Below are 57,671 nucleotides of genomic sequence, written 5' to 3'. Positions count from 1 at the left end.
CACTCCTCGAAGTAGCCGATGCCGCCGAGGATCTCGAGCATGTTGTCGGAGACGACCTTGACGCCGTCGATGGAGGCGAGCTTGCACAGCGAGGCCTGGGTCATCGGGTCCTCGCCCGCGTCGTAGCGGCGGGCCGCGTCGTGGATGGCCGAGCGCAGCAGGTAGACCCATTTGCCGGACTCGGCGATCATCGTCTGGATGGCCTGGCGCTTGACCAGCGGTTTGCCGAAGGTGATGCGCTCCTTGGCACGGGCGATCGAGATCTCGAGCATCCGCTGGGCCATGCCCAGGTTCGAGTCGGCGATGTGAAGCCGGGACAGGCCGAGCGAGTACATGGCCACGTGCAGGCCCTCACCCACCTCGCCGAGGCGATACTTGTCGGGCACGCGGCAGTCGGTGAAGCGCAGCCCCGCGTGGCCGGCGCCGCGGCAGCCCATCATGTGGGGCATGTCGACGACCTCGTAACCGGGGGTGTTGAAGGGCACGAAGAAGGCGGTGAGCCTCTTGTCCTTGTCGGCCTCGGGATTGGTCAGGGTGATGAGATAGGTGCCGTCGGAGCAGTCCGTGTGGGAGATCAGGGTCTTCTCGCCGTTGATCACCCACTCGTCGCCGTCGCGCCTGGCGTTGGTCCTGATGTCGGCGCCGGAACCCGCCTCCTTCTCGGTCAGGGCGAAGTTGACGAACAGCGTCTTGTCCTGGAAGCGGGGCATGGCCCATTCCTTGAGCTCGGGCTGGGCGAAGTCGTCCATGATGCGCCAGTTGAGGCCGGCCGCGTGGTGCAGGTGCATGCGCATGCCGCCGGGCCCGCGCGAGAACTCCTCCTGCACCTTCATGATCTGCAGGGTCGACATGCCCCAGCCGCCGTACTCCTCCGGCATGTAGAAGCGGTACAGGTTGTGCTTCCTGGCGAGTTCGTAGAACTCGTCGGGGAACTTGTTGGTCACCTCGATCTCGAGTTGCATCTCGTCGAACGGGCCCTCGGCGAGTTCCCGGATCTCCATGAGGTACTGCTGGAACTCTTCCTCGTTCTGCGGCTTCTCGGTAAGCATTGCCTCTCCTTTGGTGACCGTCCTGGGTGACATCCGGTGTCAACGCCCGCCGGTGGCTCAGCAACTTTGCGAACTATCCGGATAGAACAAAAGGTTAGCGGCCCGGCCCCCGTCTGTCAGGGGACCATGGTCCCGTGCCCGCCCCGCTCCGACGAAGACACGGCAGGGCCCGGGGCCGCTCCCTCGGCCCCGGGCCCTGCCGACGTCCCATGCTCCGCTCGTCGCCTTCTCGCCCCACCGCTCGAAGCAGTGGGAGACGTCGTGGCGGTATGCCACGACGGCGGTGGCTGGTGCGGGCCGGGAGGTGACGACCTGGCCGCACAACTGACATGAAGGTGCTGCCCGGGGAACGCGACCAGGATTTCATGGTTCGTCAGCAGGGCGCGCATCGATCGCCTCACGGGCTCCTCGCGTTCGAGGGCCTGGTCGGACCGCATGACGAGCGTCCCGGGCCCCCGGTGGGCGGCACCATCCGCTGGTGGATGCCCCGTCACCTCGACCCCGGGGTGCCGCTCGTCCGCGAACAGCGCCTGAAGCCGCGCCTTACCGGTGAAGGACCCGGCGCCGGTGCGGAGAGCGCTGCGGGCCTGGTGGAGCGGCTCGTCCTTGCGACCTCTCCGCCCGGACGCGCCGTGCTGAACCCGGCGGCGGCACTCGTCGAAGGCGTCACCGGCGAGCCGGACGACGTGGGGCGGGACCACCGCCGCAACCGTGCCGGGCAGCTCCTCGCCGACGGCGGTCCTGCAGCCGGCGAGCCCGACCCGTCGCGACGACCCCAGCCCCGTCTCGCCAGGCCCTGATGGCCTGGGGGGCTTCATCGGCAGGGGTCACGAGAACGTATCCGACCCGGGAGCCGATCTCGTGACCGACTGCCAGGCCCGACCGGGGGGCCTGAGGACTCCTCTGCTCAAGGACGAGCAAAGACCCGCGTCACACGGATTACCGTGACGCGGGTTCGAGCGGGAGGTTGATGGTCGGGCTGACAGGATTTGAACCTGCGACCCCTTGACCCCCAGTCAAGTGCGCTACCAAGCTGCGCCACAGCCCGCCGGGCCGTCGTCCGGCCCGTCGCTGAACTTTAGCCCAGGTCGACACCGCTTTTCCAGTCGGCCCCCTCGGGCGGCGTCGCGGCGGACGGGTCGGGCCCCGGATCGGCGACGGGCGGGTGCAACCGCGGTCGCACCCCGCGAGCCCCCGGGCGGCGGGCCCCGGGCCCGGGCAGCGCCTCGGCGGCTCGCCCCTGACGAGGCCGGGCCCCTCCGATCCGGGGTCTTCGTCGTCCGCGCGCCCCACCTGTGCGTTCACTTGTAGAAGAATGGACGGGGCCACGACCCCCTAGGGGATCTGAAAGAATGCGGCGCATCGGGCCATACCCCCAGCGCCCAACGATCGATTGCAACGGAGGAATCGGCATGGAAGTGGACACCGTCCTGGAAGTCGAGAGGGAGTTCGCCCACCCGCGTGAAGTGCTGTTCAGGGCGTTCACCGAACCGGCCTCGTTCAGCCAGTGGTTCGCCCCGACGGGCTGGCACGTCCTGCCCGAGTCCGTGGAGCTGAACCCCCAGCTGGGCGGGCGCATCCGCCACACGAAGGTGCGCGACGACGACCCCGGGAAGATCTGGGTCGTCGACGGCGTCTACACCGAGGTCTTCTACCCGGACGTGCTCGTCACCAAGCAGCGCATCTCCGGCATCCCCGGCATCGATCCGAGCAGGCCCGTCGAGCTGCGCGTCGAGTTCACCCGCCTGGGCCAGGGCAAGACGCTGCTGCGGATCGTCCAGGGGCCCTACACGGAGCAGGCCGCTCTCGACTACTCGGACGGTTGGGAATCCATTCTCGACCATCTCCAGAGCCATCTCACCACCTCCAAGGACGACGCACGATGAGCGGAACCACCACGACCGTCAGAACCACCACGACCGTCATCAGGCGCAAGCCGATGATGTCGATGAAGCAGATCCTTCTCATGAACCTGGGCTTCTTCGGCATCCAGTACTCGTTCGGCATGCAGCAGACGACCATCAACCCGATCTACAACTTCCTCGGCGCCTCGGCCGACGAGCTGCCTCTGCTCAACATGGCGGGCCCGATCACCGGCCTGTTCATCCAGCCGCTCATCGGCGCGCTCTCCGACCGCACGTGGAGCGAGCGCTGGGGCCGACGCAAGCCCTTCTTCATCATCGGCGCCATCGGCTGCGCCGTGTGCCTGTTCTGCTTCCCGTTCGTCTCGGCGATCTGGATGGCCGCGCTGCTCCTGTGGCTGCTCGACGCCTCGAACAACACGGCCATGGAGCCCTACCGCGCCTTCATCGCCGACAGGCTGCCCCCGAGCCAGACGGCCAAGGGCTTCCTGGCGCAGAGCTTCTTCGCCGGCCTGGGCATCACGCTCGCCAACGTCTCCCTGTTCCTCTTCCAGCACGTCCTGTCCGGCATGACCGCCGCGGGCCTGCCGTACTGGGTGTTCGGCTCGTTCATGCTCGGCTCGGTCTGCTCGATCGGCACGGTCCTCGTCTCCGTGCTGACCACCCCCGAGATCCCGCCCTCCCCGGAGGAGCTGGCGCGTCTGCGCTCGAAGCAGAACGGCAACGCCCTGGCGGGCATCTGGACGGCCCTCGTCGAGATGCCGACCCAGCTGCGCAAGCTCGCCCTGGTCTACCTGTTCCAGTGGTACGCGATGAACGTCTACTGGCAGTACGTCTCGCTGTCGGTCGCCAAGAGCGCCTTCGGCACGACGGACACCCATTCGGCCGCCTACGAGTCGGCCGTCACCTGGACCGGGCTCATCAACGGCGGCTACAACGTCGTCACTTTCTGCGTGGCCTTCTCGCTGGTCGCCTTCGCCAAGAAGCACGGCGCCAAGTACGTCCACGCGTCCTGCCTGATGCTCGCGGTGATCGGCCTGCTGATCTTCCCTCACCTGGGCAACAAGTTCCTGCTGTTCCTGCCGATCATCGGCCTCGGCATCGCCTGGGCGTCCATCATGGGCGTGCCGTACATCATGGCCGTGCGCATGGTGCCGTCCAGCCGCTACGGCGTCTACATGGGCATCATCAACATGATGATCGTCATCCCGCAGCTGCTCGAGACCTTCACCTTCGGTGCGGTCTACAAGCACCTGCTCGCCTCGAACCCCGCCAACGCCGTCACCTTCGCCGCGGTCCTGCTCGGCTGCGCCGCGCTGGCCATGCTGTGGATCAAGGAGCCCCCGATCGTGCGCGACGTGGACGACGTCACCGCCCCCGCCAAGATCCAGCTCGGAGAGGACTGATCATGGAACTCGATCGTTACAGGAAGATCCTCGTCGGCACCGACGGTTCCTCGCTGGCCGGGCCGACCGTCACCCGCGCTGCCCGCCTGGCCGTGGCGGACGACGCGGATCTCATCGTGGTCTGCGCCTACACGAAGATGCTGGCCCGCGAGGCCGCCAGGGAGCCGAACCTCGAGGGCTCGGTCGCCACGCTCGGCCAGGTGCCCGGTTCGGAGGCCGCCACCCAGGCGATCCGGGACGCCATGAAGGTCGCCCACGAGGCGGGCGCCCGGGTCACGGCGGCCCTGCTCGTGGACGCCGACCCCGTCGCCGCGATCCTCGAGACGGCCCGCGACCACCGGGTCGACGCCATCGTCCTCGGCGCCATCCGCGACACCTCGGTCGTCGGACGGCTGCTCGGCAATGTGTCCTCCGCGGTTGTGCGCCGCGCCCACCGCGACGTGCTCGTCGTGCGCCCCGTCGAGGGCTCCGAGGAGCCGAACGTGGCCGAGGACGTCGAGATCGCCCCGACCTCGGAGGACTGAACGATGGTCCCTGACGCCTCCGCACGGCAGAGCCTCGACCTGCGCTGGGAGCGCTACTCCCCCCAGATCGCCGTCTCGCTGGCGCGCCTGTTCCCCGACCGCGCCACCGAGGTGACGGCCCGCCTGCGCCAGATCCTCGAGAGGGGCATCGCGCAGCGCTCGCCCGAACTGCGACGTCTCGACGAGGCCCGGCTGCTGCGCCCGGACTGGCTGCAGCAGCCCGACATGGTCGGCTACGTCTGCTACGCCGATCGTTTCGCCGGAAACCTGCGGGGCGTCAAGGACCACGTCGACTACCTGGACGGGCTCGGGGTGCGCTATCTGCACATCATGCCCTTTCTCGAACCCAGGCCGGGTGCGAACGACGGCGGCTACGCCGTGGCCGACTACCGCACCATCCGCCCCGACCTGGGCACCATGGACGACCTCGAGGAGCTCACCGCCGAGCTGCGGGCGCACCGCATCTCCCTGGTGATGGACCTGGTCATCAACCACGTGGCGGCCGAGCACGAGTGGGCGGTCCGGGCCAGGGCGGGGGAGGCCGCGTACCGCGACTACTTCCTCATGTACCCCGACCGCTCCATCCCGGACGCCTACGAGCGCACCCTCCCGGAGGTCTTCCCCGACTTCGCGCCGGGCAACTTCACATGGAACGAGCAGGCGAACGCCTGGGTGTGGACGACCTTCAACGACTACCAGTGGGACCTGAACTGGGCGAACCCCGACGTCCTGTGCGAGTTCGTCGACCTCATGTGCTGGCTGGCGAACAAGGGCGTCGAGGTCTTCCGCCTGGACGCCATCGCCTTCACCTGGAAGCGCATGGGCACCAACTGCCAGAACCAGCCCGAGGTGCACGACCTGACCCAGATCATGCGCGCCTGCATGCGCATCGCCGCCCCGTCGGTGGCCTTCAAGGCCGAGGCGATCGTCTCGCCCGAGGACCTCATGGCCTATCTCGGCACCGGCGAGCACTATGGTCTGGTCTCCGACATGACCTACCACAACGAGCTCATGGTGCAGCTGTGGAACTGTCTGGCCACCGCGGAGTCCCGGATGGCCGAGGTCGCGCTGTCGACCATGCCGACGAAGCCGCCGTCCACGACATGGGCCACCTATGTGCGCTGCCACGACGACATCGGCTGGGCGATCTCGGACGCCGACGCCGCGGCGGTGGGCGTGGACGGCTACGAGCACCGCCGCTTCCTCTCGGACTTCTACTCCGGTCAGTACAAGACCTCGTTCGCCCGGGGCCTGGTCTTCCAGGCCAATCCGCTCACCGGCGACCGGCGCATCTCCGGCTCGGCGGCCAGCCTGGCCGGCCTGGAGAAGGCCTTGGAGGAGGGCGACGAGCACGGCGTCGGCATGGCCATCGCCCGCATCGTGCTCATGTACACGCTCATCTGCGGATACGGGGGCGTGCCGCTCATCTACATGGGCGACGAGCTGGGACTGCTCAACGACATGGACTACGGCTCCGACCCGGCCCACGCCGACGACAACCGCTGGGCCCACCGCCCCTTCATGGACTGGGCGCTGGTCGAGCGGGTCGCCGCGGACGAGGACCTGCCGGCCGCCCGACTCAACAGGGCGCTCCGACACGTGCTCCAGGTGCGGGCGGCGACGCCGCAGGTGCACGCCTCGTTCGCCGCCCGGGTGCTCCCGAGTCCCGATCCGCGCGTCCTCATCCTCGTGCGGGACCACCCGCTGGGCCCGCTCGTCGAGGTCTACAACATGAGCGAGCAGACGGTCCAGCTCCACCACAGCGTGCTCACCCAGCATCTCGGCTACGACGCTCGCGAGCTGATCGGCGGTTACACCTACGACCTGCGCCCGGCCACCATCGACATCTGGCCTTACCAGGCGGCCTGGCTGACCGCGCTCTGAGACCATCGCCCCCGGGCCCGCCGACTTGTCAGCGGGCCCGGTTTGCGAGATGGTCGGACGGAGAACCGCGAGGAAGGACGACCGTGCCCGAACGCATGAACGTGGAGAGCTTCAACCTGGACCACCGCGCGGTGGCGGCGCCGTTCGTCCGGGTCGCCGATGTGAAGCGGCTGCCCGACGGCGACGTGCTCACGAAGTACGACGTGCGCTTCTGCCAGCCCAACCGTGAGCACCTCGAGATGACGGCCGTGCACTCGATCGAGCACTCCTTCGCCGAGTGCGTGCGCAACCACAGCGACGCCGTCATCGACTTCGGCCCGATGGGCTGCCAGACCGGCTTCTACCTCATCATGGTGGGCGAGCCCGACGTGCCCGCCACCTGCGAACTCGTCGAGCGGACCCTGCGCGACGTCCTCGCCCTGACCGAGGTGCCCGCGGCGAACGAGATCCAATGCGGCTGGGGCGCCCATCACAGCCTTGACGCGGCCCGGGCCGCGGTCTCCGAGATGCTCGCCCACCGCGACGAGTGGGAGCAGGTCATGGCCTGAGCGCCCACCGCGGTGCCCGGCAGGCCCGGGCACCGCGGGCGCATCAGGTGCTTCGCAACGGAGGGAGCCGTCCGATGGCCGGTACGGGCAACGGGCCGACACGCATCGAGGCGATCGACCGCGCCCTGGTGCTGCTCGACGACCTGTCGCGGCTCGGGACCGCAGGCTCCTCCCTCGCCGACATCTGCGCGCGCGTCGGCATGAACAAGTCGACCGCCTACCGCGCCCTGTCGACCATGCGCTGCCGCGACTACGTCCAGCAGGACCCCGAGTCGGGGAGCTACACCCTCGGCCCGGCGGCGCTGGCCCTCGCCACCCGCCACTTCGAGGGCGACTCCCTCGCCTCGGGCATGCACCCGGCGCTCGTCGCCCTGTCCCGCGAGGTCGACGAGCTCGTCCACCTCGGCGTGATGCGGGGCGACCGGGTCGTCTACCTCGACAAGGTCGAGCCCTCGCGCACGATCCGCGTGTGGTCCGACATCGGCCGCACGGTCCCGGTCGCCGACACCGCGCTGGGCCGGGCCATCCTCGCCTTCACGGCCGTCGAGCGCCAGCAGCTGGACGCCTACGTCCCGGCCGGCGGACCGGAGCGCGCCGACCGGTTGTGGGGGATGATCGGCTTCGCCCGCGGGCACGGCTACTCCTTCGAGGTCGAGGAGAACGAGCCGGGCATCGCCTGCCTCGGCGTGCCACTGCTGCGCGGAAACCAGCCGGCCGGGGCCATGAGCGTGACGACCTTCGCATCCACGTTCACCGCCAGGCGCCGCACCGAGCTGCTCCGGGCCGTCCGGGACGTCGTCCCGCCCCTGCTCCCGGTCGGCATCGCCCTGCCGGCACTGCACGTGTGAGGCCCGGGGCGGCGCGACCGAACCGCCCGACGGACCCGGCGGGCGGTGCGCCCCGCGTGATCCGCCCTGCGCCTCGGGCGGCCCCGCCCCGATGCTCCCTACCCACGGCCTCCGCGGCCCTCGAGCCGGAATCGACGCCCACGAGGCGTATGCTGCAACTGTTTCTTGGAGCAAATCCCGAGTTTCATTATATGAAACATCCAGCGTGTGGAGCCCGGGTGCCACGAACCGAAGGGAAACCGCAATGCCAGTGGACCTGCCCGCCATCACAGCCCACAGGATCATCCCCGTCGTCGTCCTCGACCGCGCCGATCGGGCCGACGGCCTCGCCCGGGCCCTCGTCGCCGGGGGACTTCCCGTCGCCGAGGTGACCTTCCGCACCGACGCGGCGGCCGAGTCGATCGCGGCCATGGCCGCCCGTGGCGATCTGCTCGTCGGCGCGGGGACCGTCCTTGCCGTCGAGCAGGTGCACCGCGCCCTCGCCGCCGGCGCGAGCTTCATCGTCAGCCCCGGCTACAGCCAGGCGGTCGTCGACGAGTGCCTCGGGCTCGGCGTGCCGGTCCTGCCGGGCGTCGCGACCGCCACCGACATGACCGCCGCCGTCACCTCCGGCCTCTCGACCGTCAAATTCTTCCCGGCCGCCGCCCTCGGCGGCCCGGCGACCATCAGGGCCCTGTCCGGCCCGTTCCCCGGGGTGCGGTTCGTGCCCACCGGCGGCATCGCCGCGGACACCGTGGGCCAGTACCTGGCCCTCGACCGCGTCCCCGCCGTCGGCGGCTCCTGGATGGTCCCGACGGGGCTCGTCGACGCCGGCGAGTTCGACCGCGTCACCGGGCTCGTCGCCGAGGCCGTCGACACCGTCCGGGCGCTGCGACCCGGCCCCGGGCGGAACGACCCGAGCGAAACGAAACGAGGAGAATGACGATGACTGCCGACATCACCCTGCGCCCCGCGGAACGGTGCGCCTTCGACGCCGCGGGCCTCGGCGAGGTCATGCTGCGACTGGACCCCGGCGAGGGCCGCATCCGCACCGCCCGGGCCTTCCGGGCCTGGGAGGGCGGCGGCGAGTACAACGTGATCCGCGGCCTGCACAAGGTCTTCGGCCTGCGCACCACCGTTCTGACGAGCCTCGTCGACAACGAGATCGGCCACCTGGTCGAGGACTTCGTCGAGGCCGGCGGCGTCGACACCTCGAACATCGTCTGGGTTCCCGGCGACGGCGTGGGGCGCACGGTCCGCAACGGCCTGAACTTCACCGAGCGCGGCTTCGGCGTCCGCGGCTCGGTCGGCGTCTCCGACCGCGGCAGCACCGCCGCCTCGCAGGTCAGGGCCGAGGACTTCGACCTCGACGGGCTGTTCACCGGGGCCGGCGTGCGCTGGCTGCACACCGGCGGCATCTACGCGGCGCTCTCCGAGCAGGCGGCCCGGACCTGCCTCGACGTCGTCAGGGCGGCCCACGAGGCCGGCACGACCGTCTCCTACGACCTGAACTACCGCCCGAGCCTGTGGCGGGCCATCGGCGGGCAGGAACGCGCCCGCGAGGTCAACCGGGAGCTCGCCCGCTACGTCGACGTCATGATCGGCAACGAGGAGGACTTCACCGCCGCCCTCGGCTTCGAGGTCGAGGGCGTGGACGAGGACCTCACCGACCTGCCGGTCGAGGGCTTCGGCGCCATGATCGAGACCGTCGCAGCGGCCTACCCGAACATCGGGGTCATCGCCACGACCCTGCGCGGGGTGCGCTCGGCCTCCCGCAACGACTGGGGCGCTCTCGCCTGGAGCAGGCACGACGGCCTCGTCCAGGCCGCCCGGCGCGAGGGCATGGAGATCCTCGACCGCGTCGGCGGCGGCGACTCCTTCGCATCCGGGCTCGTCTACGGCCTGCTGACCGACGAGCCGCTGGCCACCTGCGTCGAGTACGGCGCGGCTCACGGCGCCCTGGCCATGACGACCCCGGGCGACACCTCGATGGCCTCCCTCGCCGATGTGCTCAGGCTGGCCGGCGGCGGCAACGCCCGCGTCGACCGCTGAGCCCGCCACCGACCGCGTCCACCGCAGGACGCAGTGTCCGTCCCCCGGAGGATTGAGGCCTCCCCGTCCCGTGCCCGCCCGGGGGAGCGGCGGCCCCCGGGGTGGGCACGGGGCTCGGCGGGTCGGGTGCCGGCCCCGAGTCCCGGTGGTGAGAAAATCCACCGGTGAGTTCCCAGCAGAGCGCCCCGGCCCGCACGGCGCGCATCCGCGTCGAGCGGCGCCGGTGGTGGGGGCTCGTCGTCCTCTCCGTCGCGCTGCTCATGGCCTCGATGGACAACACGATCCTCAACATCGCCCTGCCGACCCTGGCACGCGAGCTGCACGCCACCAACGACGCCCTGCAGTGGACCGTGGACTCCTACCAGCTCACCTATGCGGGCTTCCTGCTCGTGGCCGGCAGCCTCGTCGACCGCTGGGGGCGCAAACGCACCTTCACGACGGGCGTCGCCCTGTTCGGCGCCTGCTCGGTCGTGGCCGCCCTCTCCCGCGGCACGGTCATGCTCGTCGCGGCGCGCGCCCTCACCGGCGTCGGCGCGGCCCTGCTCACGCCGTCGACGCTTGCCGAGGTCTCCGTCCTCTTCCGCCGCCCCGCCGAGCGGACGACGGCCTTCGCCATCTGGTCCGGCGCCAACGGCGCCGGGGCGGCGGTGGGCCCGCTGCTGTCGGGCGCCCTCCTGGCGCACTTCGGCTGGTCGTCGATCTTCCTCGTCAACGTGCCGCTCGCCGTGCTCTGCCTCCTAGGGGGCGTCTGGATGCTGCCGCACGCCGCGCCCGAGCGCGCCGACGAGCGCATCGACTGGCTCGGCATGGCCGCCTCGATCATCGGCCTGTCGGTGCTGTGCTGGGCCGTCATCTCCGCGCCCGGCCTCGGCCTGGCCTCGCCCCTCGTCATCGGCGCCGCGCTCGTCGGCCTCGTCGTGCTCGGCCTGTTCGTCTGGGTGCAGATGCGGGCCGAGGCCCCGCTGCTCGACCTGAGCCTGTTCGCACGGCGACCCTTCGCCGTCTCCGTCGCGGTCTCGGGCCTGGTCACCGGCGGGGGAGCGGGCGCCCTGTTCGTCCTGACCCAGTACATGCAGTACGTCCTCGCCTTCACGCCCTGGCAATCCGGGCTGGCGATCATGCCCGTCGCGGCCTGCATGCTCGTCGGCGCGGTGAGCGCCCCGAAGGTGCTCGGCGCGATCGGCATCAAGCGCACCGTCATCGCCGGGCTCGTCCTCGTCGCCCTCGGATTCGGAGCCCTGGCCGTGACCGGTTCGTCGATGGCCTACTCGCACCTCGTCGTCGGGGCCTGCGCCTTCGGCCTGGGGGCCGGCATGCTCATGCCGGCCGCGACGCAGGCCGTCATGGACTCCCTGCCGCCGGCCTCGGAGGGCGCGGGCTCGGCCACCAACAGCGCGCTCATGCAGGTGGGCAGCGCCCTCGGGGTCGCCGTCATCGGCAGCCTGCTGGCCTCGACCTACCGGGCCCGGCTCGCCGGCAGCGCGACGGTCGGGGCCCTCGACGGGGCGACCCGCGAGAAGGTGCTGAGCTCGGCCGGCGAGGCCTTCCCCATGGCCTCGGCCCGCGGCATGGACGAGCTGGTCGTCACCATGCGCGAGGCCTACTCCTCGGGGACGGCCCTCGGCCTGGGCGTCTGCTCGGGCGTCGTCGCCCTCGCCACCGTCGCGGTCGCCGCCCTCTACCCGGCGCACGCCCGGCCCGAGGCGCCGGTTGCGGAGCGGCCCGCCGACACGGCCCGGGTCTGACCGCCCGGCGCCACGCCCGGAATGAGCGGTCCTCCGGCTCCGGACGGGCCGGGCTATAGTTCTTCCGACGATCAATGTGCCCGGGGTCGGTGAAAACCCGAACCGGCGGTGACAGCCCGCGAACCAGCCCAGAGCTGGCCGAACCGGTGGGATTCCGGTGCCGACGGTGACAGTCCGGATGGGAGAGCACGTGCGGGCCCTCGCGGGTCGCGGCCGGACGGCCGCGCAGCCCGACGCGCGCCCGGGCCGCGCCCCGGTCATGACGCGATGACGGGAGAGACGCGGCCGATGAGGACGATCAAGGCGGTTCGGGCGGCGATGCCCCTGGGGCTGCGCATCGGTGCGCCCGTGGTCGTGCTCGTCGTCCTGCTCGCCGCCTGGCAGTTCGTCGCCTCCTCGGGCACCGTCCCGACCGCCCTGCTCCCCGGCCCGGGCCGGGTCCTCGCCCGCCTCGTCGCCGATCTGCGGACCGGTGCCCTCCTGCACCGCACGCTCGCGACGATCTGGGAGGCCGTGCTCGGCTGCGCCCTCGCGACCGTCGTCGCCCTGCCGATCGGCTATCTCATCGCCCATCTCCGCTCCGCCGATGCCGCGTTCTCGCCCTATCTGGCCGCCTCGCAGGCGATCCCGGCCGTGGCGCTCGCACCGCTGCTGGTCATCTGGGTCGGCTACGGGCTGACGCCGATCGTCCTGCTGTGCACCCTGCTCGTCCTCTTCCCGCTCGTCCTGTCGACGGTGCTGGGCCTCCGCACCATCGACGACGAGATCACCGAGGCCGCCGAGCTCGACGGCGCCTCCGGGCCGGCGATGATCGTCCACATCGAGGCGCCGATGGCCCGGGCCGCGATCCTCACCGGCATACGCAACGGCTTCACCCTGTCCATCACCGGGGCCGTGGTCGGCGAGTTCGTCATGGGGGGCAAGGGCCTGGGCATGATCGTGTCGGTCGAGTCGGCCACCGCCGACACCACCGGGCTGTTCGCCACGCTCATCGTGCTGTGCGCGCTCGCCGTCGCCATCCACGCCGCCCTCACGCTCGTGGAGCGCCTCACCGACCCCTACCGCGCCTCCGACGGCGCGGGCCCCGGCGCAGAGCCGGGGCCCGTCCTCGGGCGTCCGCTGCCCTCCGCGGCCGCGGTCGACGGCCCGCACGCCGCCCCGGACCGTCCGGGCCCCGGCGCCCGCATCCCTGACGAGGAGCTGATCGCATGATCCCTTCCCGCGCCCGCCGTCTGCGGCGGGCCCTGCTGCTGGCCCTGGGCGTGGCGCTCGTCGCCACGGCCTGCTCTGGGACCGGAGGGTCCGCGTCGTCCGCGTCCTCCTCGGGCGGCGCGCCGCTCGTCGTGGGCCTCACCTACACGGCCGACATCCAGTTCTCGCCGTTCTACGTGGCGGCCGAGAAGGGCTACTTCGCGGACGAGGGCCTCGACGTGACGCTGCGCCACCACGGCGGCTCCGAACCGCTGCTGGGCGCCCTGCAGGCCGGGGACGAGGACGTCGTCTACGCGGGCGGCGACGAGATGATGGTCAACCGCTCCCAGGGCGTCGACGTCGTCGACGTCGCCACGATCTACCAGAGCTACCCCGGCGAGCTCATCGTCCCGGCCGACTCGCCGATCACCTCCCTGGCCGACCTGCGCGGCCACTCGATCGGGGTGCCCGGCGAGTACGGCGAGACCTGGTACACGCTGCTCGCACTGCTCGACGAGGCCGGCCTGAGCCGCGACGACGTCGACATCCGGACCATCGGCTTCACCCAGCAGTCGGCCCTCATGACCGGCAAGGTGGACGCCGTCGTCGGCTTCTCCAACAACGACGCGGTCCAGTTCGAGCAGGCCGGCTTCGGCATCCGCGAGATCGCTCCCGGCGAGGGCACCCCGCTGGTCGGCCTCGGCCTGGGCGCCATGGCGGACACCGTCGCCGGGCGGGGCGACGAGCTCGCGGGCCTGCTGCGCGCGCTCCGCCGCGCCGCCGCGGACTGTGCCGCCGACCCGGACGGGGCCGTCGACCTGTCCGCCCGGTACGTCACCACGCTCACCGACGACGAGCAGCGCGCGAGGGCCAGGGCGACCCTCGAGGCCACCAACGCCCTGTACGGGGACGACTTCGGCGCCCAGCACGACGACCGGTGGAGCGCCATGAGCGTCTTCCTCGCCGACAAGGGCATCACCGCCGAGCCCGTCGACCCGGCCGCCGCGCACACCTCACCGGGCTGAGCCGCCGGGCCCCGTGTCCGCGCCCGGCGACGGTGCACCGGAGGGCGCGGCACCGGCGACTAGAGTTGGGCCGCGAACCCGGCGCCGCGGGACGGCGCGCGTACCGAGTCCCCAGGAGTGAGTCCATGACATCGGCCGAGCCCAGGACGCTCGTCGAGACGAAACGGATCCGGCTGTTCGACCGGACCAGGCCTCTCGACTTCGTGCACGGGGGACGGCTTGAGGAGGTCACCGTCGCCTACGAGACCTACGGCACCCTGAACAAGGCCCGCGACAACGCCGTCTACATCTGTCACGCCCTCACCGGCGACGCCCACGCCGCCCTCTGGCACGAGGGCGACGCCCGTCCCGGCTGGTGGGACGTCATGATCGGGCCGGGCAAGGCCATCGACACGAACCGCTGGTTCGTCATCTCCTCGAACCTCCTCGGCGGCTGCCGGGGCACGACCGGCCCGTCCGACCTCGACCCGGCCACCGGCGAGCCCTACGGCCTGGACTTTCCCCTCCTCGACATGCACGACTTCGTCACCGTGCACCGGACGCTCATGCGCGCCCTCGGAGTGGACCACCTCCATGCGGCCGTCGGCGGCTCCCTCGGCGGCATGCAGGTGCTCGACTGGTCGCTGACCCACCCCGGCGACATGGACCAGGCGGTCGTCGTGGCCAGCTCCAGCCGGCTGACGGCCCAGAACATCGCCTTCAGCGCCGTCGGCCGCGAGGCCATCATGCGCGACGAGAACTTCCACGACGGACGCTTCGTCGTCGAGGGCACGAGCCCTGACGTCGGCTTGGCCGTGGCACGCATGATGGCGCACATCACCTACACGAGCGAGGAGGGCTTCGAGGAGAAGTTCGCCCGCCGCCCCCAGCACGACGACCGCCGTCCCGGCTTCGGCGTCGACTTCGCCGTCGAGAGCTACCTCGACCACCAGGGCGCCGTCTTCGTGAATCGCTTCGACGCCCTCAGCTATCTGTACCTGACCCGCGTCATGGACTACTTCGACCCGTTCGCCGACCCCACCGCCATGGACGCGGTGGCCGGCACCGGCCTGAAGTACCTGGTCATGAGCTTCGACTCCGACTGGCGCTTCGGCACCGCCCACTCGCGCCGCATCGTCCGCCAGCTGCAGTCTCGGGGCCTGCCGGTCAGCTTCCGCGAGATCAGGGCGCCCTGGGGCCACGACTCCTTCCTGCTGCCGATCGGCCCCTACCTCGACACCGTCCGGGCCTTCCTCGAGCAGCCGACCAGACCCCGACCGAGCATCCACCGTCATCGTCTGGGGAGGCACCGCTGATGCCATCGGACCGTCTCACGCAGGGCCTGCTGCGTCACGACCTGCAGTCGGTGGCCGCGCTCGTCGACCGGGGCGAACGGGTCCTCGACCTCGGCTGCGGGGACGGCGACCTGCTCGCCTACCTCATCGGCGCCATGGACTGCACCGGCACGGGCGTCGAACGGGATCCTGGGGCCGTCATGGCGGCCATCGGCAGGGGGGTGCCGCTGGTCGAGCTCGACCTCGACACCCAGCTCGACGAGTTCGGCGACGACTCCTTCGACGTCGTCGTCCTCTCGCGCACCCTCCAGGCCGTGCTCCGGCCGAAGGAGGTCATCACGCAGATGCGCCGCATCGGCCGGCGCCTCATCGTGACCATGCCGAACTTCGGCTACTGGCGTCACCGGCTGCGTCTGCTGAGCGGCCGCATGCCCCAGAGCAGGGACCTTCCGTACACCTGGTACGACACCCCGAACCTGCACCACACGACGCTCGTCACCCTCGAGGAGTTCTTCGACGAGTGCGGGCTCGACGTCGAGCGGCGCATCCCCCTGGACGGCGCGGGCCGCCGGCCCCGGGCCGGCGGACGTCTCCTGCAGCACGGCGCGAACCTGCTCGCGGGCTCGGCGATCTACGTGCTGGCCCGCCGCGGCTGATCCGGCAGGCCGGCACGACGAGCGAGCCCCACCGCCGCCCGCGCATCGCCGGGGTCCACGGCACCGGCCTCGACAGGACCGTCGAGGAGTCGGAGCCGTCACCGGTCCCCGGGACGGCTCGAGTGCGCATGCTGCTCACGGGGTGGTCCGTGCCGAGCCCGACGGGCCCCTCACCGCCTCCCGTCGGACAGGGCCGAGGCCCCGTCACGCCGCGTCCGAGCCGTTCCGCACCGCCCCGTGGGCAGCATGCGGTCACCCGGCCCGGCGCCCGGCGACTCTGCGACAATGACGGCCATGGAGTCGACAGACCAGAAGATCCTCGCGCTGCTGTCCAGGGAGGGTCGGATGTCCTTCACCGACATCGGCCGCGAGACCGGTCTGTCCACCTCCGCGGCGCAGCAACGGGTGAGACGTCTGGAGCAGCGCGGCTTCATCACCGGGTACCGGGCACGGATCGACGGGAAGGCCCTCGGCCGGTCCCTGGTGGCCTTCATCAGGATCATGCCCCTCGGCCAGCTCACGGACGACTCCCGCATCGTCGAGCTGCTCGAGCAGATGCCCGAGATCACCTCCTGCTACTCGGTGGCTGGCGACGCCAGCTACCTGTGCCGGGCGGAGATCGGCACTCCGGAGGAGCTCGACGGCCTGCTCACCCGGATCCGCCTCGCGCAGTCCGTCGCCACCTCGACCACTGTGGTACTGCGCACCATGTTCGCCGACAAGCCGCTCGTCGACTGGCCCGACGAGCCGTGAGGACGTCCGGCCGCACCGTCCACCGGGGACGGCTCCCGCTCGCGGCGGGCGTCGGCGGCCCGGCGACGATCGACCCGCCCCGGTGCTCCTCGACCCTGCTGTCCCTCGCCGCCGGTGTCCTCCTCGCCCTGGCCTTCCAGCCCTACGGCCTGTGGTTCACCGCGCCGGGCGGGGTCGGGCTGCTGTGCTGGCTGTCCCGTCAGGGGCGGCTGCGCCACGCCGTCGGGTCCGGCTTCCTCGCGGGCCTGGTCCAGTACGCGATGACGGTCGGCTTCGAGTACGTCGTGGACTGGTGGCTGCCGCTGCTGCTCGTGCCCGTCCTGGCCCTGTGGGTGGGGCTGGTCGCCGCGGTGCAGCACCTCGTCCAGCGCCTACGGTTGTGGCCGCTGTGGGCGGCCGCCGCGTGGACGGCGGCCGAGGCCGGAGCCCAGCGCTTCCCGCTGGGCGGCTTCGCCTGGGACCGGCTGGGCTTCACCGCCGCCGACGCCCCGTTCGGGGGCTTTCTGTGGGTGCTCGGCGCCGCCGGCACCGGGTTCGTCGTCGCACTGACCGGCACCGTGCTGCTCGCCGCCTGCGATCTGCTGCGGGCCGGCCGGCCCCGGCGCGCCAGGGCGCTCGTCCCGACGGCCCTGGCCCTCCTGCTGCTCGTCGGCGGGGGAGCACTGCGCGCCGTCCCCGTACGGGGGCCCGACGAGGGCGAGGTGACGATCGCCGTCGTCCAGGGCGGCGTCGACGGCTCGGCCGGCCCCCGCACGACGGGCTATGCGCGCTCCGTGACGGACAACCACGTCTCCGAGACGATCATGGCGATGGCCCGCGCCCGCACGGGCCTCGACCCGATGCCCGATCTCGTGCTGTGGCCGGAGAACTCCACCGACATGGACCCCAACAACGACCAGCGGACCCGCGAGCTGATCGACCGGGCCAGGGCCATCGCCGGACGGCCGATCCTCGTGGGGGCCGTCACCGACGGGCCGGGCGCCGACGAGCGGCAGACGACAGCCCTGTGGTGGACGGCCGTCGGCGAGACGAGCCGCTACGCGAAGCGCAACGCCGTGCCCTTCGGCGAGTACACGCCGATGAAGAGACTCGTCCTCGCGCTGGTGCCGATGGCCCGGCAGGTGGGCCGTCAAACCGTGCCGGGCACCGGACCGGGCGTCGTCGAGGGCGACCTGGGCGACGGGCGACGGCTCGCCGTCGGCGACATCATCTGCTACGAGCTGGCCTTCGACTCCACCGTCTACGACACCGAGCGCGCCGGCGGCCGGGTGGTGACCGTCCAGTCGAACAACGCCACCTACTCGGGCACCATGCAGCCCTACCAGCAGTTCTCCATCACACGCGTCCGGGCCATGGAGATGCGCCGCGAGATCGTCGTGTCGACGACCAGCTCGTACTCGGGCCTCATCGGCGCCGACGGCTCCGTCCTGGCCCGCAGTGCGCCCGACACCGCCTATGCCCGCTCCTTCACCGTGCCGCTGCGCTCCGGACTCACACCGGCCATGACGGTCGGCCCGCTCTCCGAGGGGGTGTGCGCGGCCCTGGCCGCGCTCGGGGCGCTCGCCGGGGTCCTCGTGGGCGGCCCGACGCGGCGGGGGCGGGGTCGCTACACTGAGCCCGTTGCCGCGGCGCCGCCGCAGCAGCGTTCCCTGGCGGCCCGCGAGGGCCCTCACCAGCACGAGGAGTGCGTCATGGCTGACCGCAAGCGCGAGCCCTTGGACAAGGTGCTCGTCATCATCCCCACCTACAACGAGGTCGAGAACCTGGAGTCCGTCGTCGGGCGACTGCGCGAGGCTGTCCCGGCCGCTGACGCCCTCATCGCCGACGACAACTCCCCGGACGGCACCGGCGCCATCGCCGACCGGCTCGCCGCCGAGGACGACCACATCCACGTGCTGCACCGCGCCGGCAAGGAGGGCCTCGCCGCCGCCTACGTCGCCGGCTTCCGCTGGGGCCTCGAGAACGGCTACGACGTGCTCGTCGAGATGGACGCCGACGGCTCCCACCGGCCCACCTTCCTGCCCGCCATGCTCGCCGCCCTGGAGAACGCCGACATGGTGAAGGGCTCGCGCTGGATGCGCGGCGGCGAGGTCGTCGACTACGACCTCGCGCGCGAATGGCTCTCGCGGCTGGCCAACATCTGGATCCAGGCCGTGATGGATCTTCCCGTGCATGACAGCACCGGCGGCTTCAACGCCTTCCGCGCCAGCGCGCTGGAGGCCATGGACCTCGACACGATCGCCTCGAAGGGCTACACCTTCCAGGTCGACCTCACCCGTCGCGTCATCGAGAACGGCGGCACGGTCGCCGAGGTCCCGATCAGCTTCCCCGACCGTCAGCTCGGCGAGTCGAAGATGAGCGGCTCCATCATCACCGAGGCCCTGCGCCGCACGGCCGGGTGGGGCTACGAGAAGCGCTCCGCCCAGCTCAGGCAGCTCGCAGGGCGGGCCTCGACGAGGATCAAGCCGCTCCTCGGCAGCCTCAAGGACCAGGTCGACCGGGCCCGCTGACGCGCGGGGATCCGCGGGCCCGCCCCGGCCCGGCGGGGGAGCGGCGGCCGGACGATCCGACGACCGCTCGGACGATCAGTAGTGCGGGGTCTTCCGCACGACCTCGAGGCGCTCGGCCAGCAGCTCCTCGAGCTCGGAGATCGAACGGCGCTCCAGCAGCATGTCCCAGTGCGTGCGAGGCGGCTTGACCTGCTTGTCCTCGGGTTGGGTGCCGTCGGAGCGGGCCGCCACGGCGCCGCAGCGGGGGCACTCCCACTCGGCCGGCAGGTCGGCCTCGGTCGAGAACGTGATGTCGAAGTGATGACCCTTGGGGCAGTCGAAGCCCAGGACCTTGCGGGCCGCGAACTCGACGCCCTCCTCGTCCTCGAAGCTCTTGGCCCCGAGGCCCATGCCGCGCAGTGCTCGATCTGCCATCTCAGTTCCTTCTTGTCCAAGCCCTTGCGAGCGGTCCTGCAATGCCCGTGCACCGTGGCACACATGTCTTGCCGTATTCAACGATTCGCGTAGCACCATTGTCCCATGGCGGTTGCACCCCCGGTGCTCACCCGTCGCACCCCATTAAAGCCCGTGCCGGGGGTGCGCCGCGCCGTCGGGTCCGGTCCGGGTCCGTTCCTCACCACAGGTCCCGCGCCGTGCACAGGGCCTTCAGCTCGTCGATGCGGTTCGAGACGATGCCGTCGACGCCGGCGTCCATGAGTGAGCGCATCTGCTCGGGGTCGTCGATCGTCCACACGTGGACGCGCATGTCGCGGGCGCGGGCGGTGCGCAGCAGGTTGCGGGTGAGCACCCTGATGCGGACCGGGCCCAGCTTCTGGCGCACGGGCACCTGGAAGGCTTGCACGCCCGCATTGACGAAGCGGGGGAGCAGCGGGACGAAGGACGACCAGGCCACCGCGCCGAGGGACGCCGCGGTCGCCACGCGCGGCCCCGCCGCCCGGCGGAAGGCCGCCAGTCGCCCGGGGCTGAAACTCGCGACGCAGACCCGCTCCTGGGCGCCGTGCCGCCGGATGGTCCGCACGAGCGGCTCGATGGCGTTGGCCTCCTTGATGTCGATGTTGATGAGGGCCCCGGGCAGCGCCTCGAGGACCTCGTCGAGCGTGGGGATCGGCTCGCGGCCGCCGATCCGGGCGCCGCGCACCTGGCTCCAGTCAAGCTCGCCGACGGCCCCGGTGCGGTCGGTGACGCGGTCGAGCCGCATGTCGTGGAAGGCGAGCAGCTGCCCGTCCCTGGTGGCGTGCACATCGGTCTCGACGTACCGGTAGCCCAGGTCGTCGACCGCGTGCCGGAAGGCCGCCAGGGAGTTCTCGAGCTCCTCGCCGATGTTCTCGTCCCAGCCGCCCCGGTGGGCGAACGCCGAGAAGGGCGCATCGAAGTAGGCGTAGTCGCTGGCGTTGCGGTTCGGCGCGCGCACGGTGCCGGCGACCCTCAGCCGAGCCCGGGCACGTGGGACAGCGCCCCGGCGGCCCAGCCCGGCAGCCAGGCGGGGATGCCGGTGACGAGCAGGGCGACGTAGCCGCAGGCGACGACGAGGGAGCCGCAGGCGACGACGGCGCCGGCCCTGGCCCTCCGGGGCCAGCACCCGACGCGGCGCACGAGCATCGTGACGCCGACGGTGATGCGGTGCGCCCAGCGGAACTCGCTGGCCAGGACGGCCATGCCGATGAGGAGGAGGGGGATGCCGCCGGGCCCGGGCAGCCAGCCGGTGAGCGCCGAGAGGACGATGAGCAGCGCCCCGGCAACGGCGACGCAGATGCGGTAGGCCAGCGAGCTGGCCGGGTTGGCGTGGATGCGGGCCCGCCAAGCGAAGCGTTCGCGGCGGGGGATCTCCCAGCGGTGCATGGCGGGCCGGATGCCGTGGACGAAGGGCCCGTCCGGTTGCTCGCCGTTCTCGAGGACGAGCCCGTCGGGGTGCCGCAGGGGCCCGCCGATGCCGGGCAGCGCGGTGAGCGTGCGCCCGATCCGCTCGCCGACCGGCTCGTGCGGGCCGGCGGGCGGCTCATCGGCGTCGGGCCCGTGGAACCGCTGGGGCTCCGTCTCGAGGGCCTGTGCTGTGCTCACGAGACCATGGTGCCAGAAGAACGCGCCCGACGGCGCATCCGAACGCGTCCTGGGGGCCCGTGGGGGAGCCGATCGGCCGGGGGCGCACCGCCGGGCGCGGTGCACTCTGATCCCGGGCGGATCGCGGCGCCCGCTCACCGCGGACGCGCCGACGGACCAGACTCACTCGTAGAAGGGCTCCACGCGGGCTCCGAGGGCGTTGAGCCGGGTGGGCAGGTCCTCGTAACCGCGGTTGATGACGTAGACGTCACGCAGGACGCTGCTGCCCTTCGCCGCGAGCATCGCGAGGAACAGGCAGACCGCGGGGCGCAGGGCCGGCGGCGAGACCATGTCGCGGCCGCGCCAGCGCGTCGGCCCCTTGACGACGAGACGGTGCGGGTCAAGCAGTTGCACGCTGGCGCCAAGCTGGGAGAGCTGCAGCAGGTGGATGGCCCGGTTCTCGAAGACCCAGTCGTGGATCTGCGTCTGGCCGTGGGCGGTCGCCGCGATGACCGCGAAGAATGGCAGGTTGTCGATGTTGAGTCCGGGGAACGGCATCGGGTGGATCTTGTCCGGCGGGGCCTTGAGGTCGCTCGGGTGCACCGTGATGTCGGTCAGGCGGGTGAGGCCGTTGCCGGAGCGGTACTCGTCACCGAGCGAGTAGTCCAGGCCCATCTCCTCGCCGAGCACCGCGAGCTCGACCTCGAGGAACTCGATGGGCGCGCGTTCGACGGTGAGTTCGGAGCCCGTGACGATCGCCGCGGTGATGAGGCTCATCGCCTCGATCGGGTCCTCGCTGATCTGGTACGAGACGTCCATGCTGGGGGCCTCGTCGAGGCCGTGGATGATGAGCGTCGTCGTGCCGATGCCCTCGATCCGTACGCCGAGCAGCATGAGATAGGCGCACAGGTCCTGGACCATGTAGTTGGACGAGGCGTTGCGCACGATCGTCGTACCCGGTGTGACGGCTGCCGCCATGAGCGTGTTCTCGGTGACCGTGTCGCCGCGCTCGGTGAGGATGATGCGCCGCTCGGCGCCGTGGTCGCGGCGGGCCGTCACGTGGTACTGGCCGTTGGTGGCGTGCACCTGGACGCCGAAGTGGCGCAGGGACTGCAGGTGCGGCTCGACGGTGCGCACGCCGAGGTCGCACCCGCCGGCGTAGGTCAGCTGGAAGCTCTCGTAGAAGCGGCTGAGCGGGCCCATGAACATGATGATCGAGCGAGTCCGGCGAGCGGCCGCCTCGTCCATGGCGCTCAGGTCGAGCTCGTCGGGACGATGCAGCGTGAGGTCCCTGCCGTCGGCCGACCACGAGACCTCGACGCCGATGCTCGTGAGCACCTCGAGGAGCCGGTTGACCTCCTCGATGTGGGCGATGCCCCTGAGCACCGTGCGGCCGCGGTTGAGCAGGCTCGCGCACAGCAGGGCGACGGCGGCGTTCTTGCTGGAGCGCACCCGGATGGAGCCCTCCAGATGGGTCTCCCCGCTGATGCGGAAGTTCAGGGCGCTCGTGTTGCCCGGCACGATGAGGGGAGACTCGAGGGCGTTGGCGATCCGGTTGATCATCTCGAGGGACAGATTCTGGTGCCCGGATTCGATCCGGTGGATCGCGCTCTGGCTGGTGTTGAGCTCGGAGGCCAGCTGGTTCTGCGTCATGCCGCGCTGCTTGCGGGCATCGCGGATGAGGCGTCCGATGTTCGCGGGGGTAGGTTCCTGTGTCACGGCGACATCATAACTCATGCGTGAGATATTTCATCCTGAGGTGGGGGGACGCTCCGTCGTCGGGGCCAGCGGCGCACGATGTCGCCCACAGCGAATCGCTCCTGCGGGAGCCGGACGGGCCGGACCCGATCCTCTACAGTGACAGCCATGAGCGCTCATTTTGATGTTGTTGTCCTCGGCGCCGGTCCCGGCGGCTACGTCGCCGCCATCCGCGCAGCGCAGCTCGGGAGGAAGACCGCGATCGTCGAGAAGCAGTGGTGGGGCGGCGTCTGCCTCAATGTGGGCTGCATCCCCACGAAGGCGCTCCTGCGCAACGCCGAGCTGGCTCACATCGTCACGAAGGAGGCGGCGGCCTTCGGGATCAGCGGCGACATCGCCGTCGACTACGGCAAGGCCTTCGCCCGGAGCCGCCAGGTGAGCGACCGCATGGTCAAGGGCGTGCACTTCCTCATGAAGAAGAACAGGATCACCGAGTACGACGGGTACTGGGGCACCTTCGTCGACGCCGGCACCCTGCGGGTCGCCAAGGACGACGGCACCGCCGACACCGTCACCTTCGACAACTGCATCATCGACGTCGGCGCCACGGCGAAGATGCTGCCCGGCACGAGCAGGTCGGTCAACGTCCTCTCCTTCGAGGAGATGATCCTGTCCGAGCAGCTGCCCGGGTCCATCATCATCGGCGGTTCGGGCGCCATCGGCACCGAGTTCGCCTACGTCCTGGCCAGCTACGGCGTCGACGTGACCATCGTCGAGTTCCTCGACCGCATGGTCCCCAACGAGGACGAGGAGATCTCCAAGGAGCTCACCCGCGAGTACAAGAAGCTCGGCATCACGATCCTCACGAGCACGGCTGTGCAGTCCGTCGTCGACACCGGCTGCGGCGTCGACGTCACCGTGGCCCCGGCCGGCGGCGGCGACTCGCAGGTGCTCCACGCCGACAAGATGCTCCAGGCCATGGGTTTCGCCCCGCGTGTGGAGGGCTACGGCCTCGAGAACACCGGTGTGGCCCTCACCGAGCGGGGCGCCATCGCGATCGACGACTTCTGCCGCACGAACGTGCCCGGTCTCTACGCCATCGGCGACTGCACCGCCAAGATGATGCTCGCCCACACCGCCGAGGCGATGGGCGTCGCCGCCGCCGAGACCATCGCCGGCGTCGAGACGATGCCCGTCGACTACACGATGATCCCGCGCGCCACCTACTCGCAGCCGCAGATCGCCAGCTTCGGCCTCACCGAGAGGCAGGCCCGGGACGCCGGCTACGAGGTGAGGACGAGCAAGTTCCCGTTCAGCGCCAACGGCAAGGCCGTCGGCATGGGCGCCGGCACCGGTTTCGTCAAGCTCGTCGTCGACGGGCGCTACCACGAGATCCTGGGCGCCCACATGATCGGCGAGGGCGTCACCGAGCTTCTGCCCGAGCTGACCCTGGCGCAGAAGTGGGACCTGACCGCCGGCGAGATCGCGCGCAACGTCCACGCCCACCCGACCCTGTCCGAGGCCCTCAAGGAGGTCGCCGAAGGCATCGAGGGCCACATGACGAATCTGTGACGGGACGACCCGGGCGGGGCACGCGCCCCGCCCGGGCGATGACTGCGGGGCGCCGCCCCGCCGCGCCCCGCGGAACGGGTCCGACGGTCCGGCGGACCGCGGGGGAGAGGGCCTCTTTTCTCAGCCGCCCCGGCGCGCGCGGGCGGCGAGTCGACCGCCGAGCAGCTCGACGCACCAGACGAGCCCGACCCCGGCGCCGGTCGCGAGGGCGAACGGCAGCGGGACCCTCGTCAGCTCGATCGCGAAGAGGGCGCCGAAGAAGGGCGCCCGCTGGTTGAGCGCGAGCACGCAGGCGGCCCCCATGACGACGAGCAGCACCGTCGTCGACGGGTCGAGGCCCGCGGCGACGCCGATGGCGCCCCCGACGCAGGCCCCGATGGCGAGCGAGGGCGTCAGGAGGCCCCCGGTGGAGCCGGTGACGAGGCCCACGGCGACGCCGCAGGCCTTGGCGAGCAGCAGGACGACGAGGGCGGGCAGCGTCATGCCGCCGGCCAGGACGGCCCCGATGGCCACCTGGCCGTTGCCGACGATCCGCGGTTGCCAGAGGGCCAGCGCCGAGACGGCGAGCGCGCCGGCCGGGACGGTCGCCACGAGCAGGCGGGTCGGCGGCGCGGCGCGCTTCGCCAGACCGACGAGGGCGTTGAAACCGTGCCCGACGACGAGCACCGCGGCCAGGACGACGAGGGCCCACGGGCTCCGCGGGGCGACGGTCCGCAGCGCCGGCGGCAGCTCGTAGATCGGCCGGTTCCGGTTGAAGAGCCACGAGACGAGTGTGGCGATGACGCAGACGACGGCGGTCAGCGCCGCCTCGCGGCGGCCGCGGCGGGTGCGCAGATCGGGGTGCAGGATCAGCTCGAGCGTGTAGCAGCTCGCCGCCGCCGGGGCGTTGTAGATGGCCGCCAGCCCGGCGCCGGCGGCCGCCCCGACGAGCAGCCGACGGGTCTCGTCGTCGACCCGGGCCCGTTCCACGACCGCCTGGCCGCCGACGGCGGCGAGGATGCGGGGGGCGGCCTCCCGCCCGAGCGACATGCCCGCGCCGACGACGAGCAGCTGGGCCAGGGCGTCCGCGATGTTGACGCGCGCCGGCATGCGGGTGCGCCGCGCCGGGTCGGGATCGACGGCTCCGGCGATGCTCGACGGCATGCCCCTGGGACGGCGACGGATGCGCCACCAGCACAGGCCGCAGACGGTCCCGGACATGGCCGCCGCGAGCAGACGGCGCCATGGCGGCGCGGCCCCGACGCCGTCCGTGGCCGCCGTGTAGTCGAAGCCGAAGCAGACCGTCTCGATGCCGATGGACAGATAGCGGACCAGCGAGCCGATGAGCCCGGTGACCACCGCCACGAGCACGACGACGAACCCCGTGCGCGCCCGGCGGCCGCTCCGGGCGGACGGGTCCGGCCCGGACCGGCTCATGTGCCGCCCTCGTCGGCGACCCTGCCCGCCTCGATCTCGGCGGTCCGCGGGTCGAGGTAGTGGCCGGTGCGCTCCAGCGGCTCGCCCCGTCCGTCGAACTCGAGGACGAGCGGCTGGGCGGCCGGGATGTTGAGCCGCTCGACCTCGTCGGCGCCGAGACCGCATGCGAGCAGGACCAGGGCCCGCAGAGAGTTCCCGTGCGCGACGACCGCGATCGGGCCCTCGCCGGCGACGAGCGAGGGCAGCAGTCGTCCCCACAGGGGGCGGACCCGTTCGACGACGTCGGCCAGGGACTCGCTCCCGCCGGGCACCAGCGGGCCGAGCCCGGCGCCGTCGAGGCCGCGCCAGCTCGCGCGCTGCGCGGCGGTGGCCGCCGGCGGCCTGCCCTCGAGGGTGCGCCGCCACGTGAAGAAGGCCTCGTCGCCCCAGCGCTCGCGGCACTCGCGCTTGGACACCCCGGTCAGGCAGCCGTAGTCGCGCTCGGCGAGCCGCCAGTTCTCGCGCAACGGCGCCTCGGGGCACAGCGTCGCGCGGATGCCCTCGGCCGTGCGCACGGCGCGCAGCAGGGGGGAGGTGAGCACGAGTCGCGGGCGCAGCCCGGCGTCGGCCATGAGTCGCGCCGCAGCGGCGATCTGCGCGTGACCGCGCGCCGACAGGTCGACGTCGAGCAGCCCGGTGAAGATCTGCTCGGCGTTGTAGCGCGACTCGCCGTGCCGGACAAGGACGAGAACGCGTCGGTGCCGCGCGTCGCAGGAGCCCATGCCCGTCGCCCTCCCTCGTCCGACCGGTGCTCAGTCTATGCCGCAGGGCCCGCCGGAGCCCGGTCCGTCGGGGCCGGAGGCGGCTCCGGAGCCCGGTCGCACGGGGTCACGAGGAGGCCGGGGGCCCCTCAGCGCTCGGCCCTGCCCCGCACGACGCCTCGGCGGACGACGAAGTGCCAGCTCAGACCATTCATCGTGAGCACCTGCGGGCGCAGCTCGTCGGGCAGGATGCCGGTGCGATCGGTGTACCCGAGCAGGTACTCGTCGAACGGGGGGAGCGTGACGGTCCTCACCAGGGCCCGGTTCATCTCTGCGGAGGTGATGCCCGACTGCCAGTCGGGCACGTAGTGGTCCCCGTCGCGGTGGTAACCGGTGCCGAGCGCCAGGGCCCGGCGCGCCCGGCCCCGACCCAGGTGGGTCCACCAGGCGAGGTCGTCGAGCGTCGCCGGGCCGTGCGATCCGACATAACGCGTGGCCAGTTCGGCGAGGGCCTCGTCGCCGTCGAGCTCGCGCTGGGGCACGGGCAGCTGCCCGACGAGCCGGAAGACCTCCTCGCCGCCGCGCCGGGCGCCCTGGACGACGAGCCCCTCGCCGCCGAGCGCCCGCAGCAGGTGCGGGCCGCGGTTGCCGCCCGGGTCGATGCCGACGCGCGCGAAGACCTCGTAGCACTGGCGGCGCGTCAGCTCGCCCGCGGCGAGCGCCTCGTGAAGGGCCTCGCGAGGCCCGTCGAGGCCCGGCTCCAGGCCCAGCCGCGCCCGGCGCCTCCGCGCGGCCCGCTCGACGGGGCCCATGCCGAGGGCGCTGAGCCAGGCGGCGTCCTCGGCGGCGAGATAGTGCAGCGTGCCTCGCTGGGGCCAGCAGCGCACGAGCAGCCCGGCGTCGAGCTCGGCCTCGGCGGGCGCCGTCCGGAACCGGCTGCGGCGCCGGCCCTGACGGATCGCGATGGCCTCGAGGCCGCCGTCGTAGTTCTGGCCCTGGATCGCCAGCATCCAGCGGCACACGTCGACGGGTGCGAGAACACGCCCGGCCAGCGGATGGGCGTCCGACGGCGCGAGCAGCTGCGCGATGAGACGGCGCGCGGCGATCTCACGAGGTTTGAGGGACACGGTCCTCCCATCCGTCGCACGGTCAGGTGTCGGTCCTCCCGGAAGGGCTTGCACAGACCATTGAACACGCCTCCGGCGGACACGGCTCATGGGCCCCGCACCCGATCAGGCGTATGGTTTGGGCGCACGTGGGGCGGCGCCCGGGCAGGCAGTCAGCACCCGACGCCACCGTCACCCCCGACCAAGAGGAGCACTCATGTCACAGATCCCTCCGGCCTCCGGCTCCCCGTACGGCCCGGGCCCCTACGGTCCAGGCAGCAACGCGCCGTCCATGGGCGTGCCGGCCCATGCTCCGTACGCACCACCGGGCGGGCCCGTGAACGCACCGGCGCCCTACGGGCCGGGGCTTCCTCAGGCCACTGTCAAGAGCACCAGGGGCCCGGTCGTCCTCCTGACGATCGGCATCATCCTCGTCGTGGCAGCCGTCGCGGCCCTGGGCTTCGCGATCAGCTCGGTCGCGGGCGTCGCAGACTCGCTGAACGAGATCAATGGGCACGGGAACTCGCAGGTGACCCTGGAGGAGAACGGCCACTACGGGCTGTACGGCGACAGCTCGACCGAGTGCACCGTCCGGAACCCCGACGGTGGCGAGGTCTCGGTGAGGACGCCCAGTGCGAGCATCGAAATCAACAACCACCAGATGTTCGGGAGCTTCAACGCCACGAAGGCGGGTGAGTACACGGTCACGTGCAACTCCCTCCTCGACACCCCGGTCTACCTGGGCGAGGGGGCCACGGCCGGCGGGATCTTCAACAGTGCGGCAGGGATCATCCTGGCCGTCCTGGGACTGGTCATCGGCGTGCCCATGACCATCGGAGGCCTCATCTGGCTCGTCGTGCGCAGGTCCAACAACCGTCGCGCGGCGGCCGCCCAGGGCGCTGGGATCGTCGGCTCGGCGCTGCCCGGCCAGCCGGACCCGCAGGCGCCCTCGGCGTACAGCGCCTTCGGGGGCCAGATGGTCGACCCCTCCGCGCCGACCGCCACCGTCAACCCGCCCAATCGCGACCAGTTCGGCCAGGGTGGTCAGGGCGGTCAGTCGCAGTACTGAACTGAACCGACGGCCCTCCCGCCGCGCGCCGGGCCCGCGCAGGACGCGCCCCTGAGCTCTCTGCCGCTCAGGGGCGCGTCCGCACAGCCAGGGCGATGCGGTGGGCCCCGTTGTTGCGGTCCGCATCCCGGGGGCCTCCTCGAGGCGTGTTCCGGGTCGGTCGGGCCAGGGCGATCCCGCCGAGCACCTCGTCCACGGTCGGACTCCAGGCCTGATCCGGAATGCCCGATAATGAACATTATGTCAAAACAGGGAACGAGAGGGGCTCTCCCCTCCGGACCGTTCCCGGGACGGCATCCCCCGCGACCCGCACCGGCGACCCGGCGCTCAGGACCCGCGTCGTCCACGGATCCCGCCCACCAGCGGATCGTGCCACGAGCATCGTCGTCGTGCGCCCGCGGCGCGGCACGGAGAACTCTGCGACCGTCGAGCGCCTCGTGCATCGACCCGGTGCGCCGCCCCTCAGGAACGGCCCGTCGGCAGGATCCGGACTCGGCGCCCGGTCGCCGTTGACCGGGCGCCCGTCCGAAGAACCCTTGAGAGCTTGTGGCTGGCGATGGGCAGATCGGTCGCCACAAGCCCCGGAGACCCGGGTGACCGGCTTCTGTCTCGCCACTCGAGCTCCCGCGCAGACGCCGACCGGGGATTCAAGGGTGGGACACCTCGGCCGCCGTGTTTGCTCTGCGCAGAAGTTATGCTCCCACATAGAGCGAGCTGTGAATACCGTGTGTGTCACCATTCAGCTCTGAGCGGATTTCCTGGACGGATCCCGGCCCGTCGTGCTGGGGCCGCGCTGCGACCGGCCCCTCGGCTCCTCCCGCGCCCGTGCGCCGGGCCCGGTCCGCTCCACCGCGGACACGAGGCGCGGCCCCCGCGCCGTGGCGGGGCCACGCGAGTGGACCTTCACGCGAGTGGACCTTCAGGATCAAAAGGTCCAAGAGCTCTCCCCCGCGCTCGGGCGGGGGTCACCCGTTCTCCTGCGGACACTGCGATGACACGCAGACCCGCCGCTCGTACGCGGGTTCGTCCCGCGGATGACGGGGCCGCGCCGCCGTGCCCTCCCCCGCCCCTGCGCGCGTGCGCCGACCGGGTCGTCCCGCTCTCGGCCGCGCCCGGGCGGGCTAGCCTTCGACCATGACCGATCCTCGTCTGCTGTGGACCCCGGCACCGGCAGAGCACCGCGCCCGGCTCGCCCGGCTCGCCGCGCGGGCCCGTGAGGACGGGCTGGACGCCGTCGTGGTGGGCCCCGGGGCCGACATGCGCTTCCTGCTCGGCCGCTCGCAGGGCTCGCCGAGCGCTTCACCGGCCTCGTCGTGCCCGCCGACGGCGAGCCCTTCCTCGTCGTCCCGCAGCTCGAGCGGCCCGGCTGGACCGGCTCGACCGCCGAGCGGATCGTCCCCGACATGCCCACCTGGCAGGACGGCGAGTCCGCCCACTGCCTCGTCGCCGCCCGTCTCGGCGCCGGGGCCCGCATCGGCGTGGACGACCTGCTGCCCAGCGTGCACGCCCTGGGGCTGGGCGCGGCGCTCGGCGCAGCCGTCACGGCGGGCGGCCCGACGATCCGGGCCCTGCGCATGGTCAAGACGCCCGAGGAGCTGTCGGCCCTGCACGGGGTCGGCGAGGCCGTCGACCGCGTCCACGCCCGCATCGGCGAATGGCTGCGCCCCGGGCGCACCGAGGACGAGATCGGCGCCGACATCGCCGCGGCGCTCGTCGAGGAGGGGCACGAGCGCGCCGACTTCGTCATCGTCGCCTCCGGCCCCCACGGGGCGAGCCCCCACCACGAGCGGTCCGACCGCGTCGTGCGCGCCGGCGAGCCCGTCGTCGTCGACATCGGCGGGCCGGCGCCCAGCGGCTACTTCAGCGACTCGACCCGCACCTACGTGTGCGGCGAGCCGGTCGATCCCGAGTTCGACCGCGTCTGGCGGACCGTCCGGGACGCCCAGCGCGCCGGCATCGACGCCGCCCGGGCCGGTCTGCCCTGCTCGGGGGTCGACGCCGCCGCCCGCAGGGTCGTCGAGGCCGCCGGCTACGGCGCCTTCTTCATCACCCGCACCGGGCACGGCATCGGGCTGGAGGTGCACGAGCACCCGTACCTCGTGCGCGGCGACGATCTGCCTCTGGCCCCGGGCATGACCTTCTCGGTCGAGCCCGGCATCTACCTGCCGGGGCGCTTCGGCGTGCGCATCGAGGACATCGTCGCGATCGGCGACGACGGCTCCCCCGAGCCGTGCAACCGCAGTCCGAGGCACTGGCGACCGGCCGGCGACCCCGGCGGCCCGTGAGCGACGACCACCGCCGCTGCCGCCGACGCGGGCGTCCTCGGCCCCGGCCCCCTCCCGCACGCTCCGTGATCCCCGTCCGGCGTCGACGGGGACGCCGTCCCGGCTCAGCCGAGGCCGACGCGCTCGGACCAGTAGGCCAGGCCGTTGGTGAAACCGCCCCGCAGGGCGGCCTCGAAGTGGTCGACGCCCTCCAGCGGGTCGAGCCGGACCGTCATGCCGGCGTTCTCGGCGGCCTGCGAGACGGTCACGGCGTCCGGCCCGAAGGTGCCGTCCTCGGTGCCGTAGGAGAAGTAGGCCCACATGTCCTCGTAGTGGTTCCGGCCGAGGATGGTCAGGGGCTTCGTCTCGTCGTAGGCCGCCTGGTCGCCGCCGAAGACGTTCTCCAGGTTCCAGTCGGGATGCTCCTCGCCGGGGTAGAGCTCCCCGGAGAGGTCCAGGATCGTGCCGAACAGCTCGGGGTGCTTGGCGCCGAACAGGATCGAGCACAGCCCGCCGTTGGAGTAGCCCGCGACCGTCCAGTCGTTCCGGTCCTGCGGGACGTTGAGGTTGTCCCTGATCCAGTTGACGACGTCGGTCGTCACATAGGTCTCGACGTTGCCGTAACGGCTCGTGTCCAGGCACAGCGTGTCGTCGTCGGGGCTGCCGAGCTGGTCGGCGAGGACGACGATCGGGGCGACGCCCGCGTGGCCCGCCGCATAGGCGTCGAGGACATCGGCCAGCATCGTCGGGTCGGGGTTGCCGGGCTGGCCCATCATCATGATGACGACCGGCAGCCGAGGGGCGTCGGGGACGAGCGCGGCGGGCGGAAGGTAGATGCCGGCCGACCGGGCGCCGAAACCCGAGACGGTCGGGGCGATCCGCACGTAGCCGGTCGTCCCGGTGCTCGGCATGCCGTCCGGGGCTCTCCAGGTGGTCGGGTCGATGCGTCCCGCATCGCTGCGCGCGGGCAGGGAGATCGTCGTCGGCTGGTCGTAACCGACGAGGGCGCCGAGGGTCTCGTCGATGCCGTAGACCTTGTTGACGCCGAGCGTTGCCCCGGCCACGAGGACAGGAACGGCCAGGACGGCGCAGCAGCGGCGCCGCCAGGTGGACCGGTGCAGGTTCGCCGCGGCGACGCCGACGGCGGCGCAGCAGCCGACGATGATGGCCCGCCCGGCCCACGGGATCGGGCCGCCACTCAGATTGAGGCGCTTCTCGACCACGACGAGGATCAGTGCGCCGAGCACGGTTGCGTTGAGGGCGACGATGCAGACGGTGGCCGCCCAGCCGCGCCGGCGCCTGACGAGCAGCCCCGCGAGGACGAGGGCGCAGAGCGCCGCCGCGGGTACGAGCTCCGCGGCGTCGACGATGCGTCGGGCGGCGAGCCAGCGCAGTGCCGAGGCGAACCAGTCCCGGAGCGTGTTCATGAGCCGCTCCCCCCTGCCGCACCGGCCGCGCGCCGGGAGCGGATCACCCGGGAGAGCACGGTGCGCCAGTCCACCCGGTCGGTCCTGCTGAGATAGGCGGTGGTGAGGGCCCCGCCGATCGCGGGCAGCTGGCTCGGGTCGGCGTAGACGAGGTAGAGGGGCCGGAAGACGGGCCCGAACTTGGACTTGAAGTGGTGGAGGGAGGTGAAGCCGTAGTACGGCTCGATCGCTCCGGCGAGCTGGTCGAGCACACCGGTGATCGTCTCGGAGACCTCGTCGGTGACCGGCTCGTCATCGCGTTCGACGCGGGCCAGCGGCGAGCCCGACAGGCTCATCACCTCGTAGCCCTCCTCCTGGAAGGCGAGAGCGGCCGTGCCGATGAGCAGCTCCATGCCGGAGTGGAAGGCCTCCGGATGGTCGCTGCGGCGCATGACGTCGAGCAGCCAGCCGGTGACCCGACCGTCGGTGTACAGCGGCAGCCAGGACGCGACGGCGTGCACGTGACCGGCGTCGTCGACCGCGACCTCGCAGCGCACGGCGGGGTCGTCCATCTCCGACAGACCGCCGAGGGTGAAGCCCATGGGCGGCAGCGCCTGCTCGTCCTGCCAGCCCTCGACGACCCGGATGATGCCGCTGCGCAGCTGCGCCGAGCACTGGGACAGGCTCGTCCACTCGACGTGGATGCCCTCGCGACGGGCCCGGTTCATGGCGGTGCGCACGTCCTGGAAGCGCTTCCCCTTGAAGGCCACCTGCCCGAGCTCGAGACGCGACTCCTCGGCGACCTGCATGGCGTGCCAGCCCGCCGCGCGGGCGGCGCGGGCGAACTCCGGCCCGACCGAGTAGAAGCACGGGACGAGGCCCTGCTCGTCGCAATACTCGCCGAAGCGCACGGCGGCATCCATCTGGTCGTCGGCGAGGGGCTCCCCCACCGTGAGGGCGACGCCGTGCGAGGCCCGGTAGGCGACGGCCGAGTCCCGGCCGGGGCCGAACCAGTGGATCGCCCCGGGCCAGGCCGCCATGGGCGAGAGGAGACCGCCCTTGCCCCGGCGGGCGAGCTCGCGCACGCGTGCCCGGTCGCGCTCGGTGCGCTCGGGGCCGACCGTCATGTCGCGCACGAGCATGACGAGGAAGGCGAGTGTGGTCAACGGGGGGACGAGGTTGGCGACGAGACCGGCGGGCAGCGCGTCGGAGCTCAGGTACAGCGGCATGTCGGTGAAGACCTCCAGGCCGAGGACGCGCGCGAGGGCGTCATGGGCGAGGTCGCCGAGACCGGCGCGCGGCTCCCACAGCCCGGACATGGTCAGGCCGGCGAGGATGAAGACCGCCACCCCGCACGCGTAGAGACCGACGTAGCGCGCGAGGCGCGAGAGCACCTCGCGGCGGGACAGCCGCACCGTGAACAGCCCGGCGCAGACCATCAGCAGGGCGATGACCGCCACCGGCTCGAGCACGGGGACGAGGCCGACCGTCACGCGCAGCGCGAAGCCGCCGCCCCGGGGATCCGACTCGTCCCACATCTCGGAGAGCTCGGGCAGCCCGGTGAGGAAGGGCACGACCGTCGAGGCGGCCACGGCGATGTTGACGCCGAGCGCCCAGAACCAGGCCGAGCGCCGTCCGCGCAGCAGCCCGAGGCAGACGACGAGGAGGATGAGCGAGGGCAGGACCGTCATGATCAGGGTCGGGAAGCCGGCGGTCCTGTGCAGCCTCGCCAGCATGCAGGCGTGCTGGCTCGCCAGCGAGCAGATGACGCGCAGCTCCCGGGACTTGAAGGTGCCGGTGCGAAGATAGTCGTCGAGCTGGCTCAGCGGGCTCTCGCCGGCCGCCGACCAGGCCGAGACGATGGGGCCCAGGGCGGTGCAGGCGATGACGAGCGCCACGAGCACGCGCCGCTCGGACAGGACGGCGCGGATGCCGGTGCGTCGCCGCCCGCGCCACAGGAGGGCGCCGAACCCGATCCCGGCGAGCACCGAGCCGCAGGTGACGCAGGCCGTCGACGTCGCGTCGTAGAGCATGAGGGTGATGGCGATCACCGGTCCGGCCCAGCGCACCCGCGTGCACCACAGGCGGGACAGGCCGCCCGAGACCGCCATGAGCGCGCCCATGAGCGCCGGCAGGACGCCGGGCACCCAGCCCTCGCGCATGATCGTCGCCCAGTCCGGCCACCAGGGGTGGATGAGCCAGGTCAGCGCCGTCGTGAACAGGAAGCCCGACAGCTGGCAGCCCGGCAGGACGAGGCCGTAGCGCCACGAGCCGAGACGCCGTTCGACGGTCGGGCCGGCGACGAGCAGGACGGCCAGCACGACGACGAGCGCCGCCCAGCCGCCCGGGGCGATGAACTCCAGCCCGATCCGGCCGAGCCGGATCGTGTCGGGGTCGAGGCGCAGCTCGCTCTGTCGGCTCACCGAGCCGATCCGGTCGGGCTCGGGCAGGGGAAGCCGATCCCCCACGATCGTCATGAGGACCGAGACGACCGCCAGTGCGAGGCTCACCGGGGCGTGCCCGAGACGGACGCCCCAGGCCCTCAGGGCCGTGCCGAAACGCCGGGCGACCACCGTCGTCCGGCGCGGTGAACCGCTGCTACCCGTTCTCCACACGGGGCCGATGGTAGGCCCCCGGGCAAGGCGGGGCCGGGCCGACCGGATCCTGATCGGTCCGGCCCGCGGGTCGCCGACCCGCAGCGGGCCGGGTTCAGGACAGCTTGTCGATGATGAGCTCGCGCACCCGTCTGGCGTCGGCCTTGCCGCCCAGCTGCCGCATGACAGCGCCGATGAGGGCCCCGGCCGCCTGCACCCTTCCGCCGCGGATCCGCTCCGCGACGTCGGGATTCGCCTCGATGGCGGCGTCGACGGCGGTCGACAGGGCCCCGTCGTCGCTGACCACGGCCAGGCCGCGGGCCTCGACGATCCGCGCGGGGGCGCCCTCGCCGGCCAGGACTCCCTCGAGGACCGTGCGGGCCAGCTTGTCGTTGATCGTCCCGGCGTCGACGAGCTCCTGCACCTCGGCGACCCGGGCCGGGGCGATCGGCAGGTCCTCGAGACCGACGCCCCGCTCGTTGGCGGCCCGGGCGAGCTCGGTGAGCCACCACTTGCGGGCGGCCGCCGGATCGCAGCCGGCGGCCACGGTGGCCTCGATGAGGTCGAGGGCGCCCTCGTTGCCGTTGATGTCGCGCATCTCCAGGTCCGTCAGGCCCCACTGCGCCTGGAGACGGGCCCGCTTGACGGCGGGCATCTCGGGCAGGGTGGCGCGCAGCTGCTCGACCCACGCGCGGCTGGGCGCCACGGGGACGAGGTCGGGCTCGGGGAAGTAGCGGTAGTCCTCGGCCTGCTCCTTGGAGCGGCCGGCCGTGGTGAAGCCGCCGGCCTCGTTCCACATGCGGGTCTCCTGCCTGACGCGCCCGCCGCCGGCCAGGACGGCGCCCTGTCGGCGGATCTCGTGGCGCAGCGCGGCCTCGACCGAGCGCAGCGAGTTGACGTTCTTCGTCTCGGTGCGGGTGCCGAGCTCGGTCGAGCCCTTGGGCATGAGGGAGACGTTGGCGTCGCAGCGCAGCTGACCCTGCTCCATGCGCCCCTGCGAGACGCCGAGGGCTCGGACCATGTCGCGCAGATGGGCCATGTAGGCGCGCGCCACCTCGGGGCCCCTCGTCCCGGTGCCGAGCACCGGCCTCGTGACGATCTCGACGAGCGGCACGCCGGCGCGGTTGTAGTCCATGAGCGAGTGGTCGGAGCCCTGGATGCGACCGGTGGCCCCGCCCACGTGGAGCGACTTGCCGGCGTCCTCTTCCATGTGGGCGCGTTCGATCGGCACCTCGTAGCGGGCCCCGTCGACCTCGAGCTCGACGCGCCCGTCGTGGGCGATCGGCTCGTCGTACTGGCTGATCTGGTAGTTCTTCGGCATGTCCGGGTAGAAGTACTGCTTGCGGGCGAAGCGGCACCACTGGGCGATCTCGCAGCCCAGGGACAGGCCGATGCGGATGGCCGACTCGACGGCCTTGCGGTTGACGACCGGCAGGGAGCCGGGCAGGCCGAGGCAGACCGGGCAGATGTGGGTGTTGGGCTCGCCGCCGAACTCGGTGGAGCAGCCGCACCACATCTTCGAGGCGGTGCCGAGTTCGACGTGCACCTCCAGGCCGAGGACGACGTCGAAGCGCTCCATCGCCTCGTCGTAGTCCATGAGTCCGTCGCTGCTGCACTTGTACTGGACGCTCACCTCGTGGCCTCCTCGCTGTTCATGGCCGTGCCGGGCAGTTCGGGCGCCCGCCGGCAGAAGTCGGCGGTCCCCGCAAGCCGTTCGAGCGCCGCGCCGACGCGGTAGACGCGGTCGTCGCCGAGCACGGGGGCCATCACCTGGAAGCCGACCGGCAGTCCGTCCTCGGACGAGCGGCCCGCCGGGAAGGAGCCTGCGGCGACGCCGGCGAGGTTGGCCGGCAGGGTGCACAGATCGCCCCTGTACATGGCCAGCGGGTCGCCCACGCGCTCCCCCAGCCGGAAGGCCGTCGTCGGGGCGACGGGAGAGACGAGCACGTCGACCCTCTCGAAGGCGGCGGCGAAGTCTCGCGCGATGAGCGTGCGCATCTTCTGGGCCGAGCCGTAGTAGGCGTCGTAGTAGCCGGCCGACAGGGCGTAGGTGCCCAGGATGATGCGGCGCTTGAGCTCGGCGCCGAAGCCGGCGCCGCGCGACAGACGCATGACGGTTTCGGTGGAGTTCGAGCCGTCGTCGCCCACGCGCAGCCCGTAGCGCATGGCGTCGTAGCGGGCCAGGTTGCTGCTCAGCTCGCTCGGCATGATGAGGTAGTAGGCGGCCAGGGCCTGCCGGAAGTGGGGGCAGGAGACCTCGACGATCTCGGCGCCGGCCCCGCGCAGCAGCTCGACCGAGTCGGTGAAGCACTTCTCGACGCCGGCGGCGTAGCCCTCGCCGCCCAGCTCGGAGACGACGCCGATGCGCATCCCCGTCGCATCGGCGGCGCCGGCCGCCGCGACGACGTCGGGGACCGGCGCGTCGAGGCTCGTCGAGTCGGCGGGGTCGTGGCCGGCGATGATGACGTGCAGCGCCGCGGCGTCGGCCGCGTTGCGCGCGCAGGGGCCGGCCTGGTCGAGACTGGAGGCCATGGCGATGATGCCCTGACGGCTCACGCCGCCGTAGGTCGGCTTGACGCCGACGGTGCCGGTCATCGAGGCGGGCTGGCGGATCGAACCGCCGGTGTCGGTGCCGATGGCCAGGGGGGCCTCGAAGGCGGCGAGCGCCGCCGCCGAGCCGCCGCCGGAGCCCCCGGGGACGCGGTCGAGGTCCCACGGATTGCGCGTGGGCCCGTAGGCCGAGGACTCGGTGGACGAGCCCGTGGCGAACTCGTCGAGATTCGTCTTGCCGAGGATGACCAGGCCGGCGTCGAGGAGGCGCCGGACGACGGTCGCGTTGTACGGCGGGACCCAGCCCTCGAGCATCCGCGATGCCGCGGTGGTGGGCAGGCCCTCGTAGCAGAGCAGGTCCTTGACGGCGATCGGCACGCCGGCCAGCGGAGAGGCGGCGGGCTCGCCAGCGGCGATCCCGGCATCGACGGCGGCTGCCCGGGCCAGCGCGCGCTCGGCGTCGAGGGACAGGAAGGCGTGGACGGCGGGCTCGACGGCCTCGATCCGGTCGAGGAGGGCCCGGGTGATCTCGACGCTGGTCTGCTCGCCGACGGCGATGCGACGGCCCAGCTCGAGGGCGGGTGCGGTGCAGATGTCGGCGGTCGCGGACTCGTGCGCGGTGCGGGTGCTCATGCGGTCCTCCCTCCCCCTCAGCCGGCGTCCGAGTCGTCGATGACGCGGGGCACGCGGAAGCGCTGCTCGGCCTGGGCCGGCGCCCCGGCGAGCATCGCCTCGGCGGGCCAGCTGTCCCGGCGCTCGTCATCGCGCATCACATTGGTCAGCGGCACGGCGTGGGAGCTGGGCGGGATGTCCCGGTCGGCGAGGACCCCCACGGAGGCGACGGCCTCGAGGATGACATCCAACTGGGGGGCGATCTCGGCCAGTTCGGCCTCGGTCAGCTCGATGCGGGCCAGATCGGCCAGCCTGCTGACGTCCTGCGGCGTGAGGGCCACGATGACTACTCCTTCGCGGGCCCGGCGGGCCGCCCGACGTTCGTCGACCGCGGCCGGACCCTGTCCGCGGGCCATTTTATCGGCCCGTCCTGCGGGGGCGGTCCGCCGACCAGCCGCCCCGACCCGTCGTGCCCTGGACGGCCGCGGCTGGTCAGCCGCCCTGGACGGCTCGGTAGAAGACGGTGATGAGCGCCGTGCCGGCTGCGACGCCGACGACGAGGGCGGTGACGGCGAGGACGCGGAGGCGCTTCTTGCGCGAGGTCGTCGGCACGAGCGAGGGGCCCCACTCCCCCAGGCGGGGGCGCACCCTCACCGGCGCGTCGCCGGTGAGGTCCAGATCGGAGGAGAACGTGGCCATGGCGGCGATTCTAGCCGCCCGGTCCCACCCGGACGCCCGGGGCCGTTCAGGCCCCGGCGTCGTCGGCGACCCCGGCCAGTGCGCGCAGGATGCGCCACTGGCCGTTCTCGGAGGCCCCGGCCAGCCCGCACGCCGGGGTGAGGGCCCAGTCAGCCGGGCGCGGCGAGTCCTCCGCGACGTCCAGGCCGGCGCGGGCCCTCGCGAACCGGCGGGCGAGATCCGCGACGTCGGGCTCCTCCTCGTCCGCGCCGACCAGCCCCAACCACGGGCTCCGGTCGGGTGCGGCGTCGCACCAGGCGGCGAGCTCGTCCCAGCGGCCCCCGGCCCAGGCCCGCACGTCGAGGCTCAGCGCGTCGGCGCCTGCCGCCCCGAGCACGTCGAGGTGGGGGTCGTCGGCGCAGCAGTGGAGGGCGACCAATTCTCCCCCGGCCCGGGCCGCGTCCACGGCGTCGGCGAGGACGCCCCGGGCCCGCTGGCCGTCGACGGGGTCCAGCCGGTGGCGGCCCGACTCGTCGGGCACCTCGCCGTCGAGCACCATGGCGAGGCACGGCTCGTCGATCTGGACGGCGACGGGGCGCTCGGCCAGGCGCGCAGTCCCCCTCACGAAGTCGCCGACCCCGGCCGTCCAGGACTGGGCGATGTCGCGGAGCGCGCCGGCGTCGCCGACCGCCCGGCCGCCACGGGGCAGGCCGAGGCGGGCCGCCAGGGTGAGCGGGCCCGCGACGGTCAGGGTGGGCGTGCCGGGCCAGTCCGCCAAGTGCTCGACGAAGATCTCCCGGTCGTCGCCGAGCATGCGGCGAGCGCGTCGCCCGATGAGCGAGGGCCCCTGGGCCAGACGCCAGCCCGAGGGCTGCAGGTCGACCGGCAGCCCCGGCAACAGGCTCGCCGCGCGCCCGATCATGTCGGCGCCGGGGCCCCGTGCAGGCAGTTCGGGCATCGGGGCGCGTCCGACGAGCTCGCCGAGCACGGCGCGGCAGCAGGCCGCGTAGTCGTGACCGGCGAAGGAGCCGAGCGCGGTGGCGATCATGCGCGCACCGCCCCCGCTCCGGGACCACCGGACGCCCCTGCGCGGCGGGTCGCGGTGATCTCCGCGCAGCCCCGCACGACGTCGCCGTCGTAGAGCACGACGAACTGGCCCGGCGCGACCGAGGGGACCGGCTCATCGAAGACGACGCGCACGCGCTCGTCGTCGTGGTGCACGACAGCGGGGCAGGCGGCGCCGTGGGCCCGGAACTGGGCCGCGCCGTGCCAGCCGTCGGGCAGTGGCGGGCCGGTGAGCAGCAGCCGCTCGGCGACCAGCTCGTCGACGAGCAGCGCGTCGGCCGGGCCGACGCGCACGATGTTCGCGCCGGCGTCGATGCCGGTGACGTAGCGCGGCGCGCCGTCGGCCGCCGGGCGGGTCAGGCGCAGGCCCCTGCGCTGGCCGATCGTGAAGTGGTGGGTCCCCGCGTGGTGGCCGATGACGACGCCGTCGGCGTCCACGATGTCGCCCGGGCGCTCGGGCAGGCGCCCGGCGGGGAAGCGGCCGGCCCCGCCAGCGGTGACGAAGCAGATGTCGGTGGAGTCGGGCTTGTCGGCCACCGGCAGCCCGAGGCGGGCGGCCAGGGCGCGCACCTCGTCCTTGGAGGCGAGTTCGCCGAGCGGGAACACGAGTCGGGCGAGGCTCTCCTGGTCGAGGACGGCGAGCACGTAGGACTGGTCCTTGCGCCGGTCCGCCGCGCGGCGCAGCTCGGCTGGGCCCTCCTCCGACCGGGTGATCCGCGCGTAGTGTCCCGTTGCGACGGCGTCGAATCCCTCGGCGCGGCTCATGGCCAGCAGCCCGGCGAACTTCACGCCGCGGTTGCAGCGCAGGCAGGGGTTGGGCGTGCGCCCTTGCGTGTAGGAGTCGACGAAGTAGTCGACGACGCGCTCGGCGAAGGGCCCGCACAGGTCCCGGACGACCAGGTCGATGCCGAGGCGCTCGGCGACCCGCCGGGCGTCGTCGGTCTCGGGCACCGACGCCGTCCCCATGAGCAGGTGGACGCCGACGACCTCGTGGCCCTGCGCCTGGACGAGGGCGGCGGCGACCGCCGAGTCGACGCCGCCGGACACGGCCACCGCAATGCGCATCTGGGCAACTCCTGGAACTGGTCGGGATCGGTTCGCGGCGCGCTCAACGGCGCCGGCGGACACACGCGCAATCCTGGCATACGTGCATACCGGTCGCCACCGCCGACTAGACTCTCACGCTGTGCGTGGGCGGCCCGCGCACAGCACATGGAACCCCGCGCCGCCAGCTCGAAAGAGCCGCCAGCCGGAAAGAGCAGTGACGATGACCCTCTCGCCCGAGCACAACGGACCCGCCCTCGGCGCGGTGCTCACCGATGACGGCTGCACCTTCGCCCTCGTGGCACCGCGCGCCGAACGCGTCGAGCTCGCCCTCGTGAGGGACGACGGCACGACGATCCGCAACGTCGACATGACCAACGACAACGGCACTTGGCGCGCCGCCGTCAGGGGCGTCGTCGCCGGGCAGCGCTACGGCTACCGGGTCCACGGCGAGTGGAACCCCGATGCGGGTCTGCGCGCCAACCCGGCCAAGCTCCTCGTCGACCCCTACGCCAGAGCGGTCACCGCCGGCGTCGACTACACCGGCCCCATCTTCGACCACACCGCGGAGTCCTACTACGAGCCGGACACCCGCGACTCCGCCCAGTCCGTGCCGCTGTCCGTCGTCGTGGCGGACTCCCCCGCCCCCGAGCCGATCGCCCGGCGCCTGCCCCTCGAGCAGTGCGTCGTCTACGAGACGCACGTCAAGGGCTTCACGATCATGCACCCGTCGGTGCCCGAGCACCTGCGCGGGCGCTACGCGGGGCTGGCCTACCCGGCAGTCATCGAGCACCTCACCGAGCTCGGCGTCAACGCGATCGAGCTGTTGCCCATCCACCAGTTCGTCTCCGAGCCCTTCATCATGGGCCGCGGCCTGTCGAACTACTGGGGCTACAACACCCTGGCCTACTTCGCCCCGCACGGCGCGTACTGCTCGGTGGGCACCGAGGGCGACCAAGTGCAGGAGTTCAAGAACATGGTGAGCGCCCTGCACCGCGCCGGCATCGAGGTCATCCTCGACGTCGTCTACAACCACACCTGCGAGGGCAGTCACGAGGGCCCGACGCTGAGCTTCCGCGGCATCGACCACAAGGGCTACTACCGCCTCACCGACGACCTTCGCAACGACTACGACGTCACCGGTTGCGGCAACTCGGTCGACACCGGTCACGAGGAGGTCCTCGACCTCATCCACGAGTCGCTGCGCTACTGGGTCACGCAGATGGGCGTCGACGGCTTCCGCTTCGACCTCGCCACCACCCTCATCCGCGACAGCGCCCACGGCGTCGACCAGAACCACGAGTTCAAGAAGCGCCTGGCCGCCGACCCGGTCTTCGACGGCATCAAGCTCATCGCCGAGCCCTGGGACATGGGCCCCTACGGCTACCAGGTCGGACGCTGGGGCAGGGGCTGGAGCGAGTGGAACGACCGCTACCGCGGCTACATGCGCGACTACTGGCGCTCCATGGCGCACGGCGTCAACGAGCTGGCCTCCCGGGTCGCCGGCTCGCCCGACATCTTCGACAACGACGAGCGCCCGCCGTCCAGCACGATCAACTTCATCGATGCCCACGACGGCTTCTGCCTGCGCGACCTCGTCAGCTACGACGGCAAGCACAACGAGGCCAACGGCGAGGACAACCGCGACGGCTCCGACGACAACCGCTCCTGGAACTGCGGGGCCGAGGGCGAGACGGACGATCCCGGCGTCAACGCGCTGCGCCACCGCCAAGTGCGCAACATGCTTGCGGGCCTCATCATGTCGGACGGCACGCCGATGTTCTGCGCCGGCGACGAGATGGGCCGCACCCAGCAGGGCAACAACAACGCCTACTGCCAGGACAACCAGATCAACTGGGTGCACTGGGACCTGCTCGACCAGTGGGCCGACGTCTTCGCGACGGCCAAGCGGTTCATCGCGCTGCGCCGCTCCTCGCCGCTCCTGCAGGCCGACGACTACCACTACCGCACCGAGGTGACGGACGCCGACGGCAAGGGCCTGGGCCGCTACGAGATGGCTTGGATGAACGGCTACAGCGGCGAGATGGGCGAGGCCGACTGGAACGACGGCGGCCGACGGCTGCTCGGCAAGTACGTCTCCAACGCCACCGACGAGGCCTTCCTCATCTGGTTCTACTCGGGGGACCAGCCCGTCGAGGTCACCACTCCCCCGGTCCCGTGGGGCACGAGCTACCGGATCGTCGCCTCGACCGCCGACGAGGGCGAGCTGCCCACCGAGGCGCTGGGCCCGCAGGCAGACTTCACGCTCCCCGGCCGCACGGTCGTCGCGATGCGGGTGACGGTCCCCACGACGAGGGCGCAGGTGGACGAGCTCGAGGGCATCACGACCGCCCCCGCCGACGCCGCCCAGGACGGGCCGGCCGAGCAGCCCCAGCAGGACGCGACCGCCGAGCAGACTCCGGAGAGAACCGCCGGATCCGCTCAGGACGCGCCGGCCCCCCAGTGACGGCGTGCCGGGGCGGGCGGCGCCGAGGAGGACGAACGACGAGGGGGCGGTTCCCGGGGCCGCCCCCTCGTCGGTGGGACGATCAGGACTCGAGGGCCGCCCCGTTGGCGACCGCGGCCAGGCCCAGCTCGGCGGAGCTCGCCATGAGCGCGTTCTTCGGCACGACGCGCACGGTGTAACCGACCGGGCCTGCGAAGTGCGAGACGGCGCGCACGCTGAACTCCTGCGCGTCGCCCTCGGTGCGCCCGGTCGGGGCCAGCTCGTTGATGCGCACGTGGTGCATCTCGTCATCGGCGTCGACGTCGCCGGAGACCAGCTGGACCGAGACGTCCTCGGCCGTCAGCTCGCCCAGGCGCACCCACGCGGTGAAGAGGTTCTCGGCGCCGACCGGGACGGGGTTCGGCAGGTCGGAGACGACCCGCTCGACGGCCACGCCGGACCACACGGTACGCACCTCGCGCTTCCACTCCGCGAGCTCACCGGCGACGCCGTCGGCGGTGAGGGCGCGCGAGGAGCGCGCGGCCGGCGTGTAGTACCAGGTCGTGTAGTCGCGCACCATGCGGCTGGCGAGGATCCTCGGCCCGAGGTCGGAGATCGTCTCGCGCATCATGCGCAGCCACGCGGTGGGCAGGCCATTGGCGTCGCGGTTGTAGAATTTCGGCACGACCTCGTTCTCGATGAGCTCGTACAGGGCCTCGGCCTCGGCGGCGTCGCGGGCGACCGGGTCCGCGATCGTGTTCGCGGAGGGGATCTCCCAGCCGAAACGGGGCTCGTACCACTCGTCCCACCAGCCGTCGCGCACCGACAGGTTGGCGGCGCCGTTGAGGGCGGCCTTCATGCCGGAGGTCCCGCAGGCCTCGTAGGGGCGCAGCGGGTTGTTCAGCCAGACGTCGCAACCGGGGTACAGCGGGCGGGCCATCGAGATGTCGTAGTCGGGCAGGAAGACGAGCTTGCCGCGCACCTGCGGGTCGTCCGCGAACTGCACCATCTGCTGGATGAGGCCCTTCCCGATGTCGTCGGCCGGGTGGGCCTTGCCGGCGATGACGAACTGCACGGGCCGCTCGGGATCGTTGAGCAGCCTCTTGAGGCGCTCGGGCTGGCTCAGCATGAGGGTGAGGCGCTTGTAGGAGGCGCCGCGACGGGCGAAGCCGATCGTCAGGGTGTTGGGGTTGAGGGCCCCGGGCACCCAGTCGGCGTTCACGCCGCGCACCTCGCAGCTCTTCTCGAGGCGTTCGCGCGCCATCGAGATCATCTCGGCGCACATGCGGCGCTTGAGCGACCACAGCGAGGCGTCGTCGACGCGGTCGAGGGCTCTCCAGTCGTAGCCGTCGACGACGGACTCGGCATCGCTGGTCCTCGCCTCGAGGAGCTCGAGCAGGTCGGGGTGGATCCACGTGGGGTGGTGGACGCCGTTGGTGACCGAGCCGATCGGCACCTCGGTGACGTCGAAGTTCGGCCACAGACCCTGGAACATCTCGCGGCTCACCTTGCCGTGGAGCAGGGAGACGCCGTTGGAGCGCTGGCCCAGGCGCAGGCCCATGACGGCCATGTTGAAGCGGGACGGGTCGCCGCCGGGGTAGTCCTCGGCCCCGAGCGCGAGGATGCGGTCGAGCGGCAGCGGCCTGAAGTCGCTGAACTGGTCGGCGACCTGGTTCTGCCCGAAGCGGTCGATGCCGGCCGGGACGGGCGTGTGGGTGGTGAAGAGCGTGCCGCCGCGGGTCATCTCGAGGGCGGTGTCGAAGTCCGCGCCGTCGTCCATGAACTCGCGGATGCGCTCCAGACCGAGGAAGCCGGCGTGGCCCTCGTTGCAGTGGAAGACGTCGGGCTCGGAACGGCCGGTCAGGCGGCAGAAGACGCGCAGGGCCCGGACCCCGCCGACGCCGAGGAGCGTCTCCTGGGCCAGCCGGTGATTCGAGTCGCCGCCGTAGAGCCGGTCGGTGATGTCGCGGGCCTGCTCGTCGTTGCTCTCGACGTTCGTGTCCATGAAGAGCAGCGGCACGCGGCCGACCTGGGCCGTCCACAGCTGGGCGCGGACGGGCCGGTGGCCCACCGTGATCTCGATGCCGGCCTGCTCCTCGCCGTCCATGAGGGGGCTGATCGGCAGTTCGTGCGGGTCGAGGACCGGGTAGTACTCCTGCTGCCAGCCCGAGGCGTTGAGGCTCTGCCGGAAGTAGCCCTGCGCGTAGAGCAGGCCGACGCCGATGATCGGCACGCCGAGGTCGGAGGCCGCCTTGAGGTGGTCGCCGGCGAGGATGCCGAGACCGCCGGAGTACTGGGGCAGCACGGAGGTGATGCCGAACTCGGCGGAGAAGTATCCGATGGAGGCGGGAGCGCCCTCCGTCTTGGCGGCGAAGCCCTGGAACCAGCGGTCGCCGTTCATGTAGTCGTCCAGATCGCGCTGGACGAACTCGAGGTGGCGCAGATAGCGGCGGTCGCCCGCGAGCGTGTCGAGCCGCTCGCGCGAGACGGTTGCCAGCAGCTTCAACGGGGAGTGGCCGGTGGCCTCCCACAGCTCGGAGTCGAGGGACTCGAAGAGCTCCTGGGTCTCCGGGTGCCACGCCCAACGCAGGTTCAGCGCCAGGTCGTGCAGCGGCTCGAGGGGCTCGGGCAGGACCGGCTGGACAATGAATCTTCTGATAGCTCGCACCCTCCAAGGCTATCGGGCGCGCGACCGGGAGGTGCCGGGCCGCCCATTCGTCCAGCATGTGGGAGTCGGGGCGGACCGGATCGGGTCAGCGCGCGTCGGCGACTCGGTCGGGCCGGCCGGACTGTAGCGTAGATGCGTGTTCAGCAAGTGGAAGTGGCGCTCCCAGCGCCCCGACGAGAACCCTCAGCAGCCCCCGGCCGAACCCGCCGCGGCCCCGGCCCCTGCGCCCGTGAGCGGGTCGGCACCCCAGGCGCAGGCTCCCGCCCCGGAGCCCGAGCGGCCGCGCCACGTGGCCCCCGAGACGGCCGTCGAGCCCGCCGAGGACCCGACCCGCATCCCCGTCCCGCCGCGTCGGGGCGTGCCGAACGGCTTCGGGCGCCTCCCGATCCACAACGTCTCCCCCGTTGTCGAGAACGGCGCCTACCCGGCCAAGGCCGTCGAGGACGAGACCATCACCGTTCGAGCGAACATCTTCCGCGAGGGGCACGACGCCCTGGGCGCCTGCGTCGTCCTCACCGATCCGACGGGCGCCGAGCAGCGCGTCGACATGGCCCAGGTCGAGCCCATGGGCCTGGACATCTGGACCGCCCGGGTGCCGCTGGGGGCGCCGGGCGACTACAGCTTCCGCATCGAGGCCTTCGACGACCGCTGGCGCACCTGGCGCCACAACGCCGCCATCAAGGTCGCGGCCGGCATCGACATCCCCCTCGTGTGCGCCGAGGGCCGCCTCATGCTGGACGAGGCCGCCGAGGCGGCCCGCACCCAGGGCGCCGAGGACGACGCCGCCGTGCTGTCCGACGCCGCCCGGCGCCTCGACCCCCGGGCGCCGGCCAGGCAGCTGGGCGAGGTCGCGTCCGACACGGCCGTCGGCGTCGGCATGGGTCGCTGGCTCCCCCGCCGCCTGCTCACCCCGACCGACGAGTTCCCGCTCGTCGTGCACCGCCGCGGAGCCCAGTTCTCCAGCTGGTACGAGTTCTTCCCGCGCTCGGTCGGGGCCGTCCGCCACGGGGATGGCTCGTGGACCTCGGGTACGCTGCGCTCCAGCGAGCGGATGCTCGAGCGCATCGCCGCCCTGGGCTTCACCGTCGCCTACCTGCCGCCGATCAGCCCGATCGGGCACGCCTACCGCAAGGGCCCGAACAACTCCCTGGCGGCCGGCCCGAACGACCCCGGCTCCCCCTGGGCGATCGGCTCGGCGGCCGGCGGGCACGACGCCGTCAACCCGGAGCTGGGCACCATCGAGGACTTCGACCACTTCGTCGCCCGCGCCCACGAGCTGGGGCTCGAGGTCGCCCTGGACTTCGCCCTGCAGGCCTCGCCGGACCACCCGTGGGTCGTCGAGCACCCGGAGTGGTTCACCACCCGTGCTGACGGCACCATCGCCTACGCCGAGAACCCGCCGAAGAAGTACCAGGACATCTACCCGATCAACTTCGACAACGACCCGGAGGGCATCTACAACGAGGCGCTGCGCCTGGCCGAGTTCTGGATCGGGCACGGCGTGACGATCCTGCGCGTCGACAACCCGCACACGAAGCCGGTCGACTTCTGGGCCTGGTTCGCCCATCATCTGCACGAGCGCCACCCCGAGGTCATCCTCCAGGCCGAGGCCTTCACCCGCCCGGAGATGATGCACGCCCTGGCCAAGGTCGGCTTCCACCTGTCGTACTGCTACTATCCGTGGCGCAACACCAAGGACGAGCTGGGCCAGTACCTCACGGAGCTGTCGACCGAGTCGGTGGACTTCTTCCGCCCGAACTTCTTCACCAACACCCCGGACATCAACCCGCTGTTCACGCGCTCGGGCAATCCGGCCGCCTTCGCGATCCGCATGATCCTCGCCGCGACGATGAGCCCGGCCTGGGGCGTCTACTCGGGCTTCGAGCTGTGCGAGCACGAGCCGCTCAGAGCGGGCGGCGAGGAGTACCTGAACTCCGAGAAGTACGAGTTCCGCCCGCGCGACTACGACGCCGAGCCCAATCTCAACGGCCTGCTCGCCAAGCTCAACTCGATCCGCGCCGCCCACCCCGCCCTGCAGCAGATGCGCGGCACCAAGGTGCTCGAGACGAGCAGCGACAAGGTCTTCGCCTTCGCCAAGCGCGACGGCTGGGACCGCGTCGTCACCGTCGTGAGCCTGGACCCCGACGAGGGCGTCGACGCCGAGGTCCGCGTCGACCTCGGCTGGCTCGGCCTCGACCCCGGGCGCGGCATCCGCGTCCACGACGAGCTGACCGGCCAGGACTTCGACTGGGGCGCCGTCGACTACGTCCGCCTGTGGCCGGCCCAGCCGGCCCACGTCCTGTCGGTCTCGCCCGTCCAGCTCTGACCGGCGACGAGCCGGACGAGCCACCGGTGTGCACCGCCCGTCCGACGCTGCACCCCCACCCAGCACACGGACAACATCTCAGGAGATGGTGACGATCACTGCCGTCGAACCGAACGGACGGGCGAACGGGCCGGCCCCCGGAGGATCGGAGCTGGTCGACTACGACGCCCAACTGGAACTGGCCCTGGCCCTCACGAAACCGAGCGGTGCGATCGACCCGAACGACACCTCGTGGTTCCGGACGGCCGTCTTCTACGAGGTGCTCGTCCGCTCGTTCGCCGACTCCGACGACGACGGCCTCGGGGACTTGGCGGGCCTGACCCGCCACCTGGACTACCTCCAGTGGCTGGGCGTCGACTGCCTGTGGCTCCCGCCCTTCTTCAGCTCCCCGATGAGCGACGGCGGCTACGACGTCTCCGACTTCCGCTCGGTGCAGCCCGGTCTCGGCACCCTGGAGGGGTTCGGCGAGTTCATCGACGCGGCCCACGACCGCGGCATGCGGGTGATCATCGACTTCGTCATGAACCACACCTCGAGCAGCCACCCGTGGTTCCAGGCCTCCCGCACCGACCCCGACGGCCCCTTCGGCGACTACTACGTGTGGCGCGACGAGCCCGACGGCTATCCCGACGCGCGCATCATCTTCCTCGACACCGAGACCTCGAACTGGACCTGGGACGAGGTGCGCGGCCAGTACTACTGGCACCGCTTCTACTCCCACCAGCCCGATCTCAACTACGAGAACCCGAAGGTGCTGGCCGAGATGCTCGACACCCTGCGCTTCTGGCTGGGCTTCGGCGTCGACGGGCTGCGTCTCGACGCCGTGCCCTACCTGGTCGAGGCCGAGGGCACGAACTGCGAGAACCTGCCCGGCACCCACGCCGTCCTCAAACGGGTGCGCCGGATGATCGAGAACGAGTTCCCCGGCCGCATCCTGCTGTGCGAGGCGAACCAGTGGCCCCACGACGTCATCGAGTACTACGGCGACGGCGACGAGTGCCAGATGGCCTTCCACTTCCCCGTGATGCCCCGTCTCTACATGGCCATGGAGCGTCACACCCGCGAGGCGGTCACGACGATCCTCGCCTCGACGCCCCCGCTGCCCGACGGCTGCCAGTGGGGCGTCTTCCTGCGCAACCACGACGAGCTGACCCTCGAGATGGTCACCGAGGACGATCGCCGGTACATGTGGCGTCACTACGCGCCCGATCCGCGCATGCGGCTGAACCTGGGCATCCGTCGGCGCCTGGCCCCCCTCATGGGCGGCGACCAGGACAAGATCCGCCTCATGCACGCGATGCTGCTGTCCCTGCCCGGCTCCCCCGTGCTCTACTACGGCGACGAGATCGGCATGGGCGACGACGTCGGCCTGCCCGACCGCGACGGGGTGCGCACCCCGATGCAGTGGACCGGCGAGAGCCGGGCGGGCTTCTCCCGCGCCGAGCCCGACGACTTCTACCTGCCGCTCATCGCCGACGGGCGCTACGACCCGCGCCACGTGAATGTCTACGACCAGCTGAACGACCCGACCTCGCTGCTGTTCTGGCTGCGCTCGATGCTCGCCACCCGGCGCGACAGCCCCGTCTTCGGCCTGGGCGGGTTCATGGACCTGGGCGGCGAGAACGACGCCGTGTTGAGCTATCTGCGTACCCTGGAGGGCGAGGACGGCACCTGCAGCGTCCTGTGCCTGAACAATCTCTCGCCGGAGCCGCAGGACATCCTGCTGTACCTGCCGGACTTCTCCGACTACCAGACCGTCGATCTCATCTCGGCCCGGCGCCACGAACCGGTCGGCTCCGACCACGAGTTCAGGCACCGTCTGCCGCCGTGGGGCTTCGCCTGGCTCCGGCTCGAGGAACCTCGGGAGGATGATGATGATGAGTGAGTTGCGGACCGATCCGCGGTGGGCCCACGCGCGGGGATCGCGCTGGTTCGCGGGCAAGGACGGCGGCGCCGAGCCGGTGTCCATCCGCCCGCTGGACTGGTTCGTCCCACCGGGCCGGGGCGGGCCCGCGGTCCGCACCGAGATCCTCTCGGTGGCCTACCCGGACGGGCGCACCGAGGACTACCAGCTGCTGCTCAGCTACCGGCCGGACCGTCTCGCCGGCGCCGTCCTCGGGAGCGGACCCGGCGGAGACCGGCGGTGGGTGCACGACGCCACCCGCGACCCGCAGGCCGTCCTCGCCCTCGTCGACGCGCTGAGGGGCGACGGGCGCGGCGCCGACTGGCAGGGGCGCCTCGCCGTCGACGCCCTGCCGGCGGACCCGCGGCCGGTGCGCCCCTTCGAGGGCGAGCAGTCCAACTCGACCGTCTTCCTCGGCGCCAGCGCCCTCATCAAGGTCATCCGCCGTCTCGAGCCCGGCCGCAGCATCGACATCGAGCTGCACGAGGCCCTGGCGAGAGCCGGCGTGCGCAGCACCGACGAGCTGCTCGGCTCGCTGAGCGCCACCCCCGGCGGCGGCGCGCGGGTCGACCTGGCGATGATCACGACCCGCATCGACGCCGCCCGGGACGGCTGGGCGCTGGCCACCGCCGAGGCCGCCGCGGGCCACGACTTCTCCGCCCACGCCGCCCGGCTCGGCCGCGCGCTGGGGCTGGTCCACGCGGCCCTCGCCGCCCAGCTCGGCACCGGCTCCCTGGACGGCGACGCCATCGCCGACGCCATGACCGCACGCCTCGCCGCCGCCGCGGACGAGGTCCCGGCACTGGCCGGGCACGAACGGCGGGTGCGCCGCCTCTTCGACGCCCTGCGCGGCCGGGAGCTGGCCTCCCAGCGCATCCACGGGGACTTCCACCTGGGCCAGACCCTGCTGGGGCGGGACGGATGGCACATCATCGACTTCGAGGGCGAGCCCCTCAAGTCGCTGGCCGAGCGCCGACGCCCCGACAGCCCGCTGCGCGATGTCGCCGGCATGGTCCGCTCCTTCGGATACGCCGCCGCCACCGCGACCGGGCTGGCCCCTGCCGATCGCGAGGACTGGGAGTTGACCTGCGTGAACGCCTTCGTCGGCGCCTGCGTGGACACCGACGAGCCGTTCGTCGGCCGAGACGATACGCTGAGTGCGTATGTGGCGGACAAAGCTGTCTACGAAGTGCTCTACGAGCACCGCAACCGGCCCGACTGGATCCACATACCGCTGAATGCTCTTGAGAGACTGGTCGCTCTCGGGACGTCCGACTAGCGCGCTCCCCCGCGCCACTGCAGAAAGGCTTGGCATGACTCGAACGAATTTCGGGAACCTGACCGGTCGGGACCTCGAGGGTTTCCACACCGGTGGCGACACCGAGGCCTGGCGGCGGCTCGGCTCCCACGTCGTCGAGGTCCAGGACCCGACCCGGGGAGCACTGCGCGGCACGCGTTTCGCCGTCTGGGCCCCCAACGCCCGCCGCGTCCAGGTGATGGGCGACTTCAACTGGTGGCAGGGCGACGACATGGAGCTCGTCCCCGGCTCCGGCGTCTGGGCGCTGTGGAAGGAGGACGTGCTCGAGGGCACGAGGTACAAGTACAAGATCCAGCACGCCGACGGCACCTGGCAGGAGAAGGTCGACCCCTACGCCTTCCACTCCCAGAGGCCCCCCGAGAACGCCTCCGTCGTCTGGACGTCCCACCACGAGTGGGCGCCGAGCGAGGACGAGTGGCTCGCCCGACGGGCCGCGGCCGACCCGTACCACTCCCAGATGAGCATCTACGAGCTCCACCTGGGCAGCTGGCGCAAGGGCCTGGGCTACACGCAGCTCGTCGAGGAGCTGCCCGAGTACGTCCGCTGGATGGGATACACGCACGTCGAGCTCATGCCCGTCATGGCGCACCCGCTGGCGGCCAGCTGGGGCTACCAGGTCACCGGCTACTACGCCGCCGACTCGCGCTACGGCGACCCCGACGAGCTGCGCGTGCTCATCGAGGCCCTCCACGCCGCCGGCATCGGCGTCATCCTCGACTGGGTGCCCGGCCACTTCCCCAGGGACGACTGGGCGCTCGGCCGCTTCGACGGCACGGCGCTGTACGAGCACGCCGATCCGAGGCAGGGCGTGCACCCCGACTGGGGCACCTACGTCTTCAACTACGGGCGCAACGAGGTCAAGAGCTTCCTCGTCTCGAACGCCCTGTACTGGGTCAGCGAGTTCCACATCGACGCCCTGCGCGTCGACGCGGTCGCCTCGATGCTCTACCTCGACTACTCCCGCAAGGAGGGCGAGTGGGTGCCCAACAAGTACGGCGGCCGCGAGAACCTCGAGGCCATCGACCTCCTGCGCTACGTCAACAAGCACCTGTACGAGCGTCAGCCGGGCGTCATGATGATCGCCGAGGAGTCCACGAGCTTCCCCGGGGTCACCAAGCCGGTGCACGAGGGCGGCCTGGGCTTCGGCTTCAAGTGGAACATGGGCTGGATGAACGACTCGCTCGAGTACATCGAGCTCGACCCGATCTACCGGCAGTACCACCACAACGAGATGACCTTCGCGATGGTGTACGCCTACTCGGAGAACTACATCCTGCCGATCAGCCACGACGAGGTCGTCCACGGCAAGGGCTCCATGGTCAACAAGGTGCCCCAGGACGACTGGCGCAAATTCTCCACCCTGCGCACCTTCTACTCGTTCATGTGGGCCTTCCCCGGCAAGCAGCTGCTGTTCATGGGCCAGGAATTCGGCGAGCGCGCCGAGTGGAACGAGGAGGCCGGCCTCGAGTGGTGGGTCGACGGCATGCAGTGGCACAAGGGCCTGCGCGACATGATGCGCGAGATCAACCTGGTGCAGGCCGCCACGCCCGCCCTGTACGAGCGCGACTGCGAGCCCGACGGCTTCAGCTGGATCAACGCCAACGACTGGATGGCCAACACCTTCAGCTGGCTGCGCTACGGCGCCGACCACGAGCGCGAGATCGTCGCCTGCATGGCGAACTTCTCGCCGGAGCCGTACGAGCAGTACGCGATCCGGGTACCCAGGCCCGGCGTGTGGCGCGAGATCCTCAACACATCCGACACCAGGTGGGACGGCGACGGCGGCTACGAGAACGGCGTCCTGACCACCTTCGTCGGCGAGGACGGCACCGACCAGCTCATGGTGAGGGTGCCGCCGCTGTCCGGCCTGTGGCTGGCCTACGACCCGGTCGCCAGCGCCCATCAGGACCGCTGAGCAGCGGATCCGCGCTAGATTCGCAGCTGACGCCGACGGGCCCGACCCCTGAGGGGGCCGGGCCCGTGCCCGTCGCGGCGAGGGATCGGGAGGGGTCCACCATGACTGACGGTTTCCAGGTGCGCGTCGTCGCCGAGGGCGACGTCGGGGTCCTGCACTGGTCGGGCTACGCCGATCAGCCGACCCTCGACGAGGCCGTCTCGCTGGCGGCCGACGACTCCCTCATCGGCCGGGGCCTGCGCCGGGTCGAGGCGAGCATCCCCGCCACCGACAGGGCCGCTCAGCGCGCCCTCCACAAGGCCGGTTTCCGGCGCGAGGGGCGCCGCCGCCGGGTCGTGCCCGACGGCAGCGGCGGCTACACGGACGCTCTGCTGTACGCGCGCCTCATCGAGGACCAAGTCTACGGCATGGGCGCCATGACGGCGATCATGGACTCGGTCATGCCGACCCACCGCGTCATCGGCCACGTGCTCGTCCGCGACGAGACCGGTCGGGTCCTGTTCGTCGAGCCAACCTACAAGGACCACTGGGAACTTCCCGGCGGCGTCGTCGAGGCGAACGAGTCGCCGCGCGCCGGCGCGCTCCGCGAGGTCCGCGAGGAGCTCGGCGTCGAGATCGCCCTCGGCGCCCCGCTCGTCGCCGACTGGATGCCGCCCTACCTGGGCTGGCACGACGCCCTCGAGTTCATCTTCGACGGCGGACGCCTGGCGGCCGGGGCCGTCGAGGACTTCGTGCCCCCGCCCGAGGAGATCCGCGGCTACCACTGGGCGGAGCCGGACGAAATCCCCTCGCGGGTCGAGGACTTCTCAGCCCGGCGCATCGCCGGCATCCTCGACGGCACCGGTCTGGGCTACACCGAGGCGGGCTCCCCCGTCGATCCGCGACCCGGCCCGCGGTGAGCGCGACGAAGCGGTGAGCGCCCCCTGCGAGCCGTCGCCTTGGCGTGTTCGGAGAATCTCGGGACCGCGGCCCCGGGCCGGGCGTCCCGAACAGGTGCGGGAGGGGTCAGGGGCCTCCCGGATGGGCGCGAGGAGTCCAAGAGCTGCCGTTGCGCCCCCTCGCACGACCCGTACATCGTCGTGTCATGACCGTTCCCGGAAAAGGAGGGGTGCTGACCGCCCTCGCCCTCCCCGTGGCCCTCTCCGGGTGCGCCGGGGAGCCGACGTCCTCGTCGTCCGCGGCAGATCCCTCCGCCTCGTCCCCGTCGAACCCCCCGCTCGACTCCGACGGCGCGGTCCTCGTCCCCCGTCCGACGGCTCCTCCCGGCCCACTCCCGATCCCGACGACACCGATGGGGAGGGATCTCACGATCACCGACTTCTTCATGGTCGACGACGACATGACGGAGGACCTCCACGACGTGGCGACGCTGGGGGGCAGACAGAAGGCGATCGGCGGAGGGCTCTCCTACGGTGAGGCCGTCCTCGAGCTGGGACTCGCCATCTGCGCAGGAGCCTCTCTTTCAGCGCGGGTCAGGCGAATGACTCCCGCTCCTCGGACAACGTGCTCCGGATCGAGATCCACACGGACGGGGCGAGCGACCGACTCGTCGACATCGCTTTCGACGAGGTGAAGCCGATCGAGGTCGACGTCTCGAACGTGAACGCGCTCAAGATCGTCATGAAATACCAGACCCACAGGGGCGACTCGTGCAGCTTCGACGGGTCGATCACCGGGGTTGTCCACGGGCTGCGCCTGAAGGCGCAGCCGCCATGCCCGCCTCGAGAAGTCCCGTCCCCGAGCACGACGAGGGGCCTGCGCAGGGCGCGAACGGCGCGCGAGGGCCCCGATCCCCATGGCCGAGGCCGCTGTCGGTCAGGGGAGGGCCTTCGGGTGGGCGACCATCATCACGTGCCTCACCGGCCTCGTCCAGCGCCGTCCTTCCCCCGGCGATGACGGCGGGAGGACGGTATTGGCCGTGCCTCGACCTCCGGGGCGTCGAGGCGTCCTTCGAGGAGCCCCACCGGACGGAGGTGTTCTACACAGGTACGGCGACCGTGGACCGTCGCGCCCGGTACGGGGAGTTCACCCGGCGCGGCCACACCGTGGACAGCGACCGGGTCCGGGTCGTGTCGGGGACCAGGGACGCGTCCGCGGCCTGCTGGGCGGAAACCATGGCCCCGGAGGATGAGCTGACCGCCTCCGTGCGGGCGCTGGGTTCAACGGCGCTGCCGATCGGCCGCTGAGCCGGTGCCCGGGGGCACGACGCGGAAGAGGCGGAGTACCCGGTTCGGGTCGCATTCCGGATCGCATGCCCGGTGCGGGCGGTCATTCCTCCGCAGAGCCCGGTCCCCGTCGTCATCGCCGCGCGGACCGGTCCGCCCCCACGACGGCACGACCCGCCCGGATCCCGCATCATGGATCCGGGCTCCTCCGCGCGGCTCCTCGGGACACCGTCTGCGCCCTGCGGCGCCCGGGCCGACGTCGCTGCGACCGAGCCCGGGGGCGGGGACGACCGGGGGCCGGGCCCTCGGCCCGGCCCCCGGTGGAGCAGCGGTCAGCCCGCGAGGACCTCCGAGACCACCTGCCGGGCACCCTCCTGCAGCTGGGCCAGGTGCTCGGCGCTGCGAAAGGACTCGGCGTAGATCTTGTACTTGTCCTCGGTGCCCGAGGGGCGGGCCGCGAACCAGCCGCCGTCGGTCGTCACCTTGACGCCGCCGATCGCCGCGCCGTTGCCGGGGGCCTCGGTGTAGATGTGGGTGATCGGGTCGCCGGCGAGCTCGGTGGCCTTCACGTCGGCGGGTGAGAGGGCCTTGAGCCGGGCCTTCTGCTCACGGGTGGCGTCGGAGTCGACGCGGGCGTAGTGGTAGTCGCCGAACTCGGCGGCCAGCTTCGCGTAGTGCTGGCTCGGGGTCTGGCCGGTCCTCGCGGTGATCTCGGCGGCCAGGAGATCCATGATGAGGCCGTCCTTGTCGGTCGTCCACGTGGCGCCGCCGAGCTCGAGGAAGGAGGCGCCTGCGGACTCCTCGCCCCCGAAGCCGAGGTCGCCGCTGATGAGGCCGGGGACGAACCACTTGAAGCCGACGGGCACCTCGACGAGCGTGCGACCGAGCTTGGCGGCCACGTTGTCGATCATCGAGCTGGACACGAGGGTCTTGCCGATGGCGGTGCCGGCGGGCCAGCCCGGACGGTTCCCGTACAGGTACTCGATGGCGACGGACAGGTAGTGGTTGGGGTTCATGAGGCCGGCGTCGGGCGTCACGACGCCGTGACGGTCCGAGTCCGCATCGTTGCCGGTGGCGATGTCGTACGCGTCCTTGTTGCGCACGAGCGAGGCCATGGCGTTCGGGCTCGAGCAGTCCATCCGGATCTTGCCGTCGGTGTCGAGCGTCATGAAGTACCAGGTGGGGTCGATGACCCTGTTGACGACGGTCATCGAGGGGATGAGCCTCTCGGAGATGTACTCCCAGTACTGCTCCGAGGCGCCGCCGAGCGGGTCGGCCCCGATGCGCAGGCCCGAGGCCCTGATGGCCTCGATGTCGACGACGTTGACGAGATCCTCGCAGTAGGCGGTGCGGTAGTCGTGGCGCTCCACCTGGGAGGCGGCCCGCTCGTAGGGGATGCGCTCGATGGAGCCCGGGTCGGCGAGCAGCTCGTTGGCGCGGGCGGCGATCCAGCCGGTGGCGTCGGTGTCGGCCGGGCCGCCGTTCGGCGGGTTGTACTTGAAGCCGCCGTCGCGCGGCGGGTTGTGCGAGGGCGTCACGACGATGCCGTCGGCCAGGTCGGCGCTGCGGCCGCGGTTGTGGACGATGACGGCGCGCGACAGGGCCGGGGTGGGCGTGTACTCGTCCTCGCGCTCGGCGATGACGTGCACGCCGGCGGCGACGAGCACCTCGATGGCGGTCTTCCACGCCGGTAGGGACAGGCCGTGGGTGTCCTTCGCGATGAACAGCGGGCCAGTGGTGCCCTGCGAGGCCCGGTACTCGACGATCGCCCGG

Annotated in this window: 45 protein-coding genes, 1 tRNA gene, 1 pseudogene and 1 riboswitch (2 of these 48 cut by a window edge); of the genes and pseudogenes, 27 read left to right on the top strand and 20 right to left on the bottom strand. The window is 71.9% G+C overall.

Translation table 11 applies throughout. The features are described 5' to 3' along the window. On the bottom strand, window positions 1-1,049 hold the 5' portion of the coding sequence (locus K336_RS0100960) for an acyl-CoA dehydrogenase family protein (protein ID WP_028706047.1). 133 nt of this gene lie to the left of the window's left edge; only the first 1,049 of its 1,182 coding nucleotides appear in the window; its start codon is at window positions 1,047-1,049; the stop codon falls past the left edge of the window. 365 nt (window positions 1,050-1,414) lie between these two features. Between K336_RS0100960 and K336_RS19555 the strand changes: the two genes are divergently transcribed. Further along, window positions 1,415-1,849, top strand: coding sequence for a hypothetical protein (locus K336_RS19555; RefSeq protein ID WP_233418683.1), 435 nt, complete (start codon window positions 1,415-1,417; stop codon window positions 1,847-1,849). 171 nt (window positions 1,850-2,020) lie between these two features. Here K336_RS19555 and K336_RS0100950 read toward each other — a convergent pair. Beyond that, window positions 2,021-2,097 (bottom strand) — tRNA-Pro (locus K336_RS0100950). Window positions 2,098-2,461: 364 nt separating this feature from the next. On the opposite strand from K336_RS0100950, the gene K336_RS0100945 reads away from it, so the two are divergent. The 16 genes and pseudogenes from K336_RS0100945 to K336_RS19545 all read left to right on the top strand — a co-directional run bounded on the left by K336_RS0100945 (window position 2,462) and on the right by K336_RS19545 (window position 19,306). Continuing rightward, a complete protein-coding gene (locus tag K336_RS0100945; RefSeq protein ID WP_028706045.1) occupies window positions 2,462-2,935 on the top strand; it encodes an SRPBCC family protein in 474 nt (157 codons plus the stop codon). Further along, on the top strand, window positions 2,932-4,317 hold the full coding sequence (locus K336_RS0100940; protein ID WP_081660461.1) for an MFS transporter: 1,386 nt from the start codon (window positions 2,932-2,934) through the stop codon (window positions 4,315-4,317). The genes K336_RS0100945 and K336_RS0100940 overlap by 4 nt, the downstream gene beginning before the upstream one ends. 2 nt (window positions 4,318-4,319) lie before the next feature. Further along, window positions 4,320-4,841 (top strand): universal stress protein, encoded by a 522-nt coding sequence (locus K336_RS0100935; RefSeq protein ID WP_021796310.1) that lies wholly within the window; start codon window positions 4,320-4,322, stop codon window positions 4,839-4,841. A gap of 3 nt (window positions 4,842-4,844) precedes the next feature. Further along, the gene (locus tag K336_RS0100930) at window positions 4,845-6,725 is read left to right on the top strand and encodes an alpha-amylase family protein (protein WP_021796294.1); all 1,881 of its coding nucleotides are present in this window, start codon (window positions 4,845-4,847) and stop codon (window positions 6,723-6,725) included. 95 nt (window positions 6,726-6,820) lie between these two features. After that, entirely contained in the window at window positions 6,821-7,273 is a 453-nt protein-coding gene (locus K336_RS0100925; RefSeq protein ID WP_043120082.1) for an S-ribosylhomocysteine lyase, read from the top strand. Between the two features lie 74 nt (window positions 7,274-7,347). Beyond that, window positions 7,348-8,121 (top strand): IclR family transcriptional regulator, encoded by a 774-nt coding sequence (locus K336_RS0100920; protein WP_021796286.1) that lies wholly within the window; start codon window positions 7,348-7,350, stop codon window positions 8,119-8,121. A 244-nt stretch (window positions 8,122-8,365) separates the two neighbouring features. Further along, window positions 8,366-9,043 (top strand): bifunctional 4-hydroxy-2-oxoglutarate aldolase/2-dehydro-3-deoxy-phosphogluconate aldolase, encoded by a 678-nt coding sequence (gene eda, locus K336_RS0100915; RefSeq protein WP_028706043.1) that lies wholly within the window; start codon window positions 8,366-8,368, stop codon window positions 9,041-9,043. A gap of 2 nt (window positions 9,044-9,045) precedes the next feature. Continuing rightward, window positions 9,046-10,152, top strand: a complete 1,107-nt coding sequence (locus K336_RS0100910; protein ID WP_021796323.1) for a sugar kinase — start codon at window positions 9,046-9,048, stop codon at window positions 10,150-10,152. 164 nt (window positions 10,153-10,316) lie between these two features. Further along, a complete protein-coding gene (locus K336_RS13450) occupies window positions 10,317-11,897 on the top strand; it encodes an MFS transporter (RefSeq protein WP_021796290.1) in 1,581 nt (526 codons plus the stop codon). A 72-nt stretch (window positions 11,898-11,969) separates the two neighbouring features. Continuing rightward, window positions 11,970-12,091: riboswitch (FMN riboswitch) on the top strand. Between the two features lie 94 nt (window positions 12,092-12,185). Continuing rightward, window positions 12,186-13,109 carry an ABC transporter permease gene (locus tag K336_RS13445; protein ID WP_081660460.1) on the top strand — a complete coding sequence of 308 codons (924 nt, stop codon included), beginning with the start codon at window positions 12,186-12,188 and terminating at the stop codon, window positions 13,107-13,109. Next, window positions 13,106-14,113, top strand: a complete 1,008-nt coding sequence (locus tag K336_RS0100895; protein ID WP_043149924.1) for an ABC transporter substrate-binding protein — start codon at window positions 13,106-13,108, stop codon at window positions 14,111-14,113. The genes K336_RS13445 and K336_RS0100895 overlap by 4 nt, the downstream gene beginning before the upstream one ends. Before the next feature lie 125 nt (window positions 14,114-14,238). Next, a complete protein-coding gene (metX, locus tag K336_RS0100890; protein ID WP_021796258.1) occupies window positions 14,239-15,408 on the top strand; it encodes a homoserine O-acetyltransferase MetX in 1,170 nt (389 codons plus the stop codon). Then, the gene (gene metW, locus K336_RS0100885) at window positions 15,408-16,043 is read left to right on the top strand and encodes a methionine biosynthesis protein MetW (RefSeq protein WP_021796253.1); all 636 of its coding nucleotides are present in this window, start codon (window positions 15,408-15,410) and stop codon (window positions 16,041-16,043) included. Before metX ends, metW begins: the two co-directional genes overlap by 1 nt. Before the next feature lie 294 nt (window positions 16,044-16,337). Next, window positions 16,338-16,796: an Lrp/AsnC family transcriptional regulator gene (locus K336_RS0100880; RefSeq protein ID WP_028706040.1), complete on the top strand. Its 459-nt coding sequence runs from the start codon at window positions 16,338-16,340 to the stop codon at window positions 16,794-16,796. Continuing rightward, window positions 16,793-18,223, top strand: a pseudogene (gene lnt / locus K336_RS19550) (apolipoprotein N-acyltransferase); the annotation flags it as partial. The gene K336_RS0100880 and the pseudogene lnt, both read left to right, overlap by 4 nt. 264 nt (window positions 18,224-18,487) lie before the next feature. Beyond that, the gene (locus K336_RS19545) at window positions 18,488-19,306 is read left to right on the top strand and encodes a polyprenol monophosphomannose synthase (protein WP_051245302.1); all 819 of its coding nucleotides are present in this window, start codon (window positions 18,488-18,490) and stop codon (window positions 19,304-19,306) included. A 75-nt stretch (window positions 19,307-19,381) separates the two neighbouring features. Here the strand turns inward: K336_RS19545 and K336_RS0100865 are convergent, their stop codons facing one another. From K336_RS0100865 to K336_RS0100850, 4 genes are all read right to left on the bottom strand, one after another. Then, window positions 19,382-19,720, bottom strand: coding sequence for an RNA polymerase-binding protein RbpA (locus K336_RS0100865; RefSeq protein WP_021796256.1), 339 nt, complete (start codon window positions 19,718-19,720; stop codon window positions 19,382-19,384). 199 nt (window positions 19,721-19,919) lie between these two features. Next, window positions 19,920-20,717, bottom strand: a complete 798-nt coding sequence (locus K336_RS0100860) for a glycerophosphodiester phosphodiesterase (protein ID WP_021796254.1) — start codon at window positions 20,715-20,717, stop codon at window positions 19,920-19,922. Window positions 20,718-20,731: 14 nt separating this feature from the next. After that, on the bottom strand, window positions 20,732-21,364 hold the full coding sequence (locus K336_RS16680) for a PGPGW domain-containing protein (RefSeq protein ID WP_021796250.1): 633 nt from the start codon (window positions 21,362-21,364) through the stop codon (window positions 20,732-20,734). 162 nt (window positions 21,365-21,526) lie between these two features. Further along, the gene (locus K336_RS0100850; RefSeq protein ID WP_081660458.1) at window positions 21,527-23,080 is read right to left on the bottom strand and encodes a UDP-N-acetylglucosamine 1-carboxyvinyltransferase; all 1,554 of its coding nucleotides are present in this window, start codon (window positions 23,078-23,080) and stop codon (window positions 21,527-21,529) included. Window positions 23,081-23,209: 129 nt separating this feature from the next. Here K336_RS0100850 and lpdA point away from each other — a divergent pair, with 129 nt between their 5' ends. After that, window positions 23,210-24,613, top strand: a complete 1,404-nt coding sequence (gene lpdA / locus K336_RS0100845; RefSeq protein ID WP_021796251.1) for a dihydrolipoyl dehydrogenase — start codon at window positions 23,210-23,212, stop codon at window positions 24,611-24,613. A gap of 120 nt (window positions 24,614-24,733) precedes the next feature. Here lpdA and K336_RS13430 read toward each other — a convergent pair whose 3' ends face one another. The 3 genes from K336_RS13430 to K336_RS0100830 form a co-directional block, all read right to left on the bottom strand. Beyond that, window positions 24,734-26,029 (bottom strand): chloride channel protein, encoded by a 1,296-nt coding sequence (locus K336_RS13430; protein ID WP_051245275.1) that lies wholly within the window; start codon window positions 26,027-26,029, stop codon window positions 24,734-24,736. Beyond that, window positions 26,026-26,790 (bottom strand): 2,3-bisphosphoglycerate-dependent phosphoglycerate mutase, encoded by a 765-nt coding sequence (locus K336_RS0100835; protein ID WP_028706038.1) that lies wholly within the window; start codon window positions 26,788-26,790, stop codon window positions 26,026-26,028. Before K336_RS0100835 ends, K336_RS13430 begins: the two co-directional genes overlap by 4 nt. A gap of 128 nt (window positions 26,791-26,918) precedes the next feature. Then, complete coding sequence (locus K336_RS0100830) at window positions 26,919-27,896, bottom strand: DNA glycosylase AlkZ-like family protein (RefSeq protein ID WP_028706037.1); 978 nt, start codon at window positions 27,894-27,896, stop codon at window positions 26,919-26,921. Between the two features lie 196 nt (window positions 27,897-28,092). On the opposite strand from K336_RS0100830, the gene K336_RS0100825 reads away from it, so the two are divergent. Next, window positions 28,093-28,944, top strand: coding sequence for a hypothetical protein (locus tag K336_RS0100825; protein ID WP_155944937.1), 852 nt, complete (start codon window positions 28,093-28,095; stop codon window positions 28,942-28,944). A gap of 1,313 nt (window positions 28,945-30,257) precedes the next feature. Continuing rightward, a complete protein-coding gene (locus K336_RS13425) occupies window positions 30,258-31,229 on the top strand; it encodes a M24 family metallopeptidase (RefSeq protein ID WP_233418682.1) in 972 nt (323 codons plus the stop codon). 104 nt (window positions 31,230-31,333) lie between these two features. On the opposite strand, the gene K336_RS13420 is transcribed toward K336_RS13425, so the two are convergent. The 8 genes from K336_RS13420 to mnmA form a co-directional block, all read right to left on the bottom strand. Next, on the bottom strand, window positions 31,334-32,635 hold the full coding sequence (locus tag K336_RS13420; protein WP_051245274.1) for an alpha/beta hydrolase: 1,302 nt from the start codon (window positions 32,633-32,635) through the stop codon (window positions 31,334-31,336). Continuing rightward, a complete protein-coding gene (locus tag K336_RS0100810; protein ID WP_155944936.1) occupies window positions 32,632-35,229 on the bottom strand; it encodes a bifunctional lysylphosphatidylglycerol flippase/synthetase MprF in 2,598 nt (865 codons plus the stop codon). Before K336_RS0100810 ends, K336_RS13420 begins: the two co-directional genes overlap by 4 nt. A gap of 94 nt (window positions 35,230-35,323) precedes the next feature. After that, window positions 35,324-36,805 carry an Asp-tRNA(Asn)/Glu-tRNA(Gln) amidotransferase subunit GatB gene (gene gatB / locus K336_RS0100805; RefSeq protein ID WP_043123021.1) on the bottom strand — a complete coding sequence of 494 codons (1,482 nt, stop codon included), beginning with the start codon at window positions 36,803-36,805 and terminating at the stop codon, window positions 35,324-35,326. A gap of 32 nt (window positions 36,806-36,837) precedes the next feature. Next, entirely contained in the window at window positions 36,838-38,391 is a 1,554-nt protein-coding gene (gatA, locus tag K336_RS0100800; RefSeq protein ID WP_043149921.1) for an Asp-tRNA(Asn)/Glu-tRNA(Gln) amidotransferase subunit GatA, read from the bottom strand. A gap of 17 nt (window positions 38,392-38,408) precedes the next feature. Then, entirely contained in the window at window positions 38,409-38,711 is a 303-nt protein-coding gene (gatC, locus tag K336_RS0100795) for an Asp-tRNA(Asn)/Glu-tRNA(Gln) amidotransferase subunit GatC (protein ID WP_028706033.1), read from the bottom strand. Window positions 38,712-38,862: 151 nt separating this feature from the next. Beyond that, on the bottom strand, window positions 38,863-39,069 hold the full coding sequence (locus tag K336_RS0100790; protein ID WP_043149918.1) for a hypothetical protein: 207 nt from the start codon (window positions 39,067-39,069) through the stop codon (window positions 38,863-38,865). 46 nt (window positions 39,070-39,115) lie between these two features. After that, window positions 39,116-40,096 (bottom strand): uroporphyrinogen decarboxylase/cobalamine-independent methonine synthase family protein, encoded by a 981-nt coding sequence (locus K336_RS18270; RefSeq protein ID WP_028706031.1) that lies wholly within the window; start codon window positions 40,094-40,096, stop codon window positions 39,116-39,118. Beyond that, window positions 40,093-41,178 (bottom strand): tRNA 2-thiouridine(34) synthase MnmA, encoded by a 1,086-nt coding sequence (gene mnmA, locus K336_RS13415; protein WP_021797704.1) that lies wholly within the window; start codon window positions 41,176-41,178, stop codon window positions 40,093-40,095. Before mnmA ends, K336_RS18270 begins: the two co-directional genes overlap by 4 nt. Before the next feature lie 196 nt (window positions 41,179-41,374). On the opposite strand from mnmA, the gene glgX reads away from it, so the two are divergent. After that, window positions 41,375-43,624, top strand: coding sequence for a glycogen debranching protein GlgX (gene glgX, locus K336_RS13410; protein ID WP_081660455.1), 2,250 nt, complete (start codon window positions 41,375-41,377; stop codon window positions 43,622-43,624). Window positions 43,625-43,706: 82 nt separating this feature from the next. On the opposite strand, the gene glgP is transcribed toward glgX, so the two are convergent. Then, a complete protein-coding gene (gene glgP / locus K336_RS0100770; RefSeq protein WP_028706030.1) occupies window positions 43,707-46,271 on the bottom strand; it encodes an alpha-glucan family phosphorylase in 2,565 nt (854 codons plus the stop codon). 136 nt (window positions 46,272-46,407) lie between these two features. Between glgP and K336_RS13405 the strand changes: the two genes are divergently transcribed. The 5 genes from K336_RS13405 (at window position 46,408) to K336_RS19965 (ending at window position 54,632) form a co-directional block, all read left to right on the top strand. Continuing rightward, window positions 46,408-48,597 carry an alpha-1,4-glucan--maltose-1-phosphate maltosyltransferase gene (locus tag K336_RS13405; RefSeq protein ID WP_051245273.1) on the top strand — a complete coding sequence of 730 codons (2,190 nt, stop codon included), beginning with the start codon at window positions 46,408-46,410 and terminating at the stop codon, window positions 48,595-48,597. A gap of 85 nt (window positions 48,598-48,682) precedes the next feature. After that, window positions 48,683-50,482, top strand: coding sequence for a maltose alpha-D-glucosyltransferase (gene treS / locus K336_RS13400; protein ID WP_051245272.1), 1,800 nt, complete (start codon window positions 48,683-48,685; stop codon window positions 50,480-50,482). Beyond that, window positions 50,475-51,779 carry a phosphotransferase gene (locus K336_RS13395; protein ID WP_162142541.1) on the top strand — a complete coding sequence of 435 codons (1,305 nt, stop codon included), beginning with the start codon at window positions 50,475-50,477 and terminating at the stop codon, window positions 51,777-51,779. Before treS ends, K336_RS13395 begins: the two co-directional genes overlap by 8 nt. A gap of 34 nt (window positions 51,780-51,813) precedes the next feature. After that, entirely contained in the window at window positions 51,814-53,733 is a 1,920-nt protein-coding gene (gene glgB / locus K336_RS0100750) for a 1,4-alpha-glucan branching protein GlgB (RefSeq protein ID WP_021797708.1), read from the top strand. 101 nt (window positions 53,734-53,834) lie between these two features. Next, window positions 53,835-54,632 carry an NUDIX hydrolase gene (locus K336_RS19965; protein WP_021797711.1) on the top strand — a complete coding sequence of 266 codons (798 nt, stop codon included), beginning with the start codon at window positions 53,835-53,837 and terminating at the stop codon, window positions 54,630-54,632. A 573-nt stretch (window positions 54,633-55,205) separates the two neighbouring features. Here K336_RS19965 and K336_RS0100740 read toward each other — a convergent pair. After that, entirely contained in the window at window positions 55,206-55,406 is a 201-nt protein-coding gene (locus tag K336_RS0100740) for a hypothetical protein (RefSeq protein ID WP_028706029.1), read from the bottom strand. A 300-nt stretch (window positions 55,407-55,706) separates the two neighbouring features. On the opposite strand from K336_RS0100740, the gene K336_RS13385 reads away from it, so the two are divergent. Beyond that, the gene (locus K336_RS13385; protein WP_043149916.1) at window positions 55,707-55,919 is read left to right on the top strand and encodes a hypothetical protein; all 213 of its coding nucleotides are present in this window, start codon (window positions 55,707-55,709) and stop codon (window positions 55,917-55,919) included. Window positions 55,920-56,230: 311 nt separating this feature from the next. Here the strand turns inward: K336_RS13385 and pgm are convergent, their stop codons facing one another. Continuing rightward, window positions 56,231-57,671: the 3' portion of a phosphoglucomutase (alpha-D-glucose-1,6-bisphosphate-dependent) gene (gene pgm, locus K336_RS0100730; protein ID WP_028706028.1), read on the bottom strand. Its footprint extends 191 nt past the window's final position; only the last 1,441 of its 1,632 coding nucleotides appear in the window; the start codon falls outside the window, past its right edge; the stop codon is at window positions 56,231-56,233.

It is taken from the genome of Propionibacterium acidifaciens DSM 21887, assembly GCF_000426605.1.
GTDB classification, from domain to species: Bacteria; Actinomycetota; Actinomycetes; order Propionibacteriales; family Propionibacteriaceae; genus Propionibacterium; species Propionibacterium acidifaciens.
Note: the sequence above shows the minus strand (reverse complement) of the source record. Positions and strands in the feature narration are given on the sequence as shown.

Bases quoted from the DNA above. Each gene is read 5' to 3' on its own strand.
- K336_RS19555 (WP_233418683.1), top strand. From the start codon at position 1,415: ATGGTTCGTCAGCAGGGCGCGCATCGATCGCCTCACGGGCTCCTCGCG.
- K336_RS0100945 (WP_028706045.1), top strand. From the start codon at position 2,462: ATGGAAGTGGACACCGTCCTGGAAGTCGAGAGGGAGTTCGCCCACCCG.
- K336_RS0100940 (WP_081660461.1), top strand. From the start codon at position 2,932: ATGAGCGGAACCACCACGACCGTCAGAACCACCACGACCGTCATCAGG.
- K336_RS0100935 (WP_021796310.1), top strand. From the start codon at position 4,320: ATGGAACTCGATCGTTACAGGAAGATCCTCGTCGGCACCGACGGTTCC.
- K336_RS0100930 (WP_021796294.1), top strand. From the start codon at position 4,845: ATGGTCCCTGACGCCTCCGCACGGCAGAGCCTCGACCTGCGCTGGGAG.
- K336_RS0100925 (WP_043120082.1), top strand. From the start codon at position 6,821: ATGAACGTGGAGAGCTTCAACCTGGACCACCGCGCGGTGGCGGCGCCG.
- K336_RS0100920 (WP_021796286.1), top strand. From the start codon at position 7,348: ATGGCCGGTACGGGCAACGGGCCGACACGCATCGAGGCGATCGACCGC.
- eda (WP_028706043.1), top strand. From the start codon at position 8,366: ATGCCAGTGGACCTGCCCGCCATCACAGCCCACAGGATCATCCCCGTC.
- K336_RS0100910 (WP_021796323.1), top strand. From the start codon at position 9,046: ATGACTGCCGACATCACCCTGCGCCCCGCGGAACGGTGCGCCTTCGAC.
- K336_RS13445 (WP_081660460.1), top strand. From the start codon at position 12,186: ATGAGGACGATCAAGGCGGTTCGGGCGGCGATGCCCCTGGGGCTGCGC.
- K336_RS0100895 (WP_043149924.1), top strand. From the start codon at position 13,106: ATGATCCCTTCCCGCGCCCGCCGTCTGCGGCGGGCCCTGCTGCTGGCC.
- metX (WP_021796258.1), top strand. From the start codon at position 14,239: ATGACATCGGCCGAGCCCAGGACGCTCGTCGAGACGAAACGGATCCGG.
- metW (WP_021796253.1), top strand. From the start codon at position 15,408: ATGCCATCGGACCGTCTCACGCAGGGCCTGCTGCGTCACGACCTGCAG.
- K336_RS0100880 (WP_028706040.1), top strand. From the start codon at position 16,338: ATGGAGTCGACAGACCAGAAGATCCTCGCGCTGCTGTCCAGGGAGGGT.
- K336_RS19545 (WP_051245302.1), top strand. From the start codon at position 18,488: ATGGCTGACCGCAAGCGCGAGCCCTTGGACAAGGTGCTCGTCATCATC.
- K336_RS0100865 (WP_021796256.1), bottom strand. From the start codon at position 19,720: ATGGCAGATCGAGCACTGCGCGGCATGGGCCTCGGGGCCAAGAGCTTC.
- K336_RS0100850 (WP_081660458.1), bottom strand. From the start codon at position 23,080: ATGAGTTATGATGTCGCCGTGACACAGGAACCTACCCCCGCGAACATC.
- lpdA (WP_021796251.1), top strand. From the start codon at position 23,210: ATGAGCGCTCATTTTGATGTTGTTGTCCTCGGCGCCGGTCCCGGCGGC.
- K336_RS13430 (WP_051245275.1), bottom strand. From the start codon at position 26,029: ATGAGCCGGTCCGGGCCGGACCCGTCCGCCCGGAGCGGCCGCCGGGCG.
- K336_RS0100835 (WP_028706038.1), bottom strand. From the start codon at position 26,790: ATGGGCTCCTGCGACGCGCGGCACCGACGCGTTCTCGTCCTTGTCCGG.
- K336_RS0100825 (WP_155944937.1), top strand. From the start codon at position 28,093: ATGTCACAGATCCCTCCGGCCTCCGGCTCCCCGTACGGCCCGGGCCCC.
- K336_RS13420 (WP_051245274.1), bottom strand. From the start codon at position 32,635: ATGAACACGCTCCGGGACTGGTTCGCCTCGGCACTGCGCTGGCTCGCC.
- gatB (WP_043123021.1), bottom strand. From the start codon at position 36,805: ATGGACTACGACGAGGCGATGGAGCGCTTCGACGTCGTCCTCGGCCTG.
- gatA (WP_043149921.1), bottom strand. From the start codon at position 38,391: ATGAGCACCCGCACCGCGCACGAGTCCGCGACCGCCGACATCTGCACC.
- K336_RS0100790 (WP_043149918.1), bottom strand. From the start codon at position 39,069: ATGGCCACGTTCTCCTCCGATCTGGACCTCACCGGCGACGCGCCGGTG.
- K336_RS18270 (WP_028706031.1), bottom strand. From the start codon at position 40,096: ATGATCGCCACCGCGCTCGGCTCCTTCGCCGGTCACGACTACGCGGCC.
- mnmA (WP_021797704.1), bottom strand. From the start codon at position 41,178: ATGCGCATTGCGGTGGCCGTGTCCGGCGGCGTCGACTCGGCGGTCGCC.
- treS (WP_051245272.1), top strand. From the start codon at position 48,683: ATGGTGACGATCACTGCCGTCGAACCGAACGGACGGGCGAACGGGCCG.
- K336_RS13395 (WP_162142541.1), top strand. From the start codon at position 50,475: ATGAGTGAGTTGCGGACCGATCCGCGGTGGGCCCACGCGCGGGGATCG.
- glgB (WP_021797708.1), top strand. From the start codon at position 51,814: ATGACTCGAACGAATTTCGGGAACCTGACCGGTCGGGACCTCGAGGGT.
- K336_RS19965 (WP_021797711.1), top strand. From the start codon at position 53,835: ATGACTGACGGTTTCCAGGTGCGCGTCGTCGCCGAGGGCGACGTCGGG.